Origin of the sequence: Helcococcus kunzii ATCC 51366 (assembly GCF_000245755.1) — a bacterium.
Lineage (GTDB): Bacteria > Bacillota > Clostridia > Tissierellales > Peptoniphilaceae > Helcococcus > Helcococcus kunzii.
The window spans coordinates 1,236,760-1,294,430 of record NZ_JH601088.1; the positions used below are offsets into that span (position 1 = coordinate 1,236,760).

Here is a 57,671-nt window from a genome sequence, read left to right on the forward strand (position 1 = left end):
ATCTACAATAGTAGAAATTAATAGTATCTCTTAAAGAGCTAATACATATATATTCAATACAAGCGCTCCGAATGTCACTATAGTTAGTATTGCAATGCATAAACTCTCATTTAATGAATACATTTTTAGATATCCTTTAAGAAATTCTATATTAAGTATAGGGTTTATATAATAATTATATCATCATTTTCGTGAATTGGATACCCATAATTAATAATACTATTTTTATCAACTTTGTATATCATAACACTATCAGATTCCCTAAATTGTTTTTTAAATTTATTTTCAATTTCCGCTTTAATCAAATTTAATATTCTATCTGAATTTTTCACACAAAAAATGGAATATTGCACTCTATACCCGTATTTACTCAAATATTTTGAAAATCTAGTTCTTGTCTTATCATCTTTAATATCATAACTTACAAATAACATATCATACCTACCTAAATTTATATACCGGAAAATCGACGATATTTTTATTTTTCATAAATGCTCTATAATAATTTTGAACATACATAAACAAATCTTCTCTATTGTCGAGTATGGCTTTCATTAGACATCCAACATATTTTTTTGAATCTTTATAATTTAAAGTTACTTGAAAATTTCTAATAGTAAAATCATTATTATCAATCATATTAAGATTATTCATTTTCACAATTTGATAGTCTATAATCGGTCTAAAAGGTTCAATCATATCACAAACTAATGATTTTCTTTTATAAAATATTTTATGGTAAACCCCTATATACGAATCAAAACCAAAACATTTTAATAACGCTTCTATATAAGTAAATAATAGTGTATAACCTAAATCCATTAAACAATTATTAATGTCATGTTTTACTCTTGGTTTTCGACCTTTCCAATCTTTCCCAATAAATAACGTAGAAAAGTATAACCTTGATGCTGCCCCTTCAATACCAAGTAAAGATTTATCATCTTCAATACTATCAATTTTATTATAATATTCATCTAATTTTAGATTTACATTATTTAATATTAAGTTATCTAAATCAGATTTTTTTAATGCATATTTTTGATTTTCGATCTTATTTTTAACAAAATGCTTAGCAATATCAAAATTATTCTCATTATAAAATTGTCTTTGTCTTAAAAGTGTATTTCCTTCCAAAGGAATACAGAATGACTCAATAATTCTAAATGAATGTGAAAATAAAAAAATAGAATACCCAAACTTTTTTGCTCTATTTATCAAGGGAGTCGTTATATTATAATTTCCTACAATCCACAAAGAAAAAATTCTATAACCTGTGCTTTGCAAAATTATTTCACCATTATTATCTTCAACAATTAAATTGTCATTTTGTATTCTAAATTTTTCACCCTTATTAGTAAATACAATTATTATTTTCTTAAACATATAATCATTTCTACTCAACATCTGTACCTCCACATAAAGGATTATAAATACAATTTTCACACTTTTTTCTATTTGTTTGATTAAAATTTGAATAATCAAAATTATTGATTTGATTTATAACAGACTCGAACTTCTCAAACATTTCTTTATCTTCACAAGGTAACTTAATTTGATAATGTTTATGATCATCTATACTATATATTTCGATAGAATTAATTTTAAACCCCATTTCTAATAAAGAAAAATATTGTGCATATGTTTGAAATATATAACCATCAAATATTTGTTTTACTTTTTTCTTTCTTTCCACTATTTTGCCTTCATTAATATAAAACGTATCCAATTTCCCCGTTAAATTATATCGTTCACAATATAAAGATGTTCCTTGCAATACATTTTTGCTCGTTGAATATCTATTTTCGTCAACTGCAGAATGTGCATGACTTCCATTGATTTGACTTGTACTTTTATATATTCCGTCATTAAAGTCTAAATAGTAAGAATGGAAATATAATGACATAGGACAAAAAATAAAGTCATTAAGTTCAGCGAAAGTTATCATCTGTTCCATAATATTTGAGGGAGGTTAAACCTCCCTCCCTCCTTTTAACTTATAATAAAATTTATCCAATCTTCATTTTTAATTTTTAAATCAACTTTTGATTCATTTGAATTAACTATCCTATCTTTTAGTAATAATCCTTTTCTTGCAATGTTAAATGCTCCATTAGCATCTCCATTATTTGGAAGATTAGTTTTATCAATATCAATTTCATTAGAATTATAATAATTTCCATTATCATCTGCTGTAGGTGATATAATATAGTCATTTTCGAAATCATAGTTTCTTAACTGTACACTATATTTAAAAGTATCAAATAATGCTTTTAATATTTTTCTTTTAGCTTTTTCTTCTAAATTATCTATTAAAGGAATTATATCAATATTCTCGTAATCAATATTTAATTCCTTTAACTTATTTATGAGAAACTCCGTAGGTTGAACATAAAAATATTCTTTCTTTTTAGAATTATATGAAATCCTCTCACCTCTAGTAGATATTTTCCAATCTTTTGATTTGATATTGTTTAGTATTACTAGGTTAGCTTTTGCAAAATCTTTGTAATTAAATATAAACTTAAAATCTTCTTCTTCATTATCAAAATATATGTTTTTAAACTTCTTAATAAATTCCTCATACTTAGAACTATTAATAGACTTTAATCTAAATAAATTTGTAAAACCCGTCACAGGATCTATTACAGAAGTATATGCTGCAGGTAAATAAAATACAATACCATTTTGTCCTTGTAATTCTTGATATGCATCAACTGGATAACATGCTTGTATTGGATTTAGTATTCCTGAAGGTTCTAAATTTTTCCTTTCATCGTATTTTTCCTTAAATGATAAAGCAGAAAGTTTGTTCATTAATGCTAGTTCAAATTTTTGATATACTTGTCTCTCTACTTTGAATCTACCACGTTTAAAACCTTGATTAAGATTCTCCATGATAACAATAGCTTCATATTTTATTATTAATCTACTTAATTTATGAACTACGTGGCTTAAGTAACCATCTTTTAATTCTTTGATTTTATTTATATTTGTCCAATTTTTTCTAGCTCTATCTCTATCTTCTTCTCTTGTTCTTAGCTTATTTTGATAATCAACTTTTACTGTAGAATTATCAAATCTATTTTGCTCTAGAGTATTCAATGAACCTTGTTCAACAATGTTACCTTCTAAATCAATAACAGAGTAATAAAGTAGATGTCTTTCTCCTCTATCAATACCTATTATATGTTTTATTTCTCCGTCCTTTATCATGCCTTGAACAATTTGATTTACATTTTTATTGGTTTTAATATCCCAATTAAAAGTTATTGGAACATGGAAGAAAAATTGTGATTCAGAGTATCTTCTATCTTTTATTATATCAAATCTAGCTTCTTTATATTTTAATACATCTTTATTAAATAAGGCTATTGCTTCATCACTTAAATCTTCTCTACCGATTTTTTTATTTAAATATCTATAGCATTCATGATAAATATTTTCTGGAATAGTATTTCCTTCTTTATCGATTTTATTTAGTAAAATGCTACCTTCTTTATGAATAATTGGTTTCTTTTCTAATTTTTTTCTGTAAAAAATTTCTGCTTGGCCATTTAATTTTAATTTTCTAGTCCTTAAATTTTCCTCACTAAACATAGATAACCAATATAAAGTGTGTAAATTTTTCTTACCTTTACTCTCAGGACTAAAGTCTTTATTATATATTTGGAAAAGCAATAATTTTCCATCTTCAACTGCATTATCAATAGTATTTTCGTCAATTTTATTAAATAAAACTCTATATGCACAAGAATTGACATCTGCATAGAAGTCATTCAAGTTAACATACAGAGAAGTGTCTTTTAATGTACTAAAATCATACATTTCTTTATATGATTCCTTATTAGGACCTTTATATTTATATAAAAATTGTTTACAAAATTCTATCCACTTGTATATTGTATACAAATAATTTTTATTAGTATTGTTATCTTTATAGAAATCTTTTTTGTATTTTTTTTCTTTTTTTATATCATATATTTCTTTAGTTATTATTAAAGGACTTACATAACCATCTATTAATTGAAAATCAGATACATTATTTTTAAAATGCTCTTTAACTTTCTTTGTAAATGGATAATTTGGTATAGATTTACTAAATTCAGGAATTTGATTATAAATTAAAATCTCATAGATTTTTTTTGATTTATTTTTTTTATTTATTAATAGTTTATTATCAATTAATATACCTAAATAATAATATCCACCTTTTCTTAAAATAATACTTCTATTATCAGATATTTTACTTTCACTCCAACCATCTGCTAAAGTTGGAAAATCAAAATTAACTTTTATTTTATCTTTGTCTGAATGTTTTCTTGTCAAATAATTTCTTGTCAGATTATATAAAGGGATTATGTAATAATCAGAAATTACTTCATTTAACAAAGGATAAAATGTCTCATCTGTATCCAAATCATCATTACCTATTAACAATAATTTCCATTTATGATACTCTTCTAAATGTTTTTCCAAATATTCTTTAATAGCCTCTAACTTAATCGGACTACCATATATTGGGGCTTCAAATTCTGATCTCTCAATATTATTCATTTTAAATTTCTCTAATAAAACACTGAAAACATCAACTTCTTCAAATCCTTCAACTAAATTAACGAGCTCTTCAATTTCTCTTATATTTAGATATCTTTTTGCTTTGCTAGTTTCATCTAATTCAAGGTATTCTTTGTATTTCTTCTTTTCTTCTTTAGATCCTTCGGTTATTTTTACTGTATAACCTCTTCTAATTACATCCCATTGACCAAACAACATTTGTGAAAATTTTTGCGTATTTCTTGCGTCTATATAAACCTCTTCTTTTTTTATTGATTTTAAGGCATTATATAACCTTTCTATTTGTTCAAATAATGATGGGGAAACTTCAGTAGATTCAAAAAATGAAACATTAAATTTATTTATCCTATCTACTAAGTCATTATCATCTTCAATTTGATCAATTAAAAATGATGTTGATTCTGAGTATTCTAATATTTGCTTTCTTAATTTCGTTAATACACCTAATTTAACATTTTTTGTTTCAGGTTTTCTTCTTAACTGTTGTTGAGTAAGGTTCAATATTTCATTTATCCCTTGAACCTTCTCACCGTTTTCTTTTGTAAATCCACCTCTTATAGCTTGATATACATCTATTCCATCTTGAGTTATTACATAATTGAACCCATTAGGTGTAAAATAATCTTTAACGGATCTATTATCATCCAAAATATCTGCTTCTTTTAATTCATTTTCTAAGTTAGGAATTTTATTTTCAAGATATTCTATATTTTTATTAAAAATTTTTATATTATCATAATAGAATCCAAAATTTTCATTTACAGCTCTAAATGGAATTGCAGTTACTATATCTTTATCTGTAAATACATTTTTTCTTGTTTCCCAAAAGTTTTTTAATCTCGTTGTAAATTTACTATATAGATTTAAACCTTCCAAATCCTCTTCACTATAAGAATCATTATTATTAACAAAGTCTGGTAAAACTTCTAAAATAAATTGTTTCTTAAATAATTTGCCATACAATGCTTTATTATTTTTTATTAGATCTTTAGAATTTTTTTCACCACTCTTATCCAATTCCCCTGATAGAATATTGAATAAGACTTTTCTATATTGAGCTTGAATCATCTCTAAATTCTTTTGTGATTCTTTTTTTGAAGAATCTAACAGTTCATGAGCATCATATAATTTTTGCCAATCTAAATTTAAATCTGACAATTTTTCTTTAATATATTGTCTATAGTAATCATCAGAAATATTTTTTAGAATTGGATAAAAGTCAGATCTTTCGAAATCTTTTTCCAATTTTCCAAGTTTTTCTATATTTTCTAGTGTTTTTCCTACTGGTATTAGCTTAAATCTAATAGTTTTGGAAATTGAAACAATGTTACTTAATTTTTCAAACATTTATTTCTCCTTTTTTTTATTAATATTTTTAACATTTGCACATCATTAACTATTAAATGCTAATCTACCTTAGTAGAAATTATATATATATTACAAAAAATGATGTGCAAACGTTATATTAGCATTGTATATTTAAATGCATAATATGTCAATTATTTATTAATATGTCAATATTCAGTAATATTATTATATTAAAATATATAAAAAATCCTATAATAGCTAAATTTACACGTTTAATTTACTTTGTTATTTTATAGAGAAACATCACCTAAATATTTATGTAAATAAATATAAATCGTCTTATTGAAACTAAATATAAATAATTATTTGTCAACAGAGACTGTGAATTCGTAAACAATTCTGCAAATCTTTTTAAAATATTTCTAGTACTTTTTTTTCTTATTAATTTTATAAAGTCATTTACATCCATTTGAATCATTTTCTCGCATATACCCCACCTCTGTATCTATTGGACCATAAATATTATTTTTATGGTCTGTAAATCCCTCACCTCCGTATATCTAAGACCATAAATCTAATGGAAAAGCACTTAATATGTATATAAACCTAAAATTTTAGTCATTTTTCCTAACTTTTAGAATTAATATCTAAAAAAACATGGTCCGTAGCATACCCTTCCAGGGTATCTACGGACCATACTTTTTATTTTTATGGTCTAAATCTTACCCCCGTGTGGTATCCACAGACCATCTTTTCTTATTTCATATAAACATCAATCTTATAAATTTACACACATATCATTTAGATTATTTGGTTCTACAATAAAGATTCTATAATAAATAAGGTTGTACAATAAATAGTGTTGGTGGATAAATTTCATCAGCACATTCTAATCAACTCTTCCACCACCCCCCATTCCCACACATTAAAAAAGACTGTTTCAAAACAACTTTTCAGTCATTTTGCAACAGTCCTATTCATAAACTAACTTTTATCGACTAAACTAATTCTAGGATTGCCATTTCTGTGGCATCCCCTCTTCTTGGTCCCATTTTTAATACTCTAGTGTATCCACCATTTCTTTCTTTGTATTGTGGACCATATTCGTCAAATAATTTTTCTACTACGTCATTATTGTAGATGTAAGCTAACGCTTGACGTCTTGCATGTAAGTCACCTCTTTTAGCTAATGTGATCATTTTTTCAGCTAGTTTTTGAGCTTCTTTTGCTCTAGTAACTGAAGTAATGATTCTACCATTTTCTAATAGTGATTGAACAAGATTTCTTAACATTGCATTACGGTGGTCAGTTCTTCTACCTAATTTTCTTAAATCTGACATACTGCCTCCTAATTATTCTTCTTCACTATCATCTAATAACTCTAAACCTAAATCTTCAATTTTTTCTTTAACTTCTAGGAATGATTTCTTACCAAAGTTTTTAATTTTTGATAATTCGTTTACTGGCACTTCAAGGATTTCTCCAACTGTGTTTAACCCAGCTCTTTTTAGACAGTTAAAGGCTCTTAGACTTAAGTCCAATTCTTCTAATGTTAAAGATAATAATTGTTCTGTCTCATCTTCTTCTTCAACTTCTTCAACAACTGGTTCCTCTTGATCTAAATTAGGTAACTCTGTAAAGAAATCTAAGTAATTGATAAGAATTTTTGCACCATCTGAAACAGCTTCTTGTGGTGTGATTGTTCCATTTGTTATAACTTCTAAGATTAATTTATCATAATCAATTGTTTGTCCAACTCTTGTTTTTTCAACAATAAAGTTAACATTCTTAACTGGTGTAAATGATGAATCTATAGAAATTAAGCCAATAGGAGCATTCTCAATTTTATGTTGATGTTGATCAGCAACTGAGTATCCGTTTCCGTCAACTACAGTTAGTTCCATATGAATAGAACCTTCTTCGTTAACTGTTGCGATGTAGTGATCTTTATTTACAATTTCTAGATTTGCGTCTCCTGTAATATCTCCAGCAGTAACAATTTTTGGTCCATCAATATCTAATCTTAGAACAATTGGTTCTGGATTTTCTACTAATTTTTTAATTGCTATACCTTTAATATTAAGTATTATTTCAGGCACATCCTCTATAACACCTTTAACAGTAGTAAATTCATGTAATACACCTTCATCAAATTTTATACTTGATACAGCTGTACCAGGTAAGGATGAAAGCAAAACTCTTCTCATACTGTTACCTAGAGTAGTTCCGTAACCTCTTTCTAATGGAGAGATTACAAAACTTCCCATATTGTTGGCCTCATTAAGTTCTAAAATTTCTATTTTTGTATTTAGCTTTTCTATCACGGATTAGCCTCCTGTGCTTTAAACTATTATCTTGAATATAATTCTACAATTAGCTGTTCATTGATTTCAAAATCAATATCTTCTCTAGTTGGAATTGAATTTACTTTACCTTCAAGTTTTTCAATATCTACACTAACCCATTGTGCTTGGTTCCATACTTTATCTTCTGCATATTTGAAAATGCCGTTATTTCTTGATTTTTCTCTTACAGAAATTACGTCACCTTGTGATACAGTATATGAAGGAATGTCAACTTTCTTTCCATTAATTAGGAAATGTCCGTGAGCGATTAATTGTTTTGCTTCACTTCTTGTTTTAGCAAATCCCATTCTATATACAACATTATCAAATCTTAATTCTAATAATTGTAATAAGTTTTCACCAGTGATGCCTTGCATTTTTTCAGCTTTAGCATATAATTTTCTGAATTGTTTTTCTAAAACACCGTAAACAAATTTTGCTTTTTGTTTTTCTTTAACTTGTAAACCATATTCACTTAATTTGTTTCTACCTGTGTTTGGGTTTTTGTTTGATTTTTTATTAATACCTAGTACTTGTGGAGCAACACCCAAAGCTCTTGCTCTTTTAAGTACTGGACCTTTATATTTTGCCATATCTTAATATCCTCCCTATACTCTTCTCTTCTTAGGTGGTCTACAACCATTGTGAGGTATTGGAGTAACATCTTTAATCCTATTGATTTCTAAACCAGATGTTTGTAAAGCTCTGATTGCAGATTCTCTACCTGAACCAGGTCCTTTAACAAATACTTCAACTGTTTTTAATCCATGTTCCATAGCTTTTTTTGCTGCTTCTTCTGCAGCTTGTTGAGCTGCAAATGGAGTAGATTTTCTAGAGCCCTTGAAACCTAATTGACCAGCTGATGCCCAAGAAATAGCATTACCATTCATATCTGTTAACATAACCATTGTATTGTTGAATGTTGAGTTGATATAAGCTTGGCCTCTTTCGATTTGTTTTCTATCTCTTCTTCTAACACGTGCTTGTTTACCACGTGGAGTTTTTGTTGCTTTTGCCAAATTCTACCCCCTATTTCTTTTTACCTTTACGAGTTCTAGCATTGTTTTTTGTGTTTTGTCCTCTTACTGGTAAATTTAATTTATGTCTACGACCTCTGTAACTATTAATTTCACGAAGTCTTTTAATGTTCATACTGATATCTCTTCTTAGATCACCTTCAAGTGAATACTTGTCGATTTGTTCTCTAATAGCTGATAATTCGCTTTCTGTAAGATCCTTAACTCTTGTATCCGGATTTACTCCAGCATCAGATAATATTTGATTTGATCTTGATCTACCAATTCCGAAAATATAAGTTAAACCAATTTCAACTCTTTTTTCTCTTGGTAAGTCAACTCCTGATATTCTAGCCAAAGCTTTGCCTCCTTAACCTTGCTTTTGTTTGTGTTTTGGATTTTCGCAAATTACCATAACTTTACCTTTTCTTCTGATAATTTTACATTTTTCACACATTTTTTTAACTGATGGTCTTACTTTCATAAAATCCTCCTATTTCTTTCTCCAAGTAATTCTTCCCTTGGTTAAATCATATGGTGACATTTCAACTGTAACCTCATCACCTGGAAGAATTTTTATATAATTCATTCTTAATTTTCCTGAAATATGGGCATATATTTGATGACCATTTTCTAATTCTACTATGAACTTTGTGTTTGGTAATGCTTCTGCTACTTTACCAGTAACTTCTATAACTTCTTTATTTGACATCGATTAAGTTTTCCTCCTGTGTCTTTTCCTTTATATATCTCTTAACAATTAAATCATTAATTTCATCTTCTGATTTCATCTTATCAAAGTCTTCTATAATATGATTCATCTTCTGTAAATGTTTTTTATTCTTTTTCTTTGGATTGCTGATTTTTCTGTCATCTCCATTCACTACAAGAATATAATCCTCATCTACAATTTCATACACGATATAAACCTTATCTTTGTCGCGCCCTTGTTTAGAATAACAAAGCTGCCCAACACAATATCCACTAATATTTTTTTTACTTAACTTCATATGAATTACTTCAGAGAATTTTCTATTTCTAAATAAACTTCTTCTATTTCGTTATTACCATTAAATCTTTGTAATTTACCTGATTTTGTGTAATATTCAACTAATGGAGAAGTTTGTTCTTCATAAATTTCTATTCTTGATTTAGCAGTTTCTTCATTATCATCAGGTCTTTGTATCAATGTGCCTCCACATATATCACAAATACCTTCTTCTTTCGGTGGATGATTTACTACATGATAAGTTGCTCCACAATTCTTGCAAACTCTTCTACCTGCAATTCTTGAAATAAGAACATCTTTATCAGCATCAATATAAATTACTTTAGTCAATTCTTTACCATTTTCAGATAACCATTTGTCTAAAGCTTCAGCTTGATTAATATTTCTAGGATAGCCATCTAACATAAATCCATTTTCTGATGTTTCATTGCTCAATCTATCAAAAACTAATTCATTTGTTAAATCGTCTGAAACTAGCTCTCCTGCAGCAATGATTTCTTTAACTTTTAATCCCAATTCTGTTTCTTCTTTGATATTTTTTCTAAAAATATCTCCTGTTGAGATATGTGTAACACCAAATCCATCGATTATTTTATTAGCTTGTGATCCCTTTCCAACTCCTGGAGGGCCTAATAATATTAAAATCATATCAATCCCCTTTATTTATTTAAGAAACCTTTATAATGTCTCATTTGCATCATAGCTTCTAATTGATTTACTGTCTCAATTATAACACCAACAACGATGATTATTGAAGTACCACCTAATAATAGGTTAACACTCATAAAATGACCGAATAGTCTTGGTGCAGCTGCTATAATACCTAATCCTATAGCACCAATCATAGTAATTCTACTTACGATTCTTCCTAAATATTCTGTAGTTGGTTTTCCTGGTCTAATACCTGGGATGAAACCACCATTTTGTTGTAAGTTCTTAGAATATTCATAAGGATTAAATTGTATTGAGTTATAGAAATATGCAAATAGGATAACTAATGCAAATTGTACTATAACGAAAACTATTACTGAAATAGTTGAGTTTGTACTTAGATATTTTTGAACAAAATCTCTAAATCCACCACCAATTACTAATGCTAGTGTTTGTGGTAAAGCTAGTAATGATGATGCAAAGATTACTGGCATAACTCCACTCATATTTACCTTAATTGGAATATGTGTTGATGAACCACCATACATCTTTCTTCCTACTACTCTTTTTGCATATTGTACAGGAATTCTTCTTTCACCTTGTGTTAGGTATACTACAAATACTACGGATAAAAGTAATATTGCAATAAGTATAAGAGCTTTCCACCATTCAAATCCTGGAGCTCCATTTATTACACCTTTACCCCAAGTAATTATAGTGTTTGGTAGTCTTGATATGATACCTAAGAAGATAATCATTGAAATACCATTACCAATACCATGTTCTGTTATCAATTCACCTAACCAAACAACAAATTGTGTACCAGCTACTAATGCTGTAATAACAATAAGTTTTGGTAAAAATCCTTCAGCTGTAAATACTGAACTAAAGATACCTATAACAATACCATAAGCTTGTAATAGTGCTAATCCTAATGCTAAGTATTTTGTAATTCTTTGAATTTGTTTTCTACCTTGTTCACCTTGTTTTGAAATTTCTTCTAATGAAGGAATAGCAAATGTTAACAATTGAACAACGATAGAGGATGTAATGTAGGGACCAACCCCTAATGCAAATGCTGATAAACTATCTAAACTACCCCCTGTTACGGAGTTTAAGATACTTAATAAGCTACCAGCTTGTCCAGCATAAATTTGTTTAACAACACTTGGATTAATGAATGGTAATGGTAATACATTACCAAATCTAAAAATCGCAACTATCATTAATGTAAATAACATTTTTTTTCTTAAATCTTCTACTTTCCAGGCGTTGGCTAATGTCTTCAACATTTAGATCACCTCTACCCTTCCCCCTAGAGAAGTAATTTTCTCTTCTGCGGATTTAGAAAACTTATGTGATTTAACAACTAGTTTTTTGTCTAGTTCTCCAGAACCTAAAATCTTGATTCCGTCTTTTGCTTTAGAAGGTTTTACTAAACCAACTTCAAACAATAATTCTGGTGTTACTTCTGTTCCGTCTTCAAATCTATTTAATTGTGATAGATTAACTTCACCATATTGTTTTGCAAAAATATTAGTAAAGCCTCTTTTTGGTATTCTTCTATAAAGTGGCATTTGTCCACCTTCGAATCCCATTCTCACTTTATTTCTAGCTTTTTGACCTTTTTGTCCACGGCCTGATGTTTTTCCTAAGCCAGATGCGTTACCACGTCCTAATCTTTTCTTTCTCTTAACTTCTCCACCTGGTGCCGGTCTCAAATCATGTAATTTCATCGTACACCTCCTACTCAACTTCTTTAACTTTTAGCATAAAGTCGATTGATTTCACCATTCCTAAGATTGCAGGATTTGCTTCTTTTACAACAGTTTGTCCAATTTTCTTTAAGCCTAAAGCTTCAACAGTTTTAATATGTTTATCTAATCTACCGATTGTACTTTTTGTAAGTGTAATTTCTAATTTCGCCATTGCAACCTCCTAGCTTAGTATCTCATCAACACTTTTACCACGAAGTCTAGCTACTTCTTCAACTGTTTTAACTGATCTTAATCCTGTTAAAGTTGCGTTAACTATACTTTTAGCGTTTGATGATCCTAGTGACTTAGCACGAATATTTTGGATACCAGCTAATTCGCAAACAGCACGAACTGGTCCACCAGCAATAACTCCAACCCCTTCTTTAGCAGGTTTCAATAGTACTAAACCAGCACCTTTTTCACCATAAATTTCGTGAGGAATTGTTCCATTTACAATATTAATTTCTACAGCATTTTTCTTTGCGTCTTCAACACCTTTTCTAATAGCTTCAGGAACTTCATTTGCTTTACCAGTTCCGATACCTACTTTACCTTTTTTGTTTCCAACAACAACTAATGCTGAGAATCTCATTGTTCTACCACCTTTAGCTACTTTTGTAACTCTGCTGATAGAAACAACTCTTTCTTCAAATTCTGATACATTTTGTCTTTTGTCTTTTCTCATGTTTCCTCCCGACTAAAATTTCAAACCAGCTTCTCTTGCTGATTCTGCTAGTTCTTTTACTTTGCCGTGATATATATAACCTGATCTATCAAATACTACTGTATCAATACCCTTTTCTAATGCACGTTTAGCAACTAATTCACCTACTTTTTTAGCAGATTCAATATTTGCACCTACATGATCACCTTTTAATTCTTTATCTAATGTTGAAGCACTAACAAGAGTTACTCCATTAACATCATCAATAATTTGGGCATAGATATTAGCATTACTCTTATACATATTTAGTCTTGGTTTTTCAGGAGTACCGCTAAGATTTTTTCTAACTCTTAAATGTCTAGCTAGTCTATTTGATTTTTTATTAATTTTTGCCATTGTTTACTCCCTTCTACTTACCAGTCTTACCAACTTTTCTTCTAATGTGTTCGCCTGAGTATTTAACACCTTTACCTTTATATGGTTCTGGTCTTCTGTAAGCTCTGATTTTAGCTGTATAATCACCAACTAATTGCTTATCAATACCTTTAATGATAATAACTCTTTCACTTGGTACTTCTGTTGTGATACCTTCTGGATCTTCTAAAACTAATGGATGTGAAAAACCTAAACTTAGGTTTAATTTATTACCTTGTTTTTGAGCTCTATATCCTGTACCAACAATTTCTAATTGTTTGCTGTAACCTTCTGTTACACCTATAACCATATTTTGTATTAATGTTCTGTATAAACCATGTAATGATCTATCATTTTTTGATTCTGAAGGTCTTTCTACTGAAAGTTGTCCTTCTTCAATATTAACTTTGAAACCACTGCCAACTTCTTGACTTAAATTTCCTTTAGGTCCTTTAACTTCTACTAGACCGTCTGTAAATTTAATTTCAACACCTGCAGGGATTTCTATTGGTTTTAATCCAATTCTTGACATATCTTCCTCCTTGTTGAAATACTACCAAACGTAGCAGATCACTTCGCCGCCAACAGTTTCTTGTCTCGCTTTTTTATCTGTCATAACACCTTTTGATGTAGATATAATTGCTGTACCTAAGCCATTTAACACTTGAGGAACATCTTGTGCACCCACATATACTCTACGTCCTGGTTTTGAAATTCTTTTTAATCCTGAAATAACTCTTTGATCATCAACATATTTTAAGTCGATAGTAATTATTCCTTGTTTATCATCTTCAGTTACATAAAACCCTTTAATATATCCTTCGTCTAATAAGATTTGAGCAAGGTCTTTCTTCATATTAGATGCTGGAACTTCTACTGATTTATGTTTTGCTAAATTCCCGTTTCTAATTCTTGATAGCATATCTGCTATTGGATCAGTCATCATAAATATTTACCTCCCTCTTACCAACTTGATTTTTTCACACCAGGGATTTCACCCTTGTATGCAAGTTCTCTGAAACATATACGACAAATTCCATATTTTTTTAGTACTGAATGTGGTCTACCACATAGACTACATCTTGTGTATTCTCTTGTTGAAAATTTTTGTTTTCTTTGTTGTTTTGCAATCATTGACTTTTTCGCCATGTTATCTCCTTACCTACTTCTTGAAAGGCATACCAAGTTTTGCTAGTAATGCTCTTCCTTCTTCGTCAGTTTCAGCAGTAGTAACAATAATAATATCCATACCTCTTATTTGTTCAATTTTATCAAATACGATTTCTGGGAATATTAATTGTTCTTTAATACCTAAAGCATAATTTCCTCTTCCGTCAAATGAATCAGCGGAAACACCTCTAAAGTCTCTAACTCTTGGTAATGCAATATTAACTAATTTATCAAAGAAATCTTCCATTCTTTGACCTCTTAAAGTTACTTTAAGACCAATTGGTTGACCTTCACGTAACTTAAAGTTAGATATTGATTTTTTCGCTTTTGTGATTACTGGTTGTTGACCTGTAATTGTTCTTAATTCGTCAACAGCTGATTCTAACAATTTAACATTATCTTTAGCTTCGCCCAAACCAATGTTTAAAACTATTTTTTCTAACTTTGGAGCCTGCATAACGTTTTTGTAGTCAAACTCTTTAACCAATGCAGGTAAAACTTCATTTGTATATAATTCTTTTAATCTAGAAGCCATCGTGTCTCCCTTCTACTTATCTAATTTTTCGCCAGATTTAGTTGAAACACGAACTTTTTTTCCATCTTGTACTTCAGTTCTTGTTCTTACACCTCTGCCTAATTTTTCATCGTATAAAAGTACGTTTGAAGCATCAATTGCTCCTTCTCTTTCAACGATTCCACCTTGTTGTGTAGCTGATGTAGGTTTTTGATGTTTAATTTGAACATTCACACCTTCAACTATTACTCTATTTTTCTTAGGTAATGCTACTAATACTTTACCAACCTTACCTCTGTCTTTTCCTTTAATAACTTGTACTTTATCACCAGTCTTTATATGCATTTTATTCTCCTTATAAAACTTCTGGAGCTAATGATATAATTTTCATAAATCCATTTGCTCTTAGTTCTCTTGTAACAGGTCCAAAAATACGTGTACCAGCTGGGTTCTTATCTTCTTTAACTATTACTGCAGCATTGTCATCAAATTTAATATATGAACCGTCTTCTCTATCAATACCAGATTTAGTTCTAACGATTACTGCTTTAACAACAGCACCTTTTTTAACAACTCCTCCTGGAGTAGCACTTTTAACTGAACATACTACTACGTCACCGATGTTTGCGTATTTTCTCTTTGATCCGCCCAATACTTTTATAACTAGTAGTTCTTTTGCACCTGAATTATCTGCAACTTTCATACGTGTTTCTGCTTGAATCATTCACAATCTCCTTTCCAGAAATAAAAGTCTATTTAGCTTCTTCTAATACTTCAACAAGTCTAAATCTTTTTGTTTTTGATAAAGGTCTTGTTTCCATTAATAAAACTTTGTCGCCAATATTAGCAACATTATTTTCATCGTGCGCTTTTACTTTTTTACTTCTTGTAATGAATTTCTTATAAATTGGATGCTTAACAGATTTTGTAATTTCTACTGAAATTGTTTTATCCATTTTATCAGAAACAACTAAGCCGATAAAAGTTCTTCTTTGGTTTCTTTCCATATTAAGCCTCCCTATTTATATTATTCTTTCTTTCTGTCATTATTGTTTTAACTCTTGCGATATCTTGTTTAATTTTACCGATTGAACTCATACTTTCAATTTGTCCTGTAGCAGCTTGGAATCTCAAATTAAATAATTCTTCTTTTAAGCTAACTAACTTATTATTAAGTTCTTGATCTGATAATTGTCTAATTTCTTTAGCTTTCATTATTTGTTTCCCTCACTTTCTCCAGAACCTGGACGAGCAACAAATTTTGTTTTGATTGGTAGTTTAGCACTTGCAAGTCTCATAGCTTCTCTTGCAATGTCTTCTGTAACCCCACCCATTTCAAATAGGATTCTACCAGGTTTAACAACTGCTACCCAATATTCTGGAGCACCTTTACCAGAACCCATTCTAACTTCTGCAGGTTTTTTTGTTACTGGTTTATCTGGGAAAATTTTAATCCAGATATTACCACCTCTTTTAATATATCTTGTCATTGCTCTTCTGGCAGCTTCAATTTGGTTTGAAGTAATCCAGTGTGGCTCTAACGCTTGTAATCCATATTCACCATATGCAAGTTGATTACCTGATTGCGCGTTTCCCTTCATTCTTCCTCTATGAACTCTACGACGCTTAACTCTTTTAGGCATTAGCATAGTTTATCCTCCTTATACCAATTAACTCTTAATTGGAGCATTCTAGTCTTGTTTATTAGATCTATTGTTTCTTGATCTGTTATTTCTATTATTTCTCTTTGGATTATTTGGTCTTACTTCTTCTACAGCTTTTTGTCCTGGAAGTATTTCACCTTTGTAAATCCAAACTTTAACACCTAACTTACCGTATGTTGTATCTGCTTCTGCAAATCCATAATCGATATCAGCTCTTAGTGTTTGTAGAGGTATATTACCTTCTGAATAACCTTCTGTTCTAGCCATATCTGCGCCACCAAGTCTTCCTGAAACTTGAGTCTTCATACCTTTTGCTCCAGCTTTCATTGTTGTTTGAATAGCTTGTTTCATAGCTCTTCTGAATGTAATTCTTCTTTCTAAGTCTGAAGCAATTCTTTCTGCTTGTAATTGCGCATTAACAGCTGTGTTTTTTACTTCTTCTACATTAACAATAACTTGTTTTTTAGTCATTTTTTCTAATGCATTTTTTAATTCTTCTACACCAGCACCACCTTTACCGATGATCATACCTGGTTTAGCTGTATTTACAGTAACTTTAATTCTATTTAATGTTCTTTCAATATCAATCTTGGATACACCAGCTTGAAATTGTGATCTTTTAACATAATTTCTAATTTTATTATCTTCTGCTAATAATTTTGAAAATTCTTTTTTATCTGCGAACCATTTGGAATTCCAATCTTTAATAATCCCAACTCTCATACCATGTGGATTAACTTTTTGACCCATAAATCATATTCCTCCTATTCTTCTTCTCTTACAACAACACCAATGTGTGATGTTCTTTTAAGTATTGGATAAGCTGAACCTTTTGCTTTAGGTCTAATTCTCTTCATGGTTGGACCATCATTTGCCCAAGCTTTGTCAACAATCAAAGCATCTCTATTAAGGTTGTGATTGTTTTCAGCGTTTGCGATAGCTGATTTTAATACATCTTCTAATATTTTCGCACCTTTTTTAGGTGTAAATCTTAAAATATTTAATGCTTCATCAACATTCTTTCCAACTATTTCTCTACAGATAAAATGTACTTTCAATGGAGAAATACGTACGTATTTTGCTTCTGCTCTTACTTCCATTCTATCCCCCTATTTCTTAACTCTACTTGTTTTATCGTTTTTATCGTGTCCTCTATATGTTCTTGTTGGTACGAATTCACCTAATTTGTGACCTACCATGTCTTCTGTTATATATATTGGAACGTGTTTTCTTCCGTCATGAATAGCAATTGTATGTCCTATAAATTCTGGAAATATTGTTGATCTTCTTGACCAAGTTTTAATAACTTTTTTATCATTTGCTTCATTTAGAACTTCCACTTTTTTCATTAAGTGGTCATCACAAAATGGTCCCTTCTTCAGAGATCTACCCATTTCTTACCTCCTAGATCTATTTACCTTTTCTTCTTCTTATAATGTCATTAGTTGATTTCTTCTTAAAGCGTCTAGTCTTAACTCCACGTGATTTCTTACCCCATGGTGTCATAGGTTGTGGTCTACCAACAGGTGCTCTACCTTCACCACCACCGTGTGGGTGATCTACTGGGTTCATTGCAGAACCTCTAACATGTGGTCTCTTGCCTGTATATCTTTTCTTACCAGCTTTACCAAAAGAAACTAATTCATGTTCTAAATTTCCTACTTGACCAATTGTTGCTTTACATCTAATATCTAATCTTCTTATTTCACCTGAAGGTAATTTTACTATACCGTATTTACCTTCTTTACCAACTAATTGTGCTTCTGCACCAGCTGTTCTTACTAATTGACCACCTTTACCAGGTTTCATTTCAATATTGTGAATTTTTGTACCTACTGGGATATATTGTAATTGTAATGCATTACCAATCATGATATCTGCATCATTACCAGCTTCAATAACATCACCAATTTTTAATCCTTTTGGAGCTAAAATGTATCTCTTCTCACCATCTACATAGTGGATTAGAGCGATATTAGCTGTTCTGTTTGGATCGTATTCAATTGCTGCTACTTTTCCTGGTACATTTTCTTTATTTCTCTTAAAGTCGATAATTCTATATTTTCTCTTATTTCCGCCACCTCTAAATCTTGAAGTAGTTCTACCTGTGTTGTTTCTACCACCTGATTTTTTTAGAGGAGCTGTCAATGATTTTTCTGGTGCTTTCTTTGTTAATTCTTCATAAGATAACACTGACATTGAACGAAGCCCAGCAGAAGTTGGTTTATATTTTTTTATAGCCATTTTATCCCCCTATATTACATATTTTCAAAGAATTCAATTGTTTTTGAATCTTCTTTTAATGTAACTATTGCTTTTTTCCAGTCAGATCTTTTACCTTCTGTTCTACCAATTCTTGTTGTTTTACCAATCATATTGATAGTATTTACTTTTGCTACTTTTACGCCTTCAAAAATTTGTTCAATTGCTGCTTTAATTTCTGACTTGTTTGATCTTTTGTCTACTTTAAATACATATTTATTATCTTCCATTAAATCCATTGATCTTTCACTGATTATTGGAGATATAATTATATCGTAAGGTGATTTCATTATGCGAATACCTCCTCTGCTTTTTTAACTGCAGCTTCTGTTATGATTAATGAGTTATGTTTAATTAAATCATATACATTCATGTTGTTTACTACTACAACTTCAACACCATCAATGTTTCTGAATGATTTATAAATATTTTCATTAGCTTCATCAATTACTACATATGCTGTCTTATCTGCGTTAATAGCACCTAAAATTGTTTTTGCTTCTTTTGTGCTAATTTCTGATAAGTTTAATTCATTTAATACAATAATTTCTTCTTCAACTACTTTTGAAGTTAATAAAGATTTTAATGCTAATCTTCTAACTTTCTTTGGTACTGTGTAAGAATAATTTCTTGGTTTTGGTGCAAACACTGTACCACCACCTCTCCATTGTGGAGATCTGATTGAACCTTGTCTTGCTCTACCTGTACCTTTTTGTCTCCAAGGTTTCTTACCACCACCTCTAACTTCTGCTCTTGTTTTAGCTGATTGTGTACCTTGTCTTTTGTTTGCTAATTGATTTTTAACAACTTCATAAACAACGTGTTCGTTGATTTCTGAACCAAATAATGATTCTGGTAAATCGATGTTTCCTACGCTGTTACCTTTAATATCTAATACATTAACATTAGGCATATTCTATCTCCTTCCTATTTTGATGCTTTTCTAGCTTCTTGTACAGTTACTAGTCCACCTTTAGGTCCTGGGATAGCACCTTTAATTAGTAGTAAGTTTTTATCAACGTCAACTTTAACTATTTCTAGATTTTGTACTGTAACTCTATCATGCCCCATTTTACCTGAGCCTTTTCTACCTTTGAACACTCTAGCAGGATATGAACCAGCTGATCTAGCACCAGCAACTCTATGTGATTTTGAACCGTGTGCTTCTGGTCCTCTACTATAGTTATGTCTCTTAATAGAACCTTGTGTTCCTTTACCTTTTGATGTACCGATAACATCTACTATATCTTTATCGTTGAATAATTCAACTGTAAACTCTTGTCCTAAAGAAAATTCTGAGCTATCTTCAACTAAGAATTCTCTTAAATATCTTTTTAATTCTGTTTCAGCTTTACCAAAATGTCCTCTCATTGGTTGATTTGAGTGTTTTTCTTTTCTTTCACCGTAACCAACTTGAATAGCGCTGTATCCATCTTTTTCAAGTGTTTTAATTTGTGTAATCACTACTGGACCAGCTTCTACTACTGTAACTGGTGTAACTTTTCCGTTTTCATCGAAAACTTGAGTCATACCAATTTTTCTTCCTAATATACCTTTCATTTTTTCCCCTTTCTTACAGTGGATTGTGCTTTCGCACAATCATACTAAGTTTTAAAGTTTAATTTCTATATCTACACCAGCAGGTAGATTTAATTTTTTAAGAGCATCTAATGTCTTTGAATTTGGATTTACAATATCAATTAATCTCTTATGAGTTCTTTGTTCAAATTGTTCTCTTGAATCTTTATATTTGTGAACCGCTCTGATTATTGTTACCTTTTCAATTTCTGTAGGTAGTGGGATTGGTCCTGAAACTTCCGCACCACTTCTCTTACATGCATCTACGATCTTTGCAGCTGAAGAATCAATTACTTCATGATCGTAAGCTCTTAATCTAATTCTAATTTTTTGTTTTGCCATTTCTTCCTCCTATTTTTCTTGATAGCCATACTCTCTTCCGGGTGTACAAATCCATTTCATAAAAAAAGCGAAGCTATCTCGCCCAAAATCTTGTTTGAACTAACTCAGTGTGAATTCCCTTGAAATACGCATAAGAAGTAGCGTTTCAAGCAACCTCTCACCTCATTGCTAAATTTAGTACTCGTATATAATACTAAAACCAATGATTTATTGCAAATTTTTTTTTAAAATCTTTTTATTTTCGAGAAAATTGTTAACAAAATTTAATATATTTATTTTTTTGAATTTGCTCTTAAACTTTCTTCTTTATATGTAGCATATAAGATTATATAACAAATTTTAAATTAAGCAATTTTTTATATTTTGGAAATGTGTTTAGATTGAATAAAATAATTATTGCTTAGTATTTGTTCATTAACTATTGTGGGAATGCATAACCGTATGTAAACAACATATATTACTAAGATAAAACTTGTGGCCAGGATGGTTTTTCCTGATTATTTTAGGATTTTGCGATTTAATCAGGAAGGATTTTTGTTGGTTTTTCCTGATTATTTTGATATTTTCGATTTAATCAGGAAAAGCACCTGTAAGTTGCACCTGTTTATTTCCAAATACCCATTTTAATCAGGAAAATTGCTCAATATTTTTTTCTGTCTATTTCAGGTTTTGTGATTTAATCAGGAAATTTTTCATTTTCTCCATTTTTACATGTGTATTATTAAATGCTTGATTTACACATGTAAGGATTTGGACCATTTTCCCATTCACACATGTAATCATAAAAAGTACCCCCCATTTTGTAGACAATCGTGTGAATTTTTACATGGCCCATAATATGCTTTCTGGATATTTTCCAGTTGTACAGTAGATGTAGTACTCACTTAGAGCCATCATCAACTAAAACATCTCCAATATAAAAATTCATCAATACCTGTATCAATCTACAGATATTAATGAATCTTGTTTTGAAACATGTATTTAATTAATGTTTCGTTTTATCCAATTTATTTTCAATAAAGGATAAAATCATGTCGATGACTACCGCCATCAATGCTGTGGGTATAGCCCCGGCAAGTATAATGTCTGCACCATCGCTGACATTTATCCCTCTGGAAATAATGTCTCCTAATCCACCAGCACCGATAAATGTACCTATCGCTGCTACACCTATACCTAAGACCATGGAATTTTTTATCCCTCCCATGATTACTGATAATGATAGTGGAAATTGAATCTTTCTAATAAGCTGAAATCTATTCATACCTAAACCTTTAGCTGCGTCAATGATGTTTTCATCAACATTTGAAACAGCTGTGTAGGTATTTTTAAGTATTGGTAATATTGAGTACAGAAAAACTGTAACTATTACCGTCGTTGGACCTAGTCCAAATCCACCCATAACGATAGCTAACATCGCTAGTGATGGAACAGTCTGAATGATATTTGCTAAAGAAATGACCCAATTGGCTAATTTCTTCTTACTTGCAAGATAAAAACCTAATGGTATTGCAACTATTGCAGCTAACAATACACCATAAATTGATATTAAAAAGTGTCGATATACTTGTTCTAGCACGTAGGAACCATTAGTTTTATAATATTCTATTAAATCTGATATCATACTAATTTCCTTTCAATATCTCTTTATAGAGTTCTCTGTCTTCTAATTTCTTTACTTTTTTATTTTCAAAGTAGTTATTAGCTTTTAAGAACTCTTCAGCCACTAATCTAGGTTCAATCTTGTCTTGATCGGATTTTCTATTTAGCTTTTGCATCATCTCGTTATCAACTTCACCCTCTAATTTTAGTAGGATTTCTTCCAATTTAGGATATCTTTTTAATATTTCTTTGCTTGTTACCGGTGATGCGTCATATGCTGGAAATATTTGTTTATCATCTTCAAGTAATACAAGATTATTTGATTGGATTCTTCCGTCAGTAGAATAACCTAATACTACGTCCATTTTTCCATCTTTTACAGCATCATAAATTATACCCATTTCCATAGGCATAAGGTTTTTAAAGCCAAATCCATATTTTTCTTTAAATGCTTTGTATCCATCACCTTCTTTATCTATCCATCCCGCATCAGCACCTACTTTAATCGTATCTTTTAATTCTTCTAAATCACTTGTGTTTTTTAGATTATGCTTTTTAGCAAATTCTTCAGTAACCATAAATGCGTAAGTATTGTCGAATCCATAGGATGGAAACCAAATCATATCAAGCTGTTCATCATATCCTTTTACAACTTTTTCAAAAGCTTGTTTAGGATCTATGATTGCTTCTTCACCTAATTCACCTGTCAATGATGTACCTGAATAGTTAGCTCCAATAACATTGGCATTTCCATTTCTAACAGTTTGTACAATCAACAGTGTAGAAGAAATATTATTTATTAAATCTGTTTTTACATCTGGCAAATAGTGATTTATCATTTGAACAGTGATTTCTGAAAGAATCTGTCTCTCGGTTAAGCTTCCGCTTGTTACTACTATGCCATCTGTCTGCGCATTTCCACCTAATCCTGGGAATGCACATCCGGTTAAAAGAAAGATGAAGGATAACAATAATGTAATTATTTTTTTCATACTATTCCCTCTCTCTCATTAAATGTTTAGGAGTAAATCTCTCTTCTATTTTGCCAATACCAAATTCAAATAACAGAGCCATCAATGTAACAGGGATAGCTCCAGCATATATAGCCGCAAAATTGTAGTTGTTTAATCCAATAAATATTAAATCTCCTAAACCACCAGCTCCAATATATGAGGCTATGGTCGCCCAGGCAACTACATAAATCCCTGATAAACTTATACCAGAAATAATAATCGGCAATGCTAAAGGTATTTGAACTTTAGTTAAAACCTGCCAATAACTCATTCCCATTCCATATGAAGCGTCTATTGTATTTTTGTCTACGGATTCTATTCCTAATATTGTGTTTCTAAGTATTGGTAATAGAGAATACACAACTAAAGCTACAATTGCAGGTAGTCTACCTACACCAAAAAATGGCACCATAATAGCTAATAAAGCTAAAGATGGTAGAGTCTGTAAAACTGAAGCTATAGATAATACAATAGAAGATAACTTTTTAGATTTACTTACCAAAATCCCAATTGGTACGGATATTAAAGAACCAATACCAAGTGATAATAAGGAAATAATAAAGTGTTCAAAAGTTTTACTAAATATTGTATCTAAATTATCTAATATCCACTTCATCAACCTCACCATCCTTACTTTTATCGGCTTTATGTTCTTCTAGTATATCATTTTCAGGAGTGTATCCTTCCCAATAACCAGAATAGATAAAATCTACAATTGTAGATCTAGTTATAAGCCCTACTAATTTATCCCCCTCTAAAACCGGGATATTTCTATAACCTAATTTTTGTATATAATAGATTACATCTCGCACTAATGTATGAGTTGGTAGATAAAACGCTTCTTCCATAATATCTCCAACCAATTTATTTGGATCAGTATGCCTTTGTAAATTAAATATATTGATTAAACCTAATAATTTCATATCTTCCGTTACAACGAAAAGCGTATCAACTCTTTTTGTTTTCATGATATCTGCCGCTTCTCTTAAAGTTGTATCTTTTGTCACCGTGATTGGATTTTTCATCATTATATTATCAATACTTTGGAAATTAAATTTACTTTGTTTAATTCTTTCTTCCCCTAGTAAATCTGAAACAAATTCAGATGCAGGATTAGTAAGAATGTTTTTTGGTGTGTCAAACTGAATTAATTTTCCCTTATCCATAATGGCTATTTTATCACTTAGAGCAATCGCCTCATCCATATCATGTGTTACAAAGACAATAGTTTTACCTAATTCTTTTTGCAAGTTTTTAGTAAATTTTTGTAAACTTTCTCTTGTAATCGGATCAAGCGCCCCAAATGGCTCATCCATCAAGATTATTTCCTGATCTGCAGCAAGCGCCCTGATAACTCCGACACGCTGTTGCTGACCACCAGATAACTCTGAAGGATAAAAATTAAGATAATCTTTATCCAATGACGCTTTTTCAGCTAAGGATTCAACCCTGTCTTTAATCTTAGACTCAGGCCATTTCAACATTCTTGGAACAATCGCAACATTTTCAAATATTGTCATATGCGGCAATAATCCTATTTGTTGAATAACATAACCTATTGATCTTCTTAGTTTTACAGGATTTTCCTTACTAATATCCTTTCCATTAATTAAAACTTTTCCGTTAGTTGGGACATTCATCCTATTAATCATCCTCATTAAAGTAGTTTTACCACTACCTGAAGTACCGACTAAACAAATAAATTCCCCTTTGTTAATCTTCATGCTAATGCCATCTACAGCAGTAACATCTTTAGAATATTTTTTAGTTACATTTTGAAATTCAATAATTTTAATCACCTACCCCTCTCCCATTATCAAGCTATGTTATATGGATATATATACCCCAATATTGGATAGCTTGTCATAGAAAATCAAAATATTAAACTTATTTAAGGATAAATTTTTACCCTTATATACCATCTTATACTACTTGACTTTTAAATGCATATATATCAGCCCAAGAACACGATATTTTTGGGAATGTTAAACTTTTTTAGCAATTTGACAAAATAAAAAAGAGACTGCTTCAAAATAACTTCTAAGTCATTTCAAAACAATCTCCTGTTTAATTTATTTAATTATTTTCTTTTCCAAAAACTTGTTCCATTAATTTTTTACCTGTTGGAGTTGATGCCAACCCTCCTCTTGCAGTTTCCTTTAAGTCGTCTCTCATCGCATCACCAACTTGTTTCATAGCAACTAATGTTTCATCAACTGGAATGTATAAATCAACGCCCGCTAAAGCCATTGATGCTGAAGATATCGCAATTGAAACACCTGATGCATTTCTTTTTATACATGGTATTTCTACTAAACCAGCAACTGGGTCACAAACCAAACCTAATTGATTTATTACACACATTCCTAATGCGTCCGCACTTTGTTGAGGTGTTCCCCCTTTTATCTCAACTATTGCTGCAGCAGCCATTCCAGATGCTGAGCCACATTCAGCTTGACATCCGCCTTCTGCACCGGAGATTGACGCTTGTTTTGCAACAACCATTCCAAATGCACCAGCTGTAAAAATAGCTTTTACGATTACTTCCTTTTCAATTTTTTCATCTTCATATAATGTTGCTAAAACACCAGGTAAAATGCCACAACTCCCTGCGGTAGGTGTCGCTAAAATCCTGCCCATAGCAGCATTTGTATTTGATGTAGCCATAGCTCTTGCAATTGATCTAGTCATAAAATCACCAGCGAATCCACCATTATTATTTTTTGCGTATTCCATTACTTTATAACCTTCTCCACCTGTTAAACCTGATGTGGATCTCAAATCTTTGTCCATACCAGTGTGAGTGGATTCAATCATAACATCAAAGGCTTTTTCCATTTCTTTATAAAGTTCGTCAACTGAATACCCAAATTGTTTCGCTTGGTCTTCCATTACAAGTTCACTAATTTTTACACCTTTTTCATTTGCTAAATCTACAATTTCTTGGATTGAATTATATCTAAACATATTGAACTCCTTAAATATTATTCTATAACGACAACATTCAAAACATCATCTAATGCACCTATTTCATATTCAATATATTTAGAAGTAGGTTCATCTAATTCGACCTTCATTATTGCAATGCCGCCTTTTTTATCTCTTTCAAGTGTTATATTACAAATATTTGCATCACTATATCTATCACTTAATAAGCTTGTAACTCTAGCAATAACTCCTGGCCTGTCGTTATGTACGACTAATATTGTCGGATTATCTGTAGTCATTGGGAAATTCATGCCATTTATTGATTCAATTCTAATATTTCCTCCTCCAATACTAGCTCCTCTAACACATCCTTGTTGTCCATTTTCACATAAGAAATGGATAATAGCAGTATTTGGATGAGCATTTTCAAGGTCAATTCCGACAAATTCATATTTTAACCCTTCTTTATCGGCAATTTCAAATATATCCCTGATTTCTGCATCATCAGTTTCATAGCCCAAAAGTCCGGCGATTAAAGCTTTATCAGTCCCATGACCTTTATATGTAGCCTTAAAAGAACCTGCAAGCTCAAATTTTACTTCTATAGGTTTTGCTCCTTGCATTATTTTATGGGCAACATTCCCTATTCTTACTGCTCCAGCAGTGTGTGAACTAGATGGTCCTATCATTCTTGGACCAATTATATTAAAAATATTCATATTTAACTCTTTCTATAAATGTAATACTTTATATTTATCTTTTAAAAAATCTTCATAAATAAATCACCAAGCATACTGGAAATTAAGAATGTACCAGCAACTACAAATAGTGCTACTACTAAACCTTTTACTCCAACTTTCTTGAATGATGCCCAGTCTTTTCCTACTACAACGCCGGCATATGCAAGAATTGGTGTAACTACTGACATAAAGCTTACTTTGTCAACTTGAGCAATTACATAATCTGCAATTGGTGAAATTGGTGAAGCTATTAGTATCGCTAAAATAGAAATCCATAAAACTGTTGACATTTGTTTTATTGGCACTATCCATGATAATAAATACCCACCTAAAGCTAATCCACCCAAAATTAACATACCTGGTATTGATTCCATAAATGAAAATCCATACCCCACCATATTACTTACCATCGAAATTATTATAGCAAATGCAATACTTGCTAATGTTACCGGCAATAGTCTCTTTATATTATGCATTTTTTACCTCTCTTTTGCAAACTTTTCCTTGAGATTTTTCATATAGCCAATTTGTTAAAGGTAGCCCAATAAACACACCTAAAGGTAAAGCAATTACACTTGAAATCAAATTACTTAAACCAGCGTAGGCTGTTAATTGTTCTGATAATTCTGGATAGTTAGCTAATAGAGAACCTAATCCTGCTGTCATCATTGATGCTGATCCTGCTCCAGAACCCATAGCAGCCGCTAAAGGACTTACAATACCAAATCCTACAAACAATGAAACTAACACACTAAATATGATAGGTCCAAAAATTGTACCAATGATAAATATGGACATTACTCCTCTAAATTCTGCTGACTCTGCACCATATTCATCTTGAATCAAACCAACACATGCTTCTCTACTTAGCGCAAATGTCATACCTACTGATTCTCTCTTTAATCCCAATAATAAGGCAACTGGTAAAGATAGGAAAATTGTTCCCAAATTACCAAAGTTTTGTAAAACAAGTGCTAATCCTGCTCTTTTAATTTCTTCTAATTGTCCACCACTTGTTACACCAAGTTTTGCAATAAGTAAAGCTACAATCGCACCCATCATTAAATTGGCATTTGATGCATTTTTTTCTGTAACCAATTTTAATGGCAATTTATAAATAATAAAAACAATTACCATTGCCCAAATCAATGGAGAAAACACTATTGTTATTGATGAAATATTTAATACTTTACTCCCAATAAGTTCTGCTAAAATTGTCGCTAAAATAGCAACGATATGTAATTTATAATCTTTTAATAAATTAGTTTTAGTTTCCATTTCCTCACCTTCCTATTTTTTAGCTAATTTATTAAATGCTGTTTCTAGAAATATAGCCACACCTTTATAGAAATCTGATTCATCCAAATCAAATTTAGAGTTATGATTTAGATAACAAACTCCATCTTTATGTGGTTTTATATTGTCCATGAAAATATATGTTCCAGGCACTTCTTGTAAGTAAAATGCCGCATCTTCAGATCCCATTGTTGGAAGTGATATATCAACTACTAAATCTGAGAATAGATTTTTAGTTAATGACTTAACATATTGTGTAAATTCAGGATCATTTACAAGTACTGGATACTTTCTTTCATAATTTAATTCAGCATCCCCACCATAAGATTGAGCTATTCCTTTAGCGATTTCTTCGATTCTTTTTTCAATCAAATCTCTTGTTTGCTCGTTAAGCGCTCTTGCTGTACCTAACATTTCAACTTGATCTGGAATGATATTTTGTGTAGAACCACCTTTTATCATACAAACTGAAATCAAGCCACTTTCAACTGGAGCGATTTCTCTTGAAATTATCTTTTGAATACCAGAAATAATTTCAGCTGAAATAGCTATAGGATCAATAGCTAAATGAGGACTTGCCCCGTGACCACCTCTACCAGTCACTTTCAATGAAAATTTGTCCATTGAAGCCATTAATTCGTTTTCTCTAAAACCAATATTTCCATGTCCTAAATCTGCTAATTTCCCATTATGTAAAGATATGAAATAGTCAACTTTAGGATTTAATAAAGCTCCTTCATCTATCATTGGTTTTGCTCCACCAGGTATTTCTTCCCCTGGTTGGAAAATAAATTTAACCGCTCCCTTAATCTTATCTTTATTTTCATTAATTATTTTAGCTGTTACTAACGCAATTGCCGTATGTGAATCATGTCCACAAGCATGCATTCTTCCTTCGTGTTGTGAAGCAAACTCTAATCCAGTTTCTTCCGCAACTGGTAAAGCATCCATATCTGCTCTGATAGCAAGACATTCACCTTCTTCTGCTCCTTCAATCAAAGCAACTAGACCATTTCCATTTACCATTTCTACATATGATATTCCCCATTCATCTAATTTGTTTTTAACAAATTTTACCGTTTTAGGTAATTCCAATTCTAATTCTGGAATCTTATGTAATTCTCTTCTTATTTCAATAATCAGGCTTTCATTTTCTTTTGCAAGTTTAATTGAATCCATTTTATTCTCCTATTATGTATGTTTTTTCCTTTTAGAATATGTTATTTACTAAAGTTATTATCGCGCGCATAACACTCTAGTAGACGTTTTGGATTATGAAATCATTTTCCTTACACAGACATTGTAGTGATAATTTTACCGTTTGTAAAATTGAATTTATTAATCATATAGTTGAATTTTATTAATAATAAGACCTGTTGAATTTTGTCAATAACAATTGTATGATGTTTGTGTAAGGAGGAATTTATGAATACGGATGACTTGATTACTTTCATTAAAGCGTCGGAATTACTTAACTTTTCCAAAACCGCTGAAGAATTAAACTATTCTCAGTCGACGATCACAATACAAATAAAGAAATTAGAAAACGAATTCGGTGTACAGTTGTTTAACCGTATTGGCAAAAACTTGAGTTTAACGCCTGCCGGTGAACAGCTATTGACTCATGCGCACAATATTATAAACACAGTCAAAAAAGCAAAATCTGATATGGGTAGCCCAAGTTCAGAAGATAAAAGAGTTAGAATAGGATGTATTGATTCCATTTGCAACTATTACATTCCAAATATGTTAGCAAAAATGGCAGAGAAAAATCTAGATATCAATATAAATATCACCACTGGATCAATCAAGAAATTATTCGAATTATTGGACAAAAACATTATAGATTTTGTGTACATATTTGATAAAAGTACATATTCAGAAAAATGGGTAAAAGTCTTCGATATTAAGGAGCAACTAAACTTCGTAACTTCTATAGAAAGCTTACAAGAAAAAGATCATCAAATCCATGACATATTAGATAACCATTTTTACCTAACAGAAAAAATGGACAACTACAGACACGCACTAGACCAAAAACTTGCGGAATACAACATTGAAATTTCCCCAATACTAGAAGTTTCAAACACAGACATCATCATAAATCTATTACAAAAGAAAAAAGGAATCTCCTTCTTACCAAGCTTTGTCTACAACAGATGTCTAGACGAAACAAACATAAAAATAATCAACATCAATGACTTTGAATTAGAAATGTCGAGACAACTTTTCTACCACAAAGCAAAATTCTTAACAAATGAAATGAAGGAAGTAATTAAGTTATTAAAGGAAATTTAGAAGGAAATGATAAGGTATGGAGCTGAAAGCTCCATTCTTTTTTTGGAGAGTTTTGGATAAAAAAATAGACTAGATTAATTCTAGTCCATTATTTTTCAACATTTTTACTACTTATAACTTGCTACATTTTAGCTACATTTAAGTGGTTTATACCGATTTATATAGGTTTATATGCAAAATTTATGAATTTTTATAACCAATAACTGTGCATTTCCCTACATCTCGGTTTATCCCGTTGAATAAATATTTTATGGTGCGGATGAGAGGAATCGAACCCCCACATCTTTCGATACTAGATCCTAAGTCTAGCGCGTCTGCCAGTTCCGCCACATCCGCATGGGGTGGATAATGGGATTCGAACCCACGATACCAGGAGCCACAACCCTGTGCCTTACCACTTGGCTATATCCACCACACATTTTGTGATTACTTTATATATTCTACATTAATAGAATTAGTTTGTCAAATTTTTTCTATATTTTTTTAACATATTGGATTAGAGTCGTAGTTCAGAATAGCCAACACTTTTTCATAAGTTAAATATTTCGTTATATAGTTGGAGAAATTGTCACAATTACATGTTTTATTGTATAAATTATGTTTTGCTGTATAAATTATGTTTTGCTGTATAAATTATATTTCATTGTATATATTATGTTTCGTTGTATATATTATGTTTTGTTGTATAAATTTTAAAATAAATAATATTTTATCACATTTTTTATGGTCTCTAAATACCCCACCCCCGTATATTTCAGACCATGCCTTAATTTTTATGGTCCTAAAAATACCCCCTATAGGTATATTTTGGACCATACGCAAAAGGTATTTCTTCATCAATATGGTCTAGATATACCCCTCCTGGGTATTTTTCGGACCACTTTAAAAAGGAATATTTAATGAATACAATAAAATTTTTAAAATCTATGGTCTTTTTTATACCCCCTAGGGGTATCTACGGACCATATTTTTTTAAACTATGGTCTAAAATATACCCCCCAGGGGTATCCAAGGGCCATATCTCCTCTAGATTATGGTCTAAAATATACCCACCAGGGGTATCTACAAACCATTCCCGATGGAAAATCAGTAACAATTGATACAAATATTAATGTAATAATGTACATCATATTCCACATCTTATCATTTCTATCTTATATACCCTCAATTCCTCTGCCTATTACAGAAGATACCTCTTCGGGGTATCATCATTAAAACCACTATCAACAATAAATCAAAAGAGACTGGGACAAAACAACTTTTCAGTCATTTCGCAACAGTCTCTTTTTATTAATTTAGATTAAGATACCTTAATTACTAGTTGCTTTTCATTAATTCATCTACATAAGATACAATGTCTTCATCTTTTTCAATTTCTGCTATTTTATCTGCAAATTGAGGTAGATGTTTTTTGTGTGCATATAGTAATTCGTCTAGAATTCTTTTTGCTAGTTTTCCGCCTGGTACTAATGGATTGATTGTAAATGCGTGTAGTGCTGCATTGTAGTCACCATCGATTGCGGCGCGGATTACTGTTTCTTCCATAGCTTTCATTAATTGAATCATTCCTCTTGCTGCAGGCATAAATGCTCCCCAGTTTTCTGGGTTTGCTCCTCTTGAATCTATTGTAGCAGAAACTTCAACTATACAGTCGTATGGTAGGTCAGTTATTGTTCCATTGTTTCTTGTTGATACTACCATTTGTGTACCTTTGTTGTTTACAATTGAAGCGATGATTTCGCAAGCCGCATCAGAATAATGTGTTCCACCTCTTTGTGTTAATTCTTCAGGTTTGTAGTCTAATGCTGGATCTTTGTAAAGTTCGAAAAGTCTCTTTTCCGTTTCTTTTACGACTTGTGCTCTAGTTTTGCCTCCCTTAAATTCTTCTATGGAATGTTGTAGCATTTCATCTTCAATGTAATAATATCTGTGATAGCCGCATGGAAGCATTTTTAGATCTCTTAATTGTTCAACGTGGAAAGATGCATCGTGAATGTTTTTCAAGTCTGATTCTGCATCTTCTTGTCCATAAAGTAATTCGATAACCTTGTCTGTTATTTCATTACCATCTTTATCCCAAACTCTATGCCAATGGAAGTGATTTAAGCCTGCAAATCTAAAGTGTAAATCCTCTTTTTCAACACCTAGTTTTTCAGCCACTGTTGTAACATGATTAATTGGCACATTACATAGACCAATAGTTTTTTCCCATCCGAAGTGTTTGATTGCAGCTTCAGTTACTATTCCGGCTGGGTTAGTAAAGTCGATTAACCAAGCATCTGGACATTGAACTCTCATATCATCGATTATTTGTCCTATCACTGGAATGGTCCTAAATGCTTTAAACATTCCGCCAGCACCATTAGTTTCTTGTCCTAGTACTCCATGTGATAATGGAATTCTTTCATCTTTGACTCTTGCATCTAATAGTCCAACTCTAAATTGTGTTGTTACAAAGTCTGCATTTTTCAAGGCTTCAAATCTATCTAATGTTAATTCAACTTCCCAATCAAGACCAGCAGCCTTAACCATTCTTTTTGCCATTGCACCTACAATGTTAAGTTTTTCTTCACCTTCAGGGATATCAACCAAAACAATCTTCCCAATGTTTAGTTGATCCTTTCTCTTAATATATCCTTCCATTAATTCAGGTGTGTATGATGAACCACCACCAATAGTTACGATTTTTAATTTTCCATTTTCCATTATTCTCTCCTCTTATGAAATTCTAATATTGAGTAACTTTCTTTACTATCGGTTTAAGTATTTTGATGAAAATACCTATAAAAATATTAAAGATCAATATTCCCAAAATCGTTCCTTCTCTTACATATAAATGTGTAGAGAATATTCTACTTATCGCTATACTTACCGTTACAGCAATCAAATCAAGAGATAGTCTCACTTTTGAGAATTTGATGCCAAATCTATCAGCAAATGCTCCAGAAAAACCTTCTGGTGGCATAGTTACGATATCTAAGCACATCATTGCTGATACTGCCATGGTTGTGATGAAAATTCCGATTACAAAAAATCCTATTCTTCCAATATATGATGATATATGAAATTTGAAAACATCATAGATGAAAAAGTTTATTACAAATCCTAAAAATGAAATGATTGGAATCTGTAGTAAATTAGATTTTTTATATTTTTTACCAGATAAGAGTATCTGAGTAATTATCAGTAAACCATTCACAATCATGGTAATATAACCAATCTTTATATTTGTTAGTGCGGAAATTGCTGTCCCCATAGAATCCCAGGCTGGCATACCAACGTCAGCCTTAAACATCATAGACACACCAAAACTTAGTATAAGAATGAGCACTATAAGCAAAATATAAGACTTTAATTTACTTTTTTTCATGTTTTTCCTATATAATTTATTTTTTAATCCATAACATTAATACAGAAGCTCAGAAATCTGAGCTTCTGTAAAGTTATGTCAGTTTAGGTCTCCTCTGGCTAGATCCCCCCAATATATCTAGCCATGATATGCTTTTTTACAAGCAACTAAAGGAGAACTTGGATAGATAAGTTTTCGGTCATATTCATCACAATTATACGACCTAGTCTAAATCTTCACCATTACTTTCGATAACCTTTTTGTACCAATCAAATGATTTTTTCTTAGATCTTTCTAATGTTCCGTTTCCATAGTTATCACGGTCAACATAAATAAATCCATATCTCTTCTTCATTTCACCAGTACCAGCAGATACTAAGTCAATTGGCCCCCAAGTTGTGTAACCTAATAGGTCTACACCATCAATTGTCACAGCATCACGCATATGTTTGATATGTTTTCTTAAGTAATCAATTCTATAGTCGTCTTCAACATATCCATTTTCATCAGGCTTATCAACAGCACCTAAACCATTTTCAACAACAAATAGTGGTTTTTGATATCTATCATAAATTTCATTTAGAGTAATTCTAAATCCTAATGGGTCAACCGCCCAATCCCATTCTGTATATTCTAAATAAGGATTTCTTGCACTTTTTACTAAGTTTGCATCTGTTTGTTCAACATCTTCAACTGAAGCAACTCTTGAAGAATAGTATGAGAATGAGATGAAATCTACAGTATTTTCTTTTAAGATTTTCTTATCTTCTTCTGTAATTTCTGGAAGAATTCCTTTAGCTTCAAGTTCTCTTAATTTATATTCTGGATAATATCCTCTTGATTGAACATCAACAAAGAAGTAATTATCTCTATTTGCTTTTAATGCAGCAAATACATCTTTTGGATTACATGTTTCAGGATAGAATGAACCTGCAGCTAACATACAACCAATTTTTGCATCTGGATCAATTTCTCTTAATACTTTTGTCGCAATTGCTGAAGCAATTAATTCATGATGAATAGCTTGATATTGAGTTTTTTCAATAACTTCACCTTCTTCAAAATAAAGTCCAGCACCCATAAATGGAGCATGTAAAATTATATTAATTTCATTGAATGTTAACCAATATTTTACTTTACCTTTGTATCTCTTGAATAAAGTTGTTACTAATCTTTCATAGAATTTTACAATTTCTCTATTTCTCCAACCACCATATTTATTTGCTAAATTCATTGGAAAATCAAAGTGTGTAATTGTAATCAATGGTTCAATACCATATTTTAGACATTCATCAATTAAATTTTCATAAAATTGTAATCCTGCTTCATTTGGTTGTTCGTCATCACCATTTGGATAAATTCTTGTCCAAGCAATTGAAAATCTATATACTTTGAAGCCCATTTCTGCAAATAGTGCAATATCTTCTTTATATCTGTGATAATGATCTATCGCATTTTTAGCTGGATAGAATTCGCCTTCTTCAAAGTCTAACATCTTTCTTCTACCAGTTATTACTTCCAATCTTGATTCGCCTACAGGAGAAAGATCAACATTCGCCAATCCTCTTCCATCTTCATTGTATGCCCCTTCAAGTTGGTTTGCAGCTGTTGCTCCACCCCATAAGAAATCTTTTCTAAATGCCATTAACTCCTCCTTTTTTCATTTTAGAACAAATTCAATTTATTCTATAAAACATCTGCTAATTCGTCTACGCCTTCTTCTTGTTGTTTCAATAATTTCTTGTCATATGCTTTGAAGAATGGATAATAAATTAATCCTGAAACTAAAACTGAAATTACTGCAACAATTGCACCTTTATAGTCACCACCTGTTGCAATAAATGCCCCTATACCAAATGGTGTTGGCCAAGGTTGTTGAGCAATAATTGGTCTTACAAAACCTGATGCAATTGATAGATAACCAATTGCTGCACCTACCATTGGAGCAACCATGAATGGAATTGCTAATATTGGGTTATAAACTACTGGCATACCAAATATTACAGGTTCGTTAATATTAAATAATCCTGGAACAATAGCGGATTTACCAATAGCTTTTAATTGTTCTGATCTTGCTAAGAAAATACACATTACAACTAAACCTAATGTCGCACCAGATCCACCAGGATATGAAAATGCATTATAGAATTCACCAGCAAATGGTATGTTTGCACCTTGTGCGTTAGCTTGCATATTTTGTAGCACGATTGGTGAAACTAATGATGAAATAATTGTTGCACCATGGATACCTACAACCCATAAAGCATGTATTAATAAGTGAATTACTAGAACACCAGGTAGTGTACCAGCTATTTTTGTTACGAATCCAAATGGTACTTGTATAATTTGGAATAAGTCAGTATTTAGTGCTACTAAAACACCTTGAATGATAAATATTACGAATGATAAAACTGCAGTTGGTATTAACGCTGAGAATGAGTTTGCTACACCAGAAGGCACTTCTTCAGGCATTTTAACTATTAAGTTTTTCTTAATACAGAATTTATAAATGTTTACTACTAGCCATGAAGTTATGATTGCTGTAAATATACCTGTAGCACCTAATCTTGATAGACCATCGCCACCAACAGCCCAACCATTAATAACTGCAGAACCACCTTTTTCTAATTCTGAAATATCAGTTAATAATTTGAATCCTGCTTCTTTAGCAAATTGTGGAATTAACATAAAGAAACCAAACACTGATAATAACATACCGTTTATTGGATTCATCTTTTCAATTTCTTCTTCCTCAGCAATTATTCTTGTATATTCGTATGAAATTACTAATAGGAAGTATAAACCGATAATCCCCATAGATGCTTTATTTGCTAACATGTAAATATTAGTTACTTTTAGGAATGTCGCATCCCAAATACCTTGTAATGGTGTAATTACATCTGGTAAAATTGTCAATACTAAAAACATTGACCCTACAATTGTGAATGGTATGGATGCCATACCTGCAGCTGTGATAGCTCTAACTAATCTAAGTTGGGATATTTTTGACATTGGACCCATTAGATATTTTTCTAAAAACTTAAACATTTTTCCTCCAATATATTATTTTTCATTATTCAATCTTATTATTTTTCTAATCACGAAAAGTTTTATAATCATCCCAATCGCAAATGTAATAATTGGATAATAAAATTTACTATAGTAAGGAAATAACATCTTATAATCTATAATTACAACGATTATCATTAAAACATCCAATATTAATGTTATTTTCATTACATTTAGTGTCCAATTAAATTGCTTTTGTTTGTGATTATGTAGTGAAGCATATTGATCTACCATACATATCAAATATGCTGCGAAAAAGATGAAAGGTACAACTGCAAGAATTGGCTTAGTTAATAAAGCTAAATAAAACCAATAAATAGAATATACCAGCAAAAATGCTGACATATATCTAATAAAAGTGGTTTTAGCATACTTTAATCCCAATTCATGCCTTTGTTTTTCAAATTCTCGCATCTTTTTATTTGAGTTTTTACTTTTTCTACTCATACAATTTACTATTTAATATTATCAACTACAATTTTAGCTAATTTACCAATACCTAAAGGGATTGGTGCATAAGCTTGTGGTGGTATCATTACCAAAGGTCTGTCAGCTCCATCTGCTAAAACTTTTAATTTATCATAATACATTTTAGCTTGTGGACTAATCATATATAAATCATATTTTGCTTCTTTGATTAAATTACTTGCAGTAGCCGCAATAGTTGCTTCCACTTCAATGTCATAACCTTTTTCATTTAAATATTTTGTTGTTTTTGATGCCATTAAGGAACTTGACATTCCTGCGGCACACATAATTAAAGCTTTCTTCATTTCTTTACCTCTTTTTTATTTTTGTCTTGTTTTGTAAATTTCGATAAATTCTTCCGCTAAGTCTTTTACCGTCAATGCATTCATCAGATGATCCTGAGCATGAACCATTAATAAACCAATTGGAGTTTTTTCACCATTCATTTCTTTTTGTATCATGTCAGTTTGCACCTTATGAGCTTCCAAAAATTCATTATTTGCTTCTTCGATAAGCTCATATGCTCTTTCAAAATTAGACTTTTTAGCTTCTTGAATAGCTTCCATAGAAAGAGTTCTGGCACTTCCTGAATGAACAATAATACCCATGATGATTTCTTCCATATTTAAGTCCATTCCTGCCTCCTTTCGCAATCTCTCATTTTCATAACTTATAGTAATACAAATTATAAGTATTATTAATATATAATTTTTCCATTCGTTTGGAAAACGATAGCTAAGAGTTCCAAAACGTTAAAATTTAAGTGTTTTGAGTAATATCCAGAATTATAAATAGATTTCAATTAGAAATAAGAAAAATATTTTGAAATATTTCCATAAAAAAAGGAGTTAGAAAAATCTAACCCCACAAATATTAATCTTCTTTTATTTTATCAACTATTTTATCGTATAATTCTTTTGATGAATTTGAATTAATAAGATCTTTTACATCTTTGTCATTATCAATTATTTGAAGCAATAATTTATACATACTATCATAATTTTGAGCTGTATTTTTAGCTACATTTAATACTATGATGAGTTGAACTTTCTTATCACTCCATATTATCGGATTTTTTAATACGCCAATGGTAATAAAAGTTTCTTTAGCAATTGGCTCAATAGGATGAGGAACGGCAACATTATTGCCAAAACTCGTAGTCGCGATGTGTTCTCTTTCCATTATGCTTTCATATAAACTTTCTGGCGTTTTACCTTTTTTTACAATTTCATCTGTTAGATATTTTAACACTTCTTCTTTAGTAGAAAAATCTAAATCTAAGTAAATATCATTCATATTTAAAAATTCAAAATCTTTTGACATATTAAAATTATTGATAAAATTATCAATCTCCCCAAAACTAGTATCTCCAAGAATATCAGTAATGTAGATAACAGGCACATCTAGTTGTGATTTAAACGGCACTGTACTAATTACTAAGTCCAAACTTTTATCTCTATATTTATCTATATTATAAAATTCAGTAGTATCAACTATTTCTATTTTGTCTGAAAATCTTGATTCTAATTTATATTTTAATAGCTTTGAACTACCTAATCCTGTTGTACAAACTAGAAGAGTTCTCGCTATTTTATAGTTTAATTTATCTCTTTCTATCGCTGCACCTAAATGAATTGCTATATATCCAAGCTCGTCTTCATTAAACTTAATCCCTAATTCTTCTTCTATAACTTTTGATGCAATCTTTGCCGCATCAAACGCCGATAGATAGTTGGCTTTTATAGATGATAATAATGGATTTCTTATATTCATATTATTGTTATATCTGTAAATAGAAGGTTTTAGGTGTTGCACTATAGAATTAAATAATTCTGGATCTTTAATTAGATTTACCCTCATCTCTTTATCAACAGCTTTAATCATCTTGGTTGCTAAATCTAGTATTTTTATATCATCTTTAGAACTTATAGTTTTAACATTTTTATTTAAAATAAGTTTAGTACCCAATAAATGCATTGTAATGTAATACACTTCGTCTATTGGAAAATCAAGAGAAAATTCCCTTTCAATATCATTTACAATCTTTTTAGCAATTTCAAACTCGGATGTATGAGTAAATTCATTATTTAATTTCTTTTCAAAATACTGATTTATCTCAATTCTTCTTATAGCAATAGCTATATGTATCACTAAATTATTAAGTGCAAAATCTGATAATTTAACATCAGAATTATTTATATTTTTTACAATTATATTGTAAATTTTTTTCAAAATTCCTTTATCAAATATTAAGCTAAAATCATCAATCGTGCTATAATATTTATTTTCATTTACTTTATTAAGTAAATAGGATATAGCATTTCTTATATCCTTTTCTTCCCCTACTAATTTAAGACCATAATTTGGCTTTACATCAAAATCTAAATTATATTTTGCAAGCAACTCCCTCACGTCTTTCATATCATTTTGCATGGAAGATCTTGAAATAAACATTTCATCAAGAAATTCTTCTGACTTTATGTATTTTGCAGAAAATAAATATCTTAATGAAATATATGTGATCCTATCTCGTGGTTCAGAAAAATCAAATTCGAAGTTTAATAATTCTTGTTTCTCAAATTCATTAAAAATTTTGCCATCATTTATAAATAAAAAATAATTGCCATCTTTGTTTTTTAATAGCTCAGATTCAAATGGTCTTAATTCTTCATTTATAGCTTTTATATCATTTCTAATTGTACGTTCTGTAACATTTTGTTTTTCACTAATTTCCTTAATGGACATCTTTGAATACTTCAGATCTTTAATAATGTTTTTCTGTCTTTGTATCATTTGATTCCTCTACTTCTAATTATTCTCTTATATTATTAATTCTAATTTTATTCTATATTTAATTTTATTTCAAGAAACAAAGTAATTCTAGGGGAATGGTGTTTTTGAGAAATAAATTTATAGTGAAAAAACTAGCGCCATAATATAAAATAAACGAAATGGTAATAAAATTTTCTGATAAAATTAGCAACAAATAAAAAAAGATTCATCAACATCTACGAACTCTCGCAAATATCGATGAATCTCTAATAATTTTAATTCGAACTATTGATACTTACATATCTTTCAATTGTATTCATTAGCATTTCTATAGCTATTTTGTTTTTGCCACCATATGGAATAATTACATCTGCATATCTCTTTGATGGTTCGATAAACATGTCGTGCATTGGTTTTACAGTTTCTCTATATTGTGCAATTACTGATTCTAGACTTCTTTCACGCTCTATTACATCTCTTTGAATGCGTCTTAAGATTCTTTCATCGGCATCTGTTTCAACATACACTTTTAAGTCCATTAAATCTCGTAAATCCTTATTTTCAAGTATTAGTATACCTTCAACAACTATAACAGATTTTGGTTTTACAAGAACAACCTCATCTGATCTGTTGTGAATAGTGTAATCATAAACAGGTCTTAAGATTTCTTCACCATTTTTTAGTTTTTTAATGTCTTCAATCATTCTTTCAGTATCAAATGCACTAGGATGATCATAGTTTAATTCACATCTTTGTTCATAAGTTAAACCTTCATGAGCTTTGTAATAAAAATCATGACCTAAAATGATTAAATCATCTTCATATTTTTTTCTAAGTTTATTTACAATCGTTGTTTTCCCTGAAGCGGAACCACCACAAACACCAATAATAGTTACTTTATCCATATTGCCTCATTTATTATATTTTTCTAAAATTTTTATTTCATTTTCATTTAGTTCTCTATATTCGCCTAACTCAAGATTTTCATCTAGAACTAGTTCTCCAATAGAGAGTCTTTTTAAGTATAGCACTTCTTTACCACAATGTTTTAACATTCTTTTAACTTGATGATATTTACCTTCCATAATATAGACATAACATTCATAGTCTGAGATTATCTCCAATTTTCCCGGTAATGTCATATATTGTTCTTTGTCTAAGAAAATACCTTTTTTAAACTCTTCAATATCAGCTTCTTCTAATTTTTTATCTACTTTAGCATAATATTTTTTTTCAACTTTTCTCTTTGGTGATAGAATGTTATGAGCAAGTTTACCATCATTTGTTAATAACACTAGCCCTTCTGTGTCCTTATCTAATCGACCCGCAGGAAAAATTTCTTTATTTTGGTATCTTTCCTCTAAAAGATCAATAACGGTTTTGTTATAATCCTTTGTCGCTGAAATAACGTTTTGTGGTTTATTCATCATTAAATAAATATATTTTTTAAATATGATCTCTTTATTTTTAAATTTAATTATATCATTGTTTTCATCAACTTGTTGTGTTGGTTTTAGAACAGTTTTGTCATTTACAAGTACCAATCCATTTTTAATATATTCTTTTACTTCTTTTCTTGAACCAATCCCTGTGTTAGATAAATACTTGTCTATTCTCACGATTATAATTAAACCTTTCTATCTCATATTTTTAAAATATCTTGAAATTTTCTTATACACAATTAAAGTAACGATAGCATTTAATGAACCTTTTACAAGGTTGAATGGTATAACTGATAGCACTATAAGTTGATTATATGATTTAACAAATTTTGGTGCAAATTTTACGAAACCTTCTAAATCTATATGCATTACTTTTGCGTAAATTGGAAAAATTACAAAGTAATTTGATAATGTTGCTAATATTGTCATAGCAACTATACCACCTATTAATCCTATTATAGCAGATTTTCTTGTTTTATTTTTACTATAAATGTATGATGAAACTCCAACAAATGTACTACCCACGATAATATTGGAAAGTTCACCCACATATGCAGTCATTGTTCCATCTAAAACTATATTGATTAAGTTTTTCATGATTACTGTGATAATGCCGGATATTGGTCCTAAAACAAAACCACTAACTAATGTTGCCACATCACCAAAGTCAACTGTCATAAACGCTGGTGCTATTGGTATTGGGAACTTAAACAGCATCAACACACCTGCTAACGCTGAAAATATAGCAATTTTCGCCATATTTCCTATTGAGAACACTCTTACTACTTTTTTATTACCTGTCATTTCCATAAAATCCTCCCTAATATCTTTTTTAGGGCAAAAATAATGCCCCGATACTTCGGGGCACGAAAATTTATAATATCAATAAGTTTGTTGAAACTTTTATATTATATCTTCTTTCATCCAGACTTTACTGTCGGTATCGGAATTTCACCGATTCATGCTAACGCTCGTGGACTATACCACCGGTAGGGACTCACACCCTGCCCTGAAGATTTTTATCAATTATATATTAACACTTAACTATAATTTTGTCAAAATCGTAATTTTTGAATATTTTTTATGAATGTTTTACTTTATTTTTCAACCCATACTGAAACTGATCCTGGGGAAACAAAGAAGTCTGCAAATCCATCTTCTCCAATAGTTATCTCAGCATCATTATTACCTAACTTATCGATGTAGATTTTTCCACTTTGGTCTGCACCGACTTCCATTCTTACTGTTTTTGCTTCTTCATTTGAAATTGCAACAGCCATTCTTCCTGGGTGTTCTTCATTTCCATATCTTACAAAACCAATCGCATTTTTTTCTTGTAAATATACGTGTTCATTACCATATGCATAATCTCTTCTAATTTCCATAAGTATGTCCAATTTACCTTTCATACCGCCATAAAGTGTGCCATCACCTATTCCAAAGAGGTCGCCGAAAAATACACATGGATATCCATCCTGTCTTAGTAAAATCAACGCATAAGCAATTTCTCTAAACCAATTATCAACCCATGATTCTAGGGATTGTCCCAATTGTGAATCGTGATTATCTACAAATGTTACAGAATTAAATTTCCTTTGACTTTCCACAGAATTATCAAATAATGTCCTCAAATCAAAATATCCACCACTCTTTGATGCTTCGTGTAGTTTATAATGCAATGTAACATCAAATAAATCAACATTGTTAGATGTCCCATCTATAAAGTCTACTAGACGATTTAGATCATTTTCCCAATATTCTCCAACTAGATAAAAATCACTTTTAATATTTTGTAAAATGTGATTTGAAAAATCATTGATGAAGTTTTGATCTATATGTTTTAACGCATCATATCTCGCTCCATCAACATTTGTTTCTTTTATAAACCATTCAATCCAACTAAATAACTCATTTCTAACGTCAGGATTGAAATGATCGATATCCGCAAACATTAAATAATCATAATTTCCTTTTTCAGAAGAAACGGCATAATTCCAGTCTCTATCTTCCCAAAGTATTTTATATATTGCATTTGTGCCGGTTTTAGCATCATAATCAACACCATTAAAATGTTGAAATGTCCAAATAAAATCGCTATATTTCCCTTTTCTACCCGGGAATGTAAATTTGGTCCACGCTTCAATATCCATTGGTTCTGAAACTTGTTTTGTCCTATCATTTTGATCAACCATTACAGCTTTGAACACTTCTGATTCATCCGCACCAGCTTTATGATTTAATACAAGGTCCGCATATATGCTTATACCTAATTCATGCGCCTTATCTATCAATTGGTGAAGCTCTTCCTTTGTACCATATTTTGTCCTTACTGAACCTTTTTGGTCAAATTCACCTAAATCATAAAGATCATATGTGCCATATCCCACGTCATTTGTTCCTGTAGCTTTTGTAACAGGCGGCAGCCATATAGAAGTAAATCCTTTTTCTTTAAAATATTCTAAATTTTCTCTTAGAAAATTATAATGATTTCCATCATCAATTAGCTCCCATTCAAAACCTTGTAGCATCAAACCGTTCATAAATCACCTCTTTTTTCTTTATGTTTGCTTATAAATTCATCATCTTCTCTAACTAAGTCATTTACACCAGCTCTATACTCAACATGATGTCTTAACTCATGATTTACTAATTCTGTTAATCTATCTTTTAATTGCTCTCTATCAAAATCTGGATATTGATTTTTAATAGAACCATAATATATTAATATTTGCTTTAATACCCCAAATCTTGTGTATTCACCCAAGACAACTAAATCATTATTTATAGATTCTTTATGGTATTTGATTTCTTCTTTTAAGATAATCCCACCATTTAGACCTTCAAACAAGTCCTGATCTATCTCATCTACTATTTCTTCTAATATCTCTTGTATTACATCAATATCATAGCTCATATCAATTTACCTCAAAAATATTATAACATAGGCAAATAATTTTTATATAATATAATTTATTATGTTATAATCTTTTTATGGAGAGGTGATATGGGAAAAACAGCAATTTTTTTAATGTTATTTACATTAATTTCAAAAGTTTCAGGTTTAATTAGAGAACAATTTTTTGCCTATTATTTAGGGAATGGGATGATAAGTGACTCTTACAATACCGCAATGACAATACCCACGATAATTTTCGGTTTTGTTTTAGCCGGTGTAATAGCGGGTTACATTCCTATATATTCAAAGGCAGAATACGAGCATGGAGAAAAAAAAGCTAAGGAATTTACAGCGAATTTAGTAAACATCTTGATTGTAATTACAACAGTTATCATTTTTGCGATAATAATATTCGCACCAGCATTAGTTTCAATTTTCGCTTCAGGATATGAAGGCGATAAGAGAGAAATAACTATTAGATTTACAAGACTTATGTCATTCTCATTATATGCAACAATGATTTCTTCTGTTTTCATTGGTTTTTTACAAATGAAAAAAAGATTTATCATTGCAGAATCAGCTGGACTATTTATGAACTTCTTAAATGTAATAGTACTAGTACTTGCATTTAAATTTAACAATATGTACATACTTCCTTTAGGTTATGTGCTTTCTGAATACTTAAAATATATATTATTCCCTCATTTCGTAAAAAAAGAGGGCTATAAACATAAGTTTATATTTGACATTCATGACGAATATATAAAAAACATGCTAAGAATAGCAATTCCGATATTTTTATCAATTGCCGCTGTCGATATATCAACAATAGTCGATCAATCTTTAGCTTCCACGATGATAACTCATGGTGGGGTTTCATCAATGAGAAGAGCCTCACTAATATTGACGCTTGTAAGTGGGATAATCGTAGCTTCCATTACGACATCTATCTATCCACAAATGTCAAAATATGCAAGTAGAAAAGAAATCGGTCGAGTAAAGAAAACAATAATGGATGGTAATATCTACTCATTTATACTAATCATTCCTTCAATGATAGGAGTAATGATATTATCAGAACCTTTAATAAAACTATTATTTGAAAGAGGAAATTTCGATGTTAACTCAACAGCCATTACTTCTTCAATTTTAGTATTTTATATGCCTACAATAGTTGGTCAATCAATAAACCAAATATTTACTCGTGGCTTTTATTCAATGAATAATACCAAAACACCAATACTAATTACATTTGTTCAAGTATTTTCAAATATTGTCTTAAACTATGTATTTTCCTATAACTGGGGATTTGGATTAGGACTAAACGGACTTGCACTTGCCACTTCCGTTTCATCATTTATTGGAGGCGTACTATCCGCCTATCTATTTAGACAAAAATACGGCAGAATCAACTTTAAGAAGTTTTCAATCAATGGACTAAAAATACTATTAACAAGCTTAATCATGGGCATAGCAACATATTTCACATATCATGGCTTAAGCAGTAAAAACTATATATTAGCATTCCTAATTTCAATAATTGTTTCAATCTTAGTATACACAATAGTTATACTATTTATGAGAATACCAGAAGTTACAAAACTAATTAATATATTATATTCAAGAATTAAGAAAAAAAGAAGAAAAGCTAATATAAAATAAAGATACATTAATATCTATCGGAATATTTCGATAGATATTTTTGAATTTAAATGACAAATTTTTGGAAATTACATGTGTAAATGGGAATATCAAGAATACACATGTAAAATAGCTAAAAACCTTACATGTGTAAATAAAGTATTTAGAATTACACATGTAAAAATGGAAATAATGGAAATTTTCCTGATTAAATCAAGAAATCCATATTAATCAGGAAACCCCAACAAAAAAAGGTTAATTGCAACATATATATTGCAAATAACCTTACCCCATCTTAAATTTTATCCTCATAAAAATCAACGTAGTCTTTGTCAATTTCATTATTTGGATTCATATCATTATATATTTTTGTTGTAAGATATTTTGCTGAGTTATATCCAAAATTCTTTTGTCTTAGATTTCTAACTGCAACTTCAATAATCATTGCTATGTTTCTACCTGGTTTTACAGGAACGGTCAATTTAGGAATCTTAATACCTAAAATTTCTTCGAATTCTTCTTCTAAACCAAGTCGATCATATTCTTTATCTTCATTCCAATTTTCTAATTCAATTACCATGTCGATTTGGGAATCAGTTTTTACAGAACCTGTACCATATAATCTTCTAATATCTAATATGCCTATTCCTCTAATTTCCATGAAGTGACGGATATTTTCAGGAGATTGACCATAAAGTTTTTCATCTATTTTACTTATCTCTACAACATCATCTGCAACTAATCTATGTCCTTTAGTAATAAGATCTAAGGCGGTTTCAGATTTACCCACTGAAGATTCTCCTAAGATTAGCATTCCAGAGCCATATACATCTAAAAGCCCCCCATGAATGGTTGTTTGTTCGGCCAAATGTCTTTCTATTGCCACACTTAATTTACTGATTAATTTAGTTGTGGCATATTCTGACAACATAATTGTTTTATCGTAATAATTTGCCAAATCAATTATATCTTGTGTGACTTCTCGAGCATATGAAAAAATTAAACAAGGTATATCTTCAGATAATAGTCCTCTAAATCTTTCATATCTTAGCTCTGGTGTCATTTGCATATAGTAGTAATATTCTACATTTCCAATAATTTGTATCCTTTTGTATGGAAATGCTTCCATAAATCCTGTAAGTTGAAGACCTGGTCTATTTACATCACCATTACTTATTTCGATTTCTTCAAAATCACTAGAAGGATTTATAATTTGTAAATCTAATTCTTTTGCTAATTGTGAAAGTTTAACGCTTCTACCCATTTTTTTCTCCAAAGTATTTTATTATATTATCTGCAATATTTTCATTAATTAAATCGACTTCTTTTAATTGCTCTTTGCTTGCTTCTTTTATTTTATTTATAGAACCAAAATGTTTCAACAACGCAATAATACGTTTTTCACCTAGTCCATCTATTTTCTTTAATTCTGATTCAAATAATTTTTTCTTTCTAACAGTATTGTGATAATTTATCGCAAATCTATGAACTTCTTCTTGCATATCATATAGAAATCTGTAAATTGCACTATCTTTATCTATATTTAATTCATTATTATCAAGGATAATGCCTCTAGTTTTATGTTTATCATCTTTAACCAAACCTATAACGGGGATTTTTAAATTAAATGAGTTCAATACAGAAATCGCTGCATTAACCTGACCTTTACCACCATCCATAATCACTAAATCAGGTCTTTTACTAAAACTATTATTTGAATTTTCCGCATCCATCAATCTCGTAAATCTTCTTGTTAAAACTTCTCTCATAGATGCGTAATCATCAGGACCTTCTACAGTTTTTATCTTAAATTTACGATAATCTTTTTTAGCCTTTCTTCCTTGTTCATATACAACCATTGAACCAACTGAATCCACACCAGAAATATTAGAAATATCATATATTTCAATCCTATCCAATGGATGAATGTCCAATAAATCTTCTAATTTCTTTAATCCAAGATTTTTACTTCTCTCTCTGTCATCGATTTTCTTTAAGTATTCATACATCATTTTTTGAGCATTTTTGGTAGCCATTTCGATGTATCCCACTTTTTCTCCTCTTTTAGGAACTTTGATATAAACTTTTTTCCCTTTTTTCTCAGACAAAATTTTCTCAATAATTTCCTGTTCAGCAGGATTTTCTACGATTAATATTTCTCTTGGAATGTATGTCATATCAATATAGAACTGTTTCATAAATGAAGATAAGATATCTGCATCACTATCATTGAATTCATTTTTAATAATAAAATGTTCTCGATCAATTATTTTACCATTCCTCATAAAGAAAACTTGAATGGTGACATAATTTCTCGCTTTTACCATTGAAACAATATCTCTATTATCTAAACCAACAGTAGTAACTTTTTGTCTCTCCATAAGTTGATTAATAGAATTTATATGATCCCTGTATTCGCTAGCCCTCTCGAATTCCAGATTTTTTGAATATTCGAGCATTTTACTTTCTAATTTATCTGTTAATTCTTTTGTATTTCCTCTTAAGAATGATCTAACTTTCTCTACATTTTCTAAATATCTTTCCCTATCGTTATAGTCATGGGTTGGATCGTTGTATTTATAGAGAAAATCTTTTAATGGTGGGCGTTTTCTACTGTTATAGCTTTGTATCCCTTTATTTAATCTTAGTCTGAAAGTATTTTGCAATAGCCTAATTACATCGTTGACTGCATATGCATTTGGATATGGACCAAAATATTCATTACCATCATTTTTTACTTGTCGAACTTTTTCAATTCTTGGAAAATCCTCATTTGTAAGCATAATATATGGATATTGTTTATCATCCCTTAGAAGAATGTTGTAATGCGGCCTATGTTCTTTTATAAAGTTAGATTCAAGCACTAAAGCCTCTACTTCATTTTCAACAATTATATATTCAAAATGGTCGATTTTCTCGACCATTTTAATTACTTTCATAGATTTACCAGAATCGCTATTAAAATATGATCTAACTCTATTTTTTAGATTTTTTGCTTTACCTACATATATTATCTCATCATTTTCATCTTTCATAAGATATACACCTGGCAAATCAGGCAATCTGGAAAGTTCATATTTTAAGTCTTTCATTATATCTCTCTTGTCATTTTTTCTAAGTATTCTAAATCAGATCCTTCTAAATCTTTAGATAATCTTTCATAAGCTTCTCTGTTATAAGCATTTAACCAATCTAATTCCCATTTATCAAGTTCTTCTTTGATAACTGGTCTTGTGTCAAGTGGTAGATATAGCAATGTTTCAAGCTCTAAAATATCATCAAATTCTGATTCTTTTACATATACGATATTTTCAAGTCTAATACCATGTGAGCCTTCAATATAAACTCCTGGCTCAATTGAAAATACCATTCCTTCTTCTAATGGCACACCTTGATCGTTTCTTGAAATACTCATCGGTCCTTCATGTACGCCTAAAACAAATCCAACACCATGGCCTGTACCATGGTTGAAATCTAGACCTTTCTTTAGAAGTGGATATCTTACTACAGAATCAATGAAATATCCTGTTGATTTTCTCTTGAATTTTACTGTCATACCTGCAATCAATGCTTTTAGCGCATATGTATAATGTAATTTTTCATCATCTGTTAATTCGCCAAGAGCAATAGTTCTTGTGATATCTGTTGTACCTTCAAGATATTGTCCACCACTATCTACTAAGTATAATCCTGATGTTTTCAATGTTAATGGAACTACTTTTTCTGGATCATAATGTGGCATAGCAGCATTTGGACCATAAGCAGAAATAGTTTGGAAACTTGGTTCTAAGAAATTATCTTGTTGTTCTCTAAATGATAATAATTTTTTCGCTGCAAATATTTCATCAATATTTCCAGATTTAACCCCTATTTCTACCCAATTGAAGAATTTCATCAATGCGATAGCATCTTTGTGGAATGCTTTCTTAGAATTTGAAATTTGAACATCATTTTTTAATGCTTTCATTAGAGTAGTTAAATTTCTACCTCTTTGAATCTTCACATTTTTATTTATATTGTCATAAATCATTACATTTGTTCTTGCTGGGTCAAGATATATTGTCTTTGTACCAGCAATTTGATTTATTTTTTCAAATATTGTGGAATATTCGTAAACATCAATATTATTTACTCTTAAATATTCTTTTACTTCCATGTCAATTTTATTTTCGTCAATAAATAACATGGCTTTATCTTTGCTAATAAGTGCATATGAGAAAAATACAGGTGTAGCAAAAATATCATCTCCTCTTAAATTGAAAAGATAAGCTATATCATCTAACGCACCTATAAATATGTAATCTGCATGTCTTGTTTCCATCATTGATCTTAAAATATCAAGCTTTTCAGTCAAAGATTTTCCTGTGTATTCTTCGTCAAATATCCAAGCTTCAGATTTAGGTAATTTTGGTCTATCATCCCAAATACCTGAGATTAGATCAATATTTGTGATTAATAATCTTGAGCCAATTGCATCATTTATTTTATCAAATTCAGATAATGATAAGCATTTGCCATCAACTGCTATTTTGCCAAACTCTGTAACTTCGTTATTAATAAATTCCAAATAATCTATATCTTCGCCCATTCTATATAATTTGAATGGTGAATTTTTTAATTCATTTTCCGCTTGTACAAAATACCTACCATCAGTCCATACACCAGCTTTATCACGTGTAATAACTGCAGTACCTGCAGAACCGGTAAAACCAGAAATATATTCTCTAGTTTTATAATAATCTGCTAAATATTCTGATTGATGTGGATCAGAGGTTGGCACGATATATGCTTCAATATCTCTTTCATCCATTTTTTTTCTTAATTTATCTACTTTTTCAAATATACTCATTATCTTCCCCTTATTTATCTGTTTAATCTATTATAACACCAGATACAAAAAACTTATACTGCATTTTAATAAAAATTTAACACTAAAGCTGCTTCCATTCTTCATTAGCATCAATAACTCCATGCTTTACAAGGCTATTGTAAATTCCATGATTTTTATAGTCATCTGTAATTTCAAAAGCCACTTCTTTTAGCGGCTTTACTGCATTATCCATTGCAATACCATATTTTGCATACTTTAATAAGAAATAGTCATTTATACTATCGCCAAAAGCAATAATTTCGTCACTCTTAAATCCTAAATCTTTAAGCGCAACACCTTTATTTAATTCCTTATCGACAATTTCTAAATGATTTGGTCCCATTCTTGAAATACTTGCCATATCTCTAAATTCACCAAAAATCTCTTCTTCGTACTTATTAATATATTTTTCTTCAAAAGCATAAAACAATTTTACAATTGGCTGATCAATTAAATTTAACATTGATTCGACTTCTTTAATTTTTACATTTGCAATCTTTGCTTCAAGCTTCATAAAGTTAAAATGATCTTCTTCTGGGTCATCTATATTAATAACACCTTTATTAATATCTTCAGTAAATAAAGTATCTCCAATTATGGTGCATAATCCTAAATCATATTTTCTAGTCTTTTCAATGATTTTCTTTAATACTTCTCTATTCATAGTCTTTTGTGCTATTATTTCTTTATTTTTACAGTCATAGACTAATGCCCCATTATTACTAATTAAAAAACCGGAATATTTTTCAAATTCCAAAATATCAATATATTTTTTCATAGCTCCAATGGGTCTACCAGATGCAAGAATCACTTTTATGCCTTTTTTCTGCGCTTCAAGCAATGCTAATTTTGAGCTTTCAAGCATATTTTGCTCATCAATAAGTAAAGTACCATCCATATCAAGTGCTATACATTTAATCTCCATTAATTCCCCTTAATTTAATTATTTATTTTAATTATAACTATTATTCTTCTGTTTTTACAATTTCACTTTTTGTTGGATCGATTTCTCATTATCCTCTCCTATTATTTCAAAAAATAACTTCATATATTAATTATAACGCATATATTGATCAATTTTCATTCTATTTACTAATACTCCACATATTTTTTATTTGTGGGGCAATTCTTTCATATGACCATGTTTTTTCTGTGTTTACCCAACTATTTGGATCGTAAATTTTAAACTCACCATTGTTATATCCAACTATCACCAATATATGTCCAGATCTTGTGAAATCCCCAGGTCCTACACTTGCTATTATCAATTTGCTATCGCTTAATTCTTCTTTCATTCTATTTTTATCTAATGGAACTTCTTTTGATTTTAACCCTAATTTTTCAGCACCTTCAGTCATAAATTTCCATAATGTGCCAATTGATTCTTCATAATATCCATTCTCTAGTGAGAAATCTATCATCTTATCCGGTGTCATACTATAATCTTTAGTCAAAGCCATATAAATCATTGACATGGATGTCGGTCCACAACCAACAACACCAAATCTATAGTTTCCAACACGTTTATATCCCCATCGGGTATCAGTTTGTAAAAAGTACGGTATATCCAGTTTTTTCTCATATTTTGAAATAACATTTTCTGTCATATCCGAATTTGTGAAACCATGCACCCAAAGAAAATTTTCTGGATACATTAATACCGTTTTAATCACTGATTGTGGTATACCATCATATTTATCAATAATATCTTGAACTTCTGGAATGTATACTTTCAATTCTTCAAGTTGTTGCAATTTATCTCTATTATTATCATATGAGAAACTATTCTTTGCTGTTATTAACATTTTCTTAAATTCTTGTTCGCTATATTTTCCTAAGATCTTCCCATCTTTATAGTCATTAATTGCCGGAGAATCTTGATATTTAAATTCACTATTCTTCCCAAACATATCAGTAATTTTCTCAAAATTCATAAATAGTACTATCGCCAAAAATATAACTGATAAAGTCATTATTAAATTTTTAAAACTTTTATTTGACATCATTTTTACTCTCTCTTCTAATAATCTAATATTTTCTTATAATAAGTATATCAGATAAATATTAAAAAAATATTAATTAAATTTTTATTTATTATTATATTTTTCTATATTAGCTTTAAATATCTTCAAGTATAACATATAATTATTTAGAATAGAAAAGCGAGGTAAATATGAAATTAGGTATTGTTGGACTACCAAATGTAGGTAAGTCTACACTTTTTAATGCAATTACAAAAGCAGGAGCAGAATCAGCAAATTATCCATTTACAACGATAGAACCAAATATCGGAGTTGTTGATGTTCCTGACTATAGATTAGAAAAATTAGCGGAACTAAATAATTCAAAAAAAATAGTTCCTGCTTATATTGAATTTTACGATATTGCCGGATTAGTAAGAGGTGCAAGCAAGGGTGAAGGTCTAGGAAATAAATTCTTGGCTAATATTAGAGAATCCGAAGCAATCGTTGAAGTTTTAAGATGCTTTGAAGATCCAAATGTCATCCATGTTGATGGAGAAGTAAATCCATTAAAAGATATTGAAACAATTAATTTAGAACTTATCTTTTCCGATATTGATATGCTTGAAAATGTCATTAATCGTTTAACTAAAGTGGCAAAGGCAGATAAAGATAAAAGAGCCGAACTTGATGTTGTACAAAGAGTTTACGATGTTTTAATGGAAGGTAAAAGCGCTAGAGTTTTAGATTTAAATGAAGATGAAAAGAAAATCATTAAATCATACAATCTTTTATCTTCAAAACCAATCATCTATGTTGCGAATGTTTCTGAAGATGAAGTTGCTGATGACGGTAACTCAAATAAATTTGTACAAGAAGTTAGAGAATTTGCCAAAACTGAAGACGCAAAAGTTGTAGTTATATCAGCAAAAATAGAAGCAGAAATTTCAGCATTAGACAGTGATGAAAAAGAAGAATACTTAGAAATGATTGGTTTAGATAAACCAGGTTTAGACAAATTAATCATGGCAAGTTACGACTTATTAGGTTTGATGTCATTTATTACTACAGGCGAAATGGAAACAAGAGCTTGGACAATCAAAAAAGGCACAAAAGCAGTTGATGCAGCAGGCAAAATCCATTCCGACATTTCAAGAGGCTTTATCAGAGCAGAAGTTATCTCATATGATGAATTAATGGAATATGATGGATCAATGGTAAAAGCCAGAGAAGCTGGAAAAGTTAGACTTGAAGGTAAAGAATATATAATGCAAGATGGCGATATAACTCACTTTAGACACAATGTTTAATATTTGGAGGATAAATGAAAGACGAAAATTTTCAAACAGAAGATAAAACTTATGACGAAAATTCAAATCACGGATTTTCACATTATCAAACATTAGATAATAATAACATAAATCCCGAGGAACCAGAGATTGATATTGACGGTGCCAAATCTAGATATAGAAAATCAATTTTAATGTTTATAGTATATTTTATTTCAAATATATTAGCATACCTTTTACTTGAGCCTTTCATCAAAGATGTAGGATTGATTAATGCCCTATCTGTTATTATTAGCATTATCCCAATTTACTTATTTATGGGTAAACGTGCATTAAAAGAAACTGAAGATATAAGACCTTCAAAAAAATTAAGTGTTGTAGATCTATTATTTTTTGTAGGTATCATGTATCTACTATCTATCGCATTTAGCCATATTACAAATTTCTTCATGAGAACATTTAACATACGTTCAATAAATGTAACAGAAATGATACAAACGAGTCTAAATACTACACTATTTATATACGCAGTATTTATAGGACCATTTTTTGAAGAATTAAACTACAGAGGATTTCACCTAAATAACACAAGAAGATACGGTGCCTACTCCTCTATACTATTATCAACATTGATATTTTCATTTGCCCATGGCAACTTCATGCAAGGTATCGGCACATTAGGTATTGGATTTGTATTAGGTTATGTAGCATACTTCTATTCATTCCAAGATGCTATAATACTTCACATATTAAACAACTTAATAGTATCACTATTAGGAATGGTTAGTACCATGGCCAATCAAAATACAGCAAAAACATTATTTATTGCCTTTGATTTAGCAATACTTGGCCTTATTGTTTTTGCAATCATCTCTCTATTTATTAAAAAGAGAAGAGACAACATTAAGAAAAACTTAAAATATACACGTTCAGAAAAAATATATTTAAAAGCATTACTAACTGACCCAATATTTTTTGTTTACATTTTAATCATTTTAATTTTAATGATTTTACCATCATTTATTGTTTTAGAATAAATGAAAACAATGGCTATAGAATAAAGCAAAACCACATGTTAACTAGGTTTGAGACTAGTTAATATGTGGCTTTTTCTTATATAATCACTTCCTCCTCATATTTCAATAGAAGTTTCCTTATTTCTCGATAATCTCCTCTTCGTAAAATTTCAATATTATTTTTATTATCCAATATGTCCGAGATTGTTGCTAACATCTTTAAATGACTTATATTATCTAAGACTGAAATTACAATAAATATATCAACCTTTTTTCCTTTCATTTCAACCGGCTTTTCTACAATCATCAAGCTTGCATCAACTTTATATACTGAATTGTGATTTTGTGCATGAGGCAGAGCAACACCATCTACTAAAACTACATAAGGTCCTATTTTGTTAATGTTATAAATTATATCTTCTACATACTGTTTATTAATTGATCGATTATCAATTAATATTTGTGAAGCTTTTTTTATCGCCTCTTCCCAATTTTCTACCTCTTTTAATTTCAAGATTTTTTCTTTAGTCAGTATTTCACTTAAGTTTGTATAGCAATGATATTGTTTAATATCTTTATTCTTTTCTGTAATAAAATCTAATAAATCAAGTTTTAACTTTTCTTTATCTTTTATTACTGCATTCTTTGAAATTACATTAATGATTTTATCTATACTTGACTCATCTATTAAAGAATTAATGTTTAGCAATTTTTGATACAATTCCGAAATATTATGTGTAGTCAAAATTGGTTTTACTAAAATAACATTATTATGATTTTCAATAGGTACTGTGGAAATAATATAGTCATATTGATATTTAGCATTATCTAGTTCAAAAATTGAGATTACTCCAACTATATCAATAGTAGGTAGATAATTATATAACTGGGTTTGAAGCATTCTAGATACAACTTTCCCATTTGGACAAACTATAACCACTTTGTTTCTTGATTTTGAAATACCTTCAATTCTCGCTCCAAAATACATAACTAAAAATCCAATTTCAGACTCTCTCATATCTCTGAACACTTCTTCATTTGTAGATTTAACTGAATTTTCAACTAAACTATACAAATGCGGATAGTTAGTTTTTATATCTTCCAAGCTTCCGTTATAAATAGGGAATTTAAATTTTAGCCTGTAATATGAACTTTGTAAATGACGTGAAATTTCTTTTTTGAATTCCTCTTTGTTTGTAATATCAGTTGCAGAAAATTTTTCAAAGTTCATTATCAGATTTTCAACAAAACTCTCAATATTTTCGAGTATATTATCATTATTCAAATTTGTCATTGAAGCTATAAATGCAACAAGTAATTTCACTTCATGCTCATTATCATAATTAACAATCGATTTTACCTTATTGTAGCAATCTGAATTTTTTACATCATCATACAAAGATGACTCCTTAAGAAAATTTTTACTTTTTCTTCGTTTATCTGTAAATTTAATGAATTTTGAAAGCATAGAAATTGAATAATCTGTTAGATGTAAATTTGTTTCTATATTTATCTTTTCAATCCTTTCATCAAAATATTCTATTAAATTTTGATCTGAATACATATAGTTAATGTAAACATCTCTGATTTTGGATTCATCAGCAATTAATTTATACTTTTTATCAAAAATTAAATCAATTCCCTCTTTACTTAAATTATTTTTTATTACTTTTATATCATTTACAATTGTGCTTTTACTAACCATCAATGATTCACTCATCTCTTCAATGGTTGTAAACTCATCAACAA

Annotated in this window: 67 protein-coding genes, 2 tRNA genes and 1 riboswitch (1 of these 70 running past the window's edge); of the genes, 4 read left to right on the forward strand and 65 right to left on the reverse strand. The window is 30.2% G+C overall.

Annotation, left to right across the window (positions count from 1 at the left end):
• Window positions 1-164: 164 nt before the first annotated feature.
• The 44 genes from cas2 to HMPREF9709_RS05785 form a co-directional block, all read right to left on the reverse strand.
• Window positions 165-434, reverse strand: a complete 270-nt coding sequence (gene cas2 / locus HMPREF9709_RS05570; RefSeq protein WP_005398601.1) for a CRISPR-associated endonuclease Cas2 — start codon at window positions 432-434, stop codon at window positions 165-167.
• A gap of 7 nt (window positions 435-441) precedes the next feature.
• Window positions 442-1,407, reverse strand: a complete 966-nt coding sequence (cas1, locus tag HMPREF9709_RS05575) for a type V CRISPR-associated endonuclease Cas1 (protein ID WP_005398602.1) — start codon at window positions 1,405-1,407, stop codon at window positions 442-444.
• The gene (cas4, locus tag HMPREF9709_RS05580) at window positions 1,397-1,948 is read right to left on the reverse strand and encodes a type V CRISPR-associated protein Cas4 (protein ID WP_005398604.1); all 552 of its coding nucleotides are present in this window, start codon (window positions 1,946-1,948) and stop codon (window positions 1,397-1,399) included. Before cas4 ends, cas1 begins: the two co-directional genes overlap by 11 nt.
• 44 nt (window positions 1,949-1,992) lie before the next feature.
• Window positions 1,993-5,925: a type V CRISPR-associated protein Cas12a/Cpf1 gene (cas12a, locus tag HMPREF9709_RS05585; protein WP_005398606.1), complete on the reverse strand. Its 3,933-nt coding sequence runs from the start codon at window positions 5,923-5,925 to the stop codon at window positions 1,993-1,995.
• A gap of 959 nt (window positions 5,926-6,884) precedes the next feature.
• Complete coding sequence (gene rplQ, locus HMPREF9709_RS05590) at window positions 6,885-7,226, reverse strand: 50S ribosomal protein L17 (protein WP_005398607.1); 342 nt, start codon at window positions 7,224-7,226, stop codon at window positions 6,885-6,887.
• Between the two features lie 12 nt (window positions 7,227-7,238).
• Window positions 7,239-8,210 (reverse strand): DNA-directed RNA polymerase subunit alpha, encoded by a 972-nt coding sequence (locus tag HMPREF9709_RS05595; protein ID WP_005398608.1) that lies wholly within the window; start codon window positions 8,208-8,210, stop codon window positions 7,239-7,241.
• A gap of 26 nt (window positions 8,211-8,236) precedes the next feature.
• Window positions 8,237-8,824: a 30S ribosomal protein S4 gene (rpsD, locus tag HMPREF9709_RS05600; protein WP_005398609.1), complete on the reverse strand. Its 588-nt coding sequence runs from the start codon at window positions 8,822-8,824 to the stop codon at window positions 8,237-8,239.
• 15 nt (window positions 8,825-8,839) lie between these two features.
• Window positions 8,840-9,250 carry a 30S ribosomal protein S11 gene (rpsK, locus tag HMPREF9709_RS05605; protein ID WP_005398610.1) on the reverse strand — a complete coding sequence of 137 codons (411 nt, stop codon included), beginning with the start codon at window positions 9,248-9,250 and terminating at the stop codon, window positions 8,840-8,842.
• 10 nt (window positions 9,251-9,260) lie between these two features.
• Window positions 9,261-9,605, reverse strand: coding sequence for a 30S ribosomal protein S13 (gene rpsM, locus HMPREF9709_RS05610; protein ID WP_005398611.1), 345 nt, complete (start codon window positions 9,603-9,605; stop codon window positions 9,261-9,263).
• A gap of 12 nt (window positions 9,606-9,617) precedes the next feature.
• Window positions 9,618-9,731 (reverse strand): 50S ribosomal protein L36, encoded by a 114-nt coding sequence (gene rpmJ / locus HMPREF9709_RS05615; protein ID WP_005398614.1) that lies wholly within the window; start codon window positions 9,729-9,731, stop codon window positions 9,618-9,620.
• 9 nt (window positions 9,732-9,740) lie between these two features.
• Complete coding sequence (gene infA, locus HMPREF9709_RS05620) at window positions 9,741-9,959, reverse strand: translation initiation factor IF-1 (protein WP_005398615.1); 219 nt, start codon at window positions 9,957-9,959, stop codon at window positions 9,741-9,743.
• Window positions 9,949-10,257, reverse strand: a complete 309-nt coding sequence (locus HMPREF9709_RS05625) for a KOW domain-containing RNA-binding protein (protein ID WP_005398617.1) — start codon at window positions 10,255-10,257, stop codon at window positions 9,949-9,951. The genes infA and HMPREF9709_RS05625 overlap by 11 nt, the downstream gene beginning before the upstream one ends.
• Before the next feature lie 5 nt (window positions 10,258-10,262).
• On the reverse strand, window positions 10,263-10,904 hold the full coding sequence (locus HMPREF9709_RS05630; protein WP_005398618.1) for an adenylate kinase: 642 nt from the start codon (window positions 10,902-10,904) through the stop codon (window positions 10,263-10,265).
• An 11-nt stretch (window positions 10,905-10,915) separates the two neighbouring features.
• Window positions 10,916-12,199 carry a preprotein translocase subunit SecY gene (gene secY / locus HMPREF9709_RS05635; RefSeq protein WP_005398619.1) on the reverse strand — a complete coding sequence of 428 codons (1,284 nt, stop codon included), beginning with the start codon at window positions 12,197-12,199 and terminating at the stop codon, window positions 10,916-10,918.
• Entirely contained in the window at window positions 12,200-12,643 is a 444-nt protein-coding gene (gene rplO / locus HMPREF9709_RS05640; protein WP_005398620.1) for a 50S ribosomal protein L15, read from the reverse strand.
• 10 nt (window positions 12,644-12,653) lie between these two features.
• Entirely contained in the window at window positions 12,654-12,836 is a 183-nt protein-coding gene (gene rpmD, locus HMPREF9709_RS05645; RefSeq protein ID WP_005398622.1) for a 50S ribosomal protein L30, read from the reverse strand.
• A 9-nt stretch (window positions 12,837-12,845) separates the two neighbouring features.
• Window positions 12,846-13,349, reverse strand: coding sequence for a 30S ribosomal protein S5 (gene rpsE, locus HMPREF9709_RS05650; RefSeq protein WP_005398624.1), 504 nt, complete (start codon window positions 13,347-13,349; stop codon window positions 12,846-12,848).
• Between the two features lie 12 nt (window positions 13,350-13,361).
• A complete protein-coding gene (rplR, locus tag HMPREF9709_RS05655; RefSeq protein ID WP_005398625.1) occupies window positions 13,362-13,724 on the reverse strand; it encodes a 50S ribosomal protein L18 in 363 nt (120 codons plus the stop codon).
• A 13-nt stretch (window positions 13,725-13,737) separates the two neighbouring features.
• Window positions 13,738-14,274 carry a 50S ribosomal protein L6 gene (rplF, locus tag HMPREF9709_RS05660; protein WP_005398626.1) on the reverse strand — a complete coding sequence of 179 codons (537 nt, stop codon included), beginning with the start codon at window positions 14,272-14,274 and terminating at the stop codon, window positions 13,738-13,740.
• Window positions 14,275-14,295: 21 nt separating this feature from the next.
• Window positions 14,296-14,688, reverse strand: coding sequence for a 30S ribosomal protein S8 (gene rpsH, locus HMPREF9709_RS05665; protein WP_005398627.1), 393 nt, complete (start codon window positions 14,686-14,688; stop codon window positions 14,296-14,298).
• Between the two features lie 17 nt (window positions 14,689-14,705).
• Window positions 14,706-14,891, reverse strand: coding sequence for a type Z 30S ribosomal protein S14 (locus tag HMPREF9709_RS05670; protein ID WP_005398628.1), 186 nt, complete (start codon window positions 14,889-14,891; stop codon window positions 14,706-14,708).
• A gap of 13 nt (window positions 14,892-14,904) precedes the next feature.
• Window positions 14,905-15,447 (reverse strand): 50S ribosomal protein L5, encoded by a 543-nt coding sequence (gene rplE / locus HMPREF9709_RS05675; RefSeq protein ID WP_005398629.1) that lies wholly within the window; start codon window positions 15,445-15,447, stop codon window positions 14,905-14,907.
• A gap of 12 nt (window positions 15,448-15,459) precedes the next feature.
• A complete protein-coding gene (gene rplX / locus HMPREF9709_RS05680) occupies window positions 15,460-15,771 on the reverse strand; it encodes a 50S ribosomal protein L24 (protein WP_005398630.1) in 312 nt (103 codons plus the stop codon).
• 10 nt (window positions 15,772-15,781) lie between these two features.
• The gene (gene rplN, locus HMPREF9709_RS05685) at window positions 15,782-16,150 is read right to left on the reverse strand and encodes a 50S ribosomal protein L14 (protein ID WP_005398631.1); all 369 of its coding nucleotides are present in this window, start codon (window positions 16,148-16,150) and stop codon (window positions 15,782-15,784) included.
• A 28-nt stretch (window positions 16,151-16,178) separates the two neighbouring features.
• Window positions 16,179-16,433: a 30S ribosomal protein S17 gene (rpsQ, locus tag HMPREF9709_RS05690; RefSeq protein ID WP_005398632.1), complete on the reverse strand. Its 255-nt coding sequence runs from the start codon at window positions 16,431-16,433 to the stop codon at window positions 16,179-16,181.
• 1 nt (window position 16,434) lies between these two features.
• Entirely contained in the window at window positions 16,435-16,641 is a 207-nt protein-coding gene (gene rpmC / locus HMPREF9709_RS05695) for a 50S ribosomal protein L29 (protein ID WP_005398633.1), read from the reverse strand.
• Entirely contained in the window at window positions 16,641-17,075 is a 435-nt protein-coding gene (gene rplP / locus HMPREF9709_RS05700; RefSeq protein WP_005398634.1) for a 50S ribosomal protein L16, read from the reverse strand. Before rplP ends, rpmC begins: the two co-directional genes overlap by 1 nt.
• A gap of 42 nt (window positions 17,076-17,117) precedes the next feature.
• Window positions 17,118-17,840, reverse strand: a complete 723-nt coding sequence (gene rpsC, locus HMPREF9709_RS05705) for a 30S ribosomal protein S3 (RefSeq protein WP_005398636.1) — start codon at window positions 17,838-17,840, stop codon at window positions 17,118-17,120.
• A 14-nt stretch (window positions 17,841-17,854) separates the two neighbouring features.
• Window positions 17,855-18,190, reverse strand: a complete 336-nt coding sequence (rplV, locus tag HMPREF9709_RS05710; protein ID WP_005398637.1) for a 50S ribosomal protein L22 — start codon at window positions 18,188-18,190, stop codon at window positions 17,855-17,857.
• A gap of 9 nt (window positions 18,191-18,199) precedes the next feature.
• A complete protein-coding gene (gene rpsS / locus HMPREF9709_RS05715; RefSeq protein ID WP_005398638.1) occupies window positions 18,200-18,484 on the reverse strand; it encodes a 30S ribosomal protein S19 in 285 nt (94 codons plus the stop codon).
• Window positions 18,485-18,500: 16 nt separating this feature from the next.
• Window positions 18,501-19,334 carry a 50S ribosomal protein L2 gene (gene rplB, locus HMPREF9709_RS05720; protein WP_005398639.1) on the reverse strand — a complete coding sequence of 278 codons (834 nt, stop codon included), beginning with the start codon at window positions 19,332-19,334 and terminating at the stop codon, window positions 18,501-18,503.
• 14 nt (window positions 19,335-19,348) lie between these two features.
• Complete coding sequence (gene rplW / locus HMPREF9709_RS05725) at window positions 19,349-19,642, reverse strand: 50S ribosomal protein L23 (protein ID WP_005398640.1); 294 nt, start codon at window positions 19,640-19,642, stop codon at window positions 19,349-19,351.
• Window positions 19,642-20,265, reverse strand: a complete 624-nt coding sequence (rplD, locus tag HMPREF9709_RS05730) for a 50S ribosomal protein L4 (protein WP_005398641.1) — start codon at window positions 20,263-20,265, stop codon at window positions 19,642-19,644. The genes rplW and rplD overlap by 1 nt, the downstream gene beginning before the upstream one ends.
• A gap of 14 nt (window positions 20,266-20,279) precedes the next feature.
• Window positions 20,280-20,912 (reverse strand): 50S ribosomal protein L3, encoded by a 633-nt coding sequence (rplC, locus tag HMPREF9709_RS05735; RefSeq protein WP_005398643.1) that lies wholly within the window; start codon window positions 20,910-20,912, stop codon window positions 20,280-20,282.
• 51 nt (window positions 20,913-20,963) lie between these two features.
• Window positions 20,964-21,272 carry a 30S ribosomal protein S10 gene (gene rpsJ, locus HMPREF9709_RS05740; RefSeq protein WP_005398644.1) on the reverse strand — a complete coding sequence of 103 codons (309 nt, stop codon included), beginning with the start codon at window positions 21,270-21,272 and terminating at the stop codon, window positions 20,964-20,966.
• A 985-nt stretch (window positions 21,273-22,257) separates the two neighbouring features.
• Entirely contained in the window at window positions 22,258-22,896 is a 639-nt protein-coding gene (locus tag HMPREF9709_RS05745) for an ABC transporter permease (RefSeq protein WP_005398645.1), read from the reverse strand.
• A gap of 1 nt (window position 22,897) precedes the next feature.
• Window positions 22,898-23,866 (reverse strand): osmoprotectant ABC transporter substrate-binding protein, encoded by a 969-nt coding sequence (locus HMPREF9709_RS05750; protein ID WP_005398646.1) that lies wholly within the window; start codon window positions 23,864-23,866, stop codon window positions 22,898-22,900.
• Between the two features lies 1 nt (window position 23,867).
• Window positions 23,868-24,503 carry an ABC transporter permease gene (locus HMPREF9709_RS05755; protein WP_005398647.1) on the reverse strand — a complete coding sequence of 212 codons (636 nt, stop codon included), beginning with the start codon at window positions 24,501-24,503 and terminating at the stop codon, window positions 23,868-23,870.
• Window positions 24,484-25,686 (reverse strand): ABC transporter ATP-binding protein, encoded by a 1,203-nt coding sequence (locus HMPREF9709_RS05760; protein WP_005398648.1) that lies wholly within the window; start codon window positions 25,684-25,686, stop codon window positions 24,484-24,486. The genes HMPREF9709_RS05755 and HMPREF9709_RS05760 overlap by 20 nt, the downstream gene beginning before the upstream one ends.
• A gap of 277 nt (window positions 25,687-25,963) precedes the next feature.
• Window positions 25,964-26,854, reverse strand: coding sequence for an L-serine ammonia-lyase, iron-sulfur-dependent, subunit alpha (gene sdaAA, locus HMPREF9709_RS05765; protein WP_005398649.1), 891 nt, complete (start codon window positions 26,852-26,854; stop codon window positions 25,964-25,966).
• A 17-nt stretch (window positions 26,855-26,871) separates the two neighbouring features.
• Entirely contained in the window at window positions 26,872-27,534 is a 663-nt protein-coding gene (sdaAB, locus tag HMPREF9709_RS05770; protein ID WP_005398650.1) for an L-serine ammonia-lyase, iron-sulfur-dependent subunit beta, read from the reverse strand.
• 41 nt (window positions 27,535-27,575) lie between these two features.
• Window positions 27,576-28,031, reverse strand: coding sequence for a hypothetical protein (locus HMPREF9709_RS05775; protein ID WP_005398651.1), 456 nt, complete (start codon window positions 28,029-28,031; stop codon window positions 27,576-27,578).
• Complete coding sequence (locus tag HMPREF9709_RS05780; protein ID WP_005398653.1) at window positions 28,024-28,833, reverse strand: DUF3100 domain-containing protein; 810 nt, start codon at window positions 28,831-28,833, stop codon at window positions 28,024-28,026. Before HMPREF9709_RS05780 ends, HMPREF9709_RS05775 begins: the two co-directional genes overlap by 8 nt.
• Window positions 28,834-28,845: 12 nt before the next feature.
• On the reverse strand, window positions 28,846-30,030 hold the full coding sequence (locus tag HMPREF9709_RS05785; protein WP_005398654.1) for a M20 metallopeptidase family protein: 1,185 nt from the start codon (window positions 30,028-30,030) through the stop codon (window positions 28,846-28,848).
• Between the two features lie 246 nt (window positions 30,031-30,276).
• Between HMPREF9709_RS05785 and HMPREF9709_RS05790 the strand changes: the two genes are divergently transcribed.
• Entirely contained in the window at window positions 30,277-31,149 is an 873-nt protein-coding gene (locus HMPREF9709_RS05790; RefSeq protein ID WP_005398655.1) for a LysR family transcriptional regulator, read from the forward strand.
• A gap of 251 nt (window positions 31,150-31,400) precedes the next feature.
• On the opposite strand, the gene HMPREF9709_RS05795 is transcribed toward HMPREF9709_RS05790, so the two are convergent.
• From HMPREF9709_RS05795 to HMPREF9709_RS05870, 15 genes are all read right to left on the reverse strand, one after another.
• Window positions 31,401-31,485: transfer RNA gene (locus HMPREF9709_RS05795), tRNA-Leu, on the reverse strand.
• A 1-nt stretch (window position 31,486) separates the two neighbouring features.
• Window positions 31,487-31,561: transfer RNA gene (locus HMPREF9709_RS05800), tRNA-His, on the reverse strand.
• Between the two features lie 905 nt (window positions 31,562-32,466).
• Window positions 32,467-33,855, reverse strand: a complete 1,389-nt coding sequence (locus HMPREF9709_RS05810) for a 6-phospho-beta-glucosidase (RefSeq protein WP_005398656.1) — start codon at window positions 33,853-33,855, stop codon at window positions 32,467-32,469.
• A 22-nt stretch (window positions 33,856-33,877) separates the two neighbouring features.
• Complete coding sequence (locus tag HMPREF9709_RS05815) at window positions 33,878-34,519, reverse strand: YczE/YyaS/YitT family protein (protein ID WP_005398657.1); 642 nt, start codon at window positions 34,517-34,519, stop codon at window positions 33,878-33,880.
• Between the two features lie 202 nt (window positions 34,520-34,721).
• Complete coding sequence (locus HMPREF9709_RS05820) at window positions 34,722-36,143, reverse strand: 6-phospho-beta-glucosidase (protein ID WP_005398658.1); 1,422 nt, start codon at window positions 36,141-36,143, stop codon at window positions 34,722-34,724.
• Between the two features lie 41 nt (window positions 36,144-36,184).
• Entirely contained in the window at window positions 36,185-37,546 is a 1,362-nt protein-coding gene (gene celB / locus HMPREF9709_RS05825; RefSeq protein WP_005398659.1) for a PTS cellobiose transporter subunit IIC, read from the reverse strand.
• 15 nt (window positions 37,547-37,561) lie between these two features.
• Entirely contained in the window at window positions 37,562-38,014 is a 453-nt protein-coding gene (locus tag HMPREF9709_RS05830) for a hypothetical protein (protein WP_005398660.1), read from the reverse strand.
• An 8-nt stretch (window positions 38,015-38,022) separates the two neighbouring features.
• On the reverse strand, window positions 38,023-38,340 hold the full coding sequence (locus HMPREF9709_RS05835) for a PTS cellobiose transporter subunit IIB (protein ID WP_005398661.1): 318 nt from the start codon (window positions 38,338-38,340) through the stop codon (window positions 38,023-38,025).
• A 15-nt stretch (window positions 38,341-38,355) separates the two neighbouring features.
• Complete coding sequence (locus tag HMPREF9709_RS05840; RefSeq protein ID WP_005398662.1) at window positions 38,356-38,670, reverse strand: PTS sugar transporter subunit IIA; 315 nt, start codon at window positions 38,668-38,670, stop codon at window positions 38,356-38,358.
• 238 nt (window positions 38,671-38,908) lie between these two features.
• Complete coding sequence (locus tag HMPREF9709_RS05845) at window positions 38,909-40,828, reverse strand: BglG family transcription antiterminator (protein WP_005398663.1); 1,920 nt, start codon at window positions 40,826-40,828, stop codon at window positions 38,909-38,911.
• A gap of 254 nt (window positions 40,829-41,082) precedes the next feature.
• Window positions 41,083-41,712 (reverse strand): uridine kinase, encoded by a 630-nt coding sequence (gene udk / locus HMPREF9709_RS05850; protein ID WP_005398664.1) that lies wholly within the window; start codon window positions 41,710-41,712, stop codon window positions 41,083-41,085.
• Window positions 41,713-41,718: 6 nt separating this feature from the next.
• A complete protein-coding gene (locus tag HMPREF9709_RS05855) occupies window positions 41,719-42,426 on the reverse strand; it encodes a pseudouridine synthase (RefSeq protein WP_005398665.1) in 708 nt (235 codons plus the stop codon).
• A gap of 18 nt (window positions 42,427-42,444) precedes the next feature.
• The gene (locus HMPREF9709_RS05860; RefSeq protein WP_005398666.1) at window positions 42,445-43,059 is read right to left on the reverse strand and encodes an ECF transporter S component; all 615 of its coding nucleotides are present in this window, start codon (window positions 43,057-43,059) and stop codon (window positions 42,445-42,447) included.
• 98 nt (window positions 43,060-43,157) lie between these two features.
• Window positions 43,158-43,270, reverse strand: a riboswitch (FMN riboswitch).
• A gap of 76 nt (window positions 43,271-43,346) precedes the next feature.
• Window positions 43,347-44,789, reverse strand: a complete 1,443-nt coding sequence (locus tag HMPREF9709_RS05865; RefSeq protein ID WP_005398667.1) for an alpha-amylase — start codon at window positions 44,787-44,789, stop codon at window positions 43,347-43,349.
• Window positions 44,786-45,163 carry a metallopeptidase family protein gene (locus HMPREF9709_RS05870; protein ID WP_005398668.1) on the reverse strand — a complete coding sequence of 126 codons (378 nt, stop codon included), beginning with the start codon at window positions 45,161-45,163 and terminating at the stop codon, window positions 44,786-44,788. Before HMPREF9709_RS05870 ends, HMPREF9709_RS05865 begins: the two co-directional genes overlap by 4 nt.
• 90 nt (window positions 45,164-45,253) lie before the next feature.
• On the opposite strand from HMPREF9709_RS05870, the gene murJ reads away from it, so the two are divergent.
• Window positions 45,254-46,807, forward strand: a complete 1,554-nt coding sequence (murJ, locus tag HMPREF9709_RS05875; protein ID WP_005398669.1) for a murein biosynthesis integral membrane protein MurJ — start codon at window positions 45,254-45,256, stop codon at window positions 46,805-46,807.
• 274 nt (window positions 46,808-47,081) lie between these two features.
• On the opposite strand, the gene hprK is transcribed toward murJ, so the two are convergent.
• The 5 genes from hprK to HMPREF9709_RS09615 all read right to left on the reverse strand — a co-directional run bounded on the left by hprK (window position 47,082) and on the right by HMPREF9709_RS09615 (window position 53,662).
• Window positions 47,082-48,050 (reverse strand): HPr(Ser) kinase/phosphatase, encoded by a 969-nt coding sequence (hprK, locus tag HMPREF9709_RS05880; RefSeq protein ID WP_005398671.1) that lies wholly within the window; start codon window positions 48,048-48,050, stop codon window positions 47,082-47,084.
• Complete coding sequence (gene uvrC, locus HMPREF9709_RS05885) at window positions 48,043-49,878, reverse strand: excinuclease ABC subunit UvrC (RefSeq protein WP_005398672.1); 1,836 nt, start codon at window positions 49,876-49,878, stop codon at window positions 48,043-48,045. Before uvrC ends, hprK begins: the two co-directional genes overlap by 8 nt.
• Window positions 49,878-51,635, reverse strand: a complete 1,758-nt coding sequence (locus HMPREF9709_RS05890) for an aminopeptidase P family protein (protein WP_005398673.1) — start codon at window positions 51,633-51,635, stop codon at window positions 49,878-49,880. The genes uvrC and HMPREF9709_RS05890 overlap by 1 nt, the downstream gene beginning before the upstream one ends.
• An 82-nt stretch (window positions 51,636-51,717) precedes the next feature.
• Window positions 51,718-52,581, reverse strand: a complete 864-nt coding sequence (locus tag HMPREF9709_RS05895) for a Cof-type HAD-IIB family hydrolase (protein ID WP_005398674.1) — start codon at window positions 52,579-52,581, stop codon at window positions 51,718-51,720.
• A gap of 160 nt (window positions 52,582-52,741) precedes the next feature.
• On the reverse strand, window positions 52,742-53,662 hold the full coding sequence (locus tag HMPREF9709_RS09615) for a C39 family peptidase (protein ID WP_005398675.1): 921 nt from the start codon (window positions 53,660-53,662) through the stop codon (window positions 52,742-52,744).
• 167 nt (window positions 53,663-53,829) lie between these two features.
• Between HMPREF9709_RS09615 and ychF the strand changes: the two genes are divergently transcribed.
• Both ychF and HMPREF9709_RS05910 read left to right on the forward strand, forming a co-directional pair.
• A complete protein-coding gene (ychF, locus tag HMPREF9709_RS05905; protein WP_005398676.1) occupies window positions 53,830-54,927 on the forward strand; it encodes a redox-regulated ATPase YchF in 1,098 nt (365 codons plus the stop codon).
• Window positions 54,928-54,941: 14 nt separating this feature from the next.
• Window positions 54,942-55,943 (forward strand): CPBP family intramembrane glutamic endopeptidase, encoded by a 1,002-nt coding sequence (locus tag HMPREF9709_RS05910; RefSeq protein WP_005398677.1) that lies wholly within the window; start codon window positions 54,942-54,944, stop codon window positions 55,941-55,943.
• Window positions 55,944-56,019: 76 nt separating this feature from the next.
• Here HMPREF9709_RS05910 and HMPREF9709_RS05915 read toward each other — a convergent pair whose 3' ends face one another.
• Window positions 56,020-57,671: the 3' portion of a BglG family transcription antiterminator gene (locus HMPREF9709_RS05915; RefSeq protein ID WP_040463872.1), read on the reverse strand. Its footprint extends 274 nt past the window's final position; only the last 1,652 of its 1,926 coding nucleotides appear in the window; the start codon falls outside the window, past its right edge — the gene reads right to left on this strand; it ends in the stop codon at window positions 56,020-56,022.

Excerpts from the sequence above, each read along its gene's own strand:
- cas2 (WP_005398601.1), bottom strand. The coding sequence starts at position 434 with ATGTTATTTGTAAGTTATGATATTAAAGATGATAAGACAAGAACTAGA.
- cas1 (WP_005398602.1), bottom strand. The coding sequence starts at position 1,407 with ATGTTGAGTAGAAATGATTATATGTTTAAGAAAATAATAATTGTATTT.
- cas4 (WP_005398604.1), bottom strand. The coding sequence starts at position 1,948 with ATGATAACTTTCGCTGAACTTAATGACTTTATTTTTTGTCCTATGTCA.
- cas12a (WP_005398606.1), bottom strand. The coding sequence starts at position 5,925 with ATGTTTGAAAAATTAAGTAACATTGTTTCAATTTCCAAAACTATTAGA.
- rplQ (WP_005398607.1), bottom strand. The coding sequence starts at position 7,226 with ATGTCAGATTTAAGAAAATTAGGTAGAAGAACTGACCACCGTAATGCA.
- rpsD (WP_005398609.1), bottom strand. The coding sequence starts at position 8,824 with ATGGCAAAATATAAAGGTCCAGTACTTAAAAGAGCAAGAGCTTTGGGT.
- rpmJ (WP_005398614.1), bottom strand. The coding sequence starts at position 9,731 with ATGAAAGTAAGACCATCAGTTAAAAAAATGTGTGAAAAATGTAAAATT.
- infA (WP_005398615.1), bottom strand. The coding sequence starts at position 9,959 with ATGTCAAATAAAGAAGTTATAGAAGTTACTGGTAAAGTAGCAGAAGCA.
- HMPREF9709_RS05625 (WP_005398617.1), bottom strand. The coding sequence starts at position 10,257 with ATGAAGTTAAGTAAAAAAAATATTAGTGGATATTGTGTTGGGCAGCTT.
- HMPREF9709_RS05630 (WP_005398618.1), bottom strand. The coding sequence starts at position 10,904 with ATGATTTTAATATTATTAGGCCCTCCAGGAGTTGGAAAGGGATCACAA.
- secY (WP_005398619.1), bottom strand. The coding sequence starts at position 12,199 with ATGTTGAAGACATTAGCCAACGCCTGGAAAGTAGAAGATTTAAGAAAA.
- rplO (WP_005398620.1), bottom strand. The coding sequence starts at position 12,643 with ATGAAATTACATGATTTGAGACCGGCACCAGGTGGAGAAGTTAAGAGA.
- rpmD (WP_005398622.1), bottom strand. The coding sequence starts at position 12,836 with ATGGCGAAATTAGAAATTACACTTACAAAAAGTACAATCGGTAGATTA.
- rpsE (WP_005398624.1), bottom strand. The coding sequence starts at position 13,349 with ATGAGAAAAGACAAAAGACAAAATGTATCAGAATTTGAAGAAAGAGTT.
- rplR (WP_005398625.1), bottom strand. The coding sequence starts at position 13,724 with ATGGCAAAAATTAATAAAAAATCAAATAGACTAGCTAGACATTTAAGA.
- rplF (WP_005398626.1), bottom strand. The coding sequence starts at position 14,274 with ATGTCAAGAATTGGATTAAAACCAATAGAAATCCCTGCAGGTGTTGAA.
- rpsH (WP_005398627.1), bottom strand. The coding sequence starts at position 14,688 with ATGATGACTGATCCAATAGCAGATATGCTATCAAGAATTAGAAACGGG.
- HMPREF9709_RS05670 (WP_005398628.1), bottom strand. The coding sequence starts at position 14,891 with ATGGCGAAAAAGTCAATGATTGCAAAACAACAAAGAAAACAAAAATTT.
- rplE (WP_005398629.1), bottom strand. The coding sequence starts at position 15,447 with ATGGCTTCTAGATTAAAAGAATTATATACAAATGAAGTTTTACCTGCA.
- rplX (WP_005398630.1), bottom strand. The coding sequence starts at position 15,771 with ATGCATATAAAGACTGGTGATAAAGTACAAGTTATTAAAGGAAAAGAC.
- rplN (WP_005398631.1), bottom strand. The coding sequence starts at position 16,150 with ATGATTCAAGCAGAAACACGTATGAAAGTTGCAGATAATTCAGGTGCA.
- rpsQ (WP_005398632.1), bottom strand. The coding sequence starts at position 16,433 with ATGGAAAGAAACCAAAGAAGAACTTTTATCGGCTTAGTTGTTTCTGAT.
- rpmC (WP_005398633.1), bottom strand. The coding sequence starts at position 16,641 with ATGAAAGCTAAAGAAATTAGACAATTATCAGATCAAGAACTTAATAAT.
- rplP (WP_005398634.1), bottom strand. The coding sequence starts at position 17,075 with ATGCTAATGCCTAAAAGAGTTAAGCGTCGTAGAGTTCATAGAGGAAGA.
- rpsC (WP_005398636.1), bottom strand. The coding sequence starts at position 17,840 with ATGGGTCAAAAAGTTAATCCACATGGTATGAGAGTTGGGATTATTAAA.
- rplV (WP_005398637.1), bottom strand. The coding sequence starts at position 18,190 with ATGGAAGTAAGAGCAGAAGCAAAATACGTACGTATTTCTCCATTGAAA.
- rpsS (WP_005398638.1), bottom strand. The coding sequence starts at position 18,484 with ATGGGTAGATCTCTGAAGAAGGGACCATTTTGTGATGACCACTTAATG.
- rplB (WP_005398639.1), bottom strand. The coding sequence starts at position 19,334 with ATGGCTATAAAAAAATATAAACCAACTTCTGCTGGGCTTCGTTCAATG.
- rplW (WP_005398640.1), bottom strand. The coding sequence starts at position 19,642 with ATGAAATCACCTTACGATATAATTATATCTCCAATAATCAGTGAAAGA.
- rplD (WP_005398641.1), bottom strand. The coding sequence starts at position 20,265 with ATGCCTAATGTTAATGTATTAGATATTAAAGGTAACAGCGTAGGAAAC.
- rplC (WP_005398643.1), bottom strand. The coding sequence starts at position 20,912 with ATGAAAGGTATATTAGGAAGAAAAATTGGTATGACTCAAGTTTTCGAT.
- rpsJ (WP_005398644.1), bottom strand. The coding sequence starts at position 21,272 with ATGGCAAAACAAAAAATTAGAATTAGATTAAGAGCTTACGATCATGAA.
- HMPREF9709_RS05745 (WP_005398645.1), bottom strand. The coding sequence starts at position 22,896 with ATGATATCAGATTTAATAGAATATTATAAAACTAATGGTTCCTACGTG.
- HMPREF9709_RS05750 (WP_005398646.1), bottom strand. The coding sequence starts at position 23,866 with ATGAAAAAAATAATTACATTATTGTTATCCTTCATCTTTCTTTTAACC.
- HMPREF9709_RS05755 (WP_005398647.1), bottom strand. The coding sequence starts at position 24,503 with ATGAAGTGGATATTAGATAATTTAGATACAATATTTAGTAAAACTTTT.
- sdaAA (WP_005398649.1), bottom strand. The coding sequence starts at position 26,854 with ATGTTTAGATATAATTCAATCCAAGAAATTGTAGATTTAGCAAATGAA.
- sdaAB (WP_005398650.1), bottom strand. The coding sequence starts at position 27,534 with ATGAATATTTTTAATATAATTGGTCCAAGAATGATAGGACCATCTAGT.
- HMPREF9709_RS05775 (WP_005398651.1), bottom strand. The coding sequence starts at position 28,031 with ATGCATAATATAAAGAGACTATTGCCGGTAACATTAGCAAGTATTGCA.
- HMPREF9709_RS05780 (WP_005398653.1), bottom strand. The coding sequence starts at position 28,833 with ATGGAAACTAAAACTAATTTATTAAAAGATTATAAATTACATATCGTT.
- HMPREF9709_RS05785 (WP_005398654.1), bottom strand. The coding sequence starts at position 30,030 with ATGGATTCAATTAAACTTGCAAAAGAAAATGAAAGCCTGATTATTGAA.
- HMPREF9709_RS05790 (WP_005398655.1), top strand. The coding sequence starts at position 30,277 with ATGAATACGGATGACTTGATTACTTTCATTAAAGCGTCGGAATTACTT.
- HMPREF9709_RS05810 (WP_005398656.1), bottom strand. The coding sequence starts at position 33,855 with ATGGAAAATGGAAAATTAAAAATCGTAACTATTGGTGGTGGTTCATCA.
- HMPREF9709_RS05815 (WP_005398657.1), bottom strand. The coding sequence starts at position 34,519 with ATGAAAAAAAGTAAATTAAAGTCTTATATTTTGCTTATAGTGCTCATT.
- HMPREF9709_RS05820 (WP_005398658.1), bottom strand. The coding sequence starts at position 36,143 with ATGGCATTTAGAAAAGATTTCTTATGGGGTGGAGCAACAGCTGCAAAC.
- celB (WP_005398659.1), bottom strand. The coding sequence starts at position 37,546 with ATGTTTAAGTTTTTAGAAAAATATCTAATGGGTCCAATGTCAAAAATA.
- HMPREF9709_RS05830 (WP_005398660.1), bottom strand. The coding sequence starts at position 38,014 with ATGAGTAGAAAAAGTAAAAACTCAAATAAAAAGATGCGAGAATTTGAA.
- HMPREF9709_RS05835 (WP_005398661.1), bottom strand. The coding sequence starts at position 38,340 with ATGAAGAAAGCTTTAATTATGTGTGCCGCAGGAATGTCAAGTTCCTTA.
- HMPREF9709_RS05840 (WP_005398662.1), bottom strand. The coding sequence starts at position 38,670 with ATGGACTTAAATATGGAAGAAATCATCATGGGTATTATTGTTCATTCA.
- HMPREF9709_RS05845 (WP_005398663.1), bottom strand. The coding sequence starts at position 40,828 with ATGATACAAAGACAGAAAAACATTATTAAAGATCTGAAGTATTCAAAG.
- udk (WP_005398664.1), bottom strand. The coding sequence starts at position 41,712 with ATGGATAAAGTAACTATTATTGGTGTTTGTGGTGGTTCCGCTTCAGGG.
- HMPREF9709_RS05860 (WP_005398666.1), bottom strand. The coding sequence starts at position 43,059 with ATGGAAATGACAGGTAATAAAAAAGTAGTAAGAGTGTTCTCAATAGGA.
- HMPREF9709_RS05865 (WP_005398667.1), bottom strand. The coding sequence starts at position 44,789 with ATGAACGGTTTGATGCTACAAGGTTTTGAATGGGAGCTAATTGATGAT.
- HMPREF9709_RS05870 (WP_005398668.1), bottom strand. The coding sequence starts at position 45,163 with ATGAGCTATGATATTGATGTAATACAAGAGATATTAGAAGAAATAGTA.
- murJ (WP_005398669.1), top strand. The coding sequence starts at position 45,254 with ATGGGAAAAACAGCAATTTTTTTAATGTTATTTACATTAATTTCAAAA.
- hprK (WP_005398671.1), bottom strand. The coding sequence starts at position 48,050 with ATGGGTAGAAGCGTTAAACTTTCACAATTAGCAAAAGAATTAGATTTA.
- uvrC (WP_005398672.1), bottom strand. The coding sequence starts at position 49,878 with ATGAAAGACTTAAAATATGAACTTTCCAGATTGCCTGATTTGCCAGGT.
- HMPREF9709_RS05890 (WP_005398673.1), bottom strand. The coding sequence starts at position 51,635 with ATGAGTATATTTGAAAAAGTAGATAAATTAAGAAAAAAAATGGATGAA.
- HMPREF9709_RS05895 (WP_005398674.1), bottom strand. The coding sequence starts at position 52,581 with ATGGAGATTAAATGTATAGCACTTGATATGGATGGTACTTTACTTATT.
- HMPREF9709_RS09615 (WP_005398675.1), bottom strand. The coding sequence starts at position 53,662 with ATGATGTCAAATAAAAGTTTTAAAAATTTAATAATGACTTTATCAGTT.
- ychF (WP_005398676.1), top strand. The coding sequence starts at position 53,830 with ATGAAATTAGGTATTGTTGGACTACCAAATGTAGGTAAGTCTACACTT.
- HMPREF9709_RS05910 (WP_005398677.1), top strand. The coding sequence starts at position 54,942 with ATGAAAGACGAAAATTTTCAAACAGAAGATAAAACTTATGACGAAAAT.